Consider the following 54,649-nt stretch of genomic DNA (forward strand, 5'->3'; position numbering starts at 1 on the left):
GCGGGAGAGTCGTTGGTCATGGCCACCCCAGAAAATACGGAGAATCGGTCATCTCCGTCTTGCCCGTGAATTTACCCGGCCGAGATGCTTTAAAGTCCTTGTGAAGCTACCATCGTGGCGGTTGAGCGACAATCGACGGCGACAGCCTTCGGGCGAGACAGGCTGTCGCCGTAAAATCCGTATTTTACGCATTATCTGGAGAAACTTGGCTGCATCCATGCCGGGGCAATCCTGCTTGCACGATCTTCGCAAGAAGGACCCGAGCGATGAGGAAAACCCGCGGAACCAGGGCGATGGGCCGGCGCTTCCCGCGCGATCAGTCCGGCGCGACGGCGGTGGAGTTCGCCTTCCTGGCCCCCGTGCTGATCTTCATGCTGATGGGGATCACCGGCTATGGCGGCTATTTCTGGATGTCGCACTCGGTTCAGCAACTGGCCAACGACGCCGCGCGGGCGGCGATCGCTGGAACCACCGCCGCCGAGCGGGCCAGCCTGGCCAAGGCCGCCGTCGCCGCCAGCGCCAGCGACGCCCAGCTGATCCCGGCCAAGGTGTCGACCGAGGTGATCGATCGCGACGGGCGGCTGACCGTGGCGGTGTCCTATGACGCGGCCCAGTCCTTCGCCTTCGCCGTGCGCGGGGTGACCCCCATGCCGTCGGACCAGATCCGTCGCCGGGCCTCGGTGCAGCTGGGAGGCTATTGAGACCCGATGACCGCCTTACGACGAACGAGCTTCCGCCAGGACCGGCGGGGCGGTGTCGCGGTGATCACCGCCATGTCCCTGACCCTGGTGCTGGCCCTGGCCGCCCTGGCGGTCGATATGGGGTGGGTCTATCTGCAGAGCCGCCGGTTGCAGGGCGTCGCCGATCTGGCGGCGATCACGGCGGCCAACGACATCGGCCGGGCCCAGATCGCCGCCGAGGCGACCGTGACGGCCAATGGCGAGGGCTGGCGAACGCCGCCGCTGACGACGGTGACCCTGGGACGCTACGCCGCCGACGCCGCGGTCCCGGTGAAGGCGCGCTTCCAGCCGACCGCCCTGGATCCCGACGCGGTCAAGGTCTCGGTCGCCAGCGAAGCCGAGCTGTTCTTCGGCGCGGCGCTGCTGGGCCGCCCGTCCGTGCCGATCCGCCGCGAGGCTACGGCCGCCCGGGCCGACCTGGCCAGTTTCTCGATCGGCTCGCGCCTGGCCAGCCTGAAGGGCGGCCTGGCCAACGCCCTCCTGGGCGACCTGACCGGCAGCCAGGTCAACCTTTCGGTGATGGACTACGACGCCCTGGCCGACGCCGACGTCAGCCTGTTCAGCTATCTCGACGCGGTCTCCACCCGCCTGGACCTCAAGGGACCGACCTACGACCAGGTGCTGCAGGCCGACCTGACGACCGGCCAGGCGCTGCAGGCCCTGGCCGACGCCCTGTCGGCCGACGGCGAGAGCCAGGCCGCCTCGGCGACGCGGACGCTGGCCCTGTCGGCCGGCGACCGCACGCCCGCCCATCTGGACGCCGTGGCGTCGCTGGGTCCCTACGGCGACCAGGACCACGTGGCCGGCGGCTCCGCGGCCACCGTGGCCCTCAGCGCCATGGACCTGGCCCAGGCGGTCCTGCAGGCCGGCGCCGGCGATCGCCAGGTCCATCTGGACCTCGGCGCCAGCGTGCCGGGCCTGGCGGACACCGACGTCTGGCTGGCGATCGGCGAGCCGATGAACAACGCGCCCTACATGACCGTCACCCAGGACAAGACGGTGGTCGTACGCACCAGCCAGGCGCGGCTCTATGTCGACGCCAAGCTGGCGGGATCGGGCCTGCTGGGCGGCCTGGCCCAGGTGCGCCTGCCGGTGCTGGTCGAGCTGGCGTCCGGCGAGGCGCGGCTCAAGGAGATCGACTGCGGGCGCAAGGCCGCCTCGCTCGAGGTCAAGCCCAGCATCGGGTCGCTGAAGATCGGCGACATCGACCTGGCCGCGCTGGACGACTTCAAGCGGCCGCTGGCCGTGAACCGTGCCAGCCTGGTCAAGGCGCCCCTGTTCGGGGTGAGCGGCAAGTCCGACGTCGCGCTGGGCGGCGCGTCCTGGCAGACGGTGTCGTTCACCAGCGCCGAGGTGAAGGCCGGCGCGGTCAAGACCGTGAAGACCAACGACACCCTGGCCGCGGCGACCGCCTCGCTGCTGGCCAATCTGGACCTTGAGGTCGACTTCGCCAGCCTGATCCACGTCGGCCTGGGCGAGACGGCGATCCTGGCGGCGCTGAAACCGCTGCTGGCGGCGGCGACGCCGCCCCTGGACGGGGTGATCACCGCCCTGACCGACCTTCTCGGGCTCGGCGTCGGCGAGGCCGACGTCCGGGTCAACGGCCTGAGATGCGGCGTCGCCGCCCTGGTCGCCTGATGGACCCCGTACCGACGACTGGAGTGGAAAAAAGATGAGCGCCCTCGACTGGCCCGGTCTGGAATCGCTGGAGTTCGACGCCCCCCAGCGCGCCTTCGGCCGCAAGGGCGACGCGCCGGCCCAGCTGCCGGAAAACCCGCTTCTGCACGCGCCCGCGCCGCCGCTGGACATTCGCGCCCGGCTGCATGCGATCTGCGCCCTCTACGCCCACGCCCGCACGCCGGCCCAGCGCCTGGCCCTGCTGGAGCAACTGGAGGACATGGCGCTGGAGACCGCCCACCTGCTGGCCGTCGACCTGCTGCGCAACGGCTGGCGGCCGGACTGAGGGCTCAGCAGTCGAGGAACTTCACGTCCGAGGCGGCGTGGCGCATGTCGCTGGGCGTGAAGAGGCTGGACAGGCCCAGCAGGGCGGGGCGGCCCGGCATGCTGAACACCGGCAGGTCGGCCAGGTAGTAGCTCATCCGTCCCTTGGCCCGATAGCGACGCGCGAAGGCCTCGCGGTCCAGCAGCTCGCCGATGGCCTCGAGCAGGGGGCTGTTGAGGAACACCCCGCCGCGGGCCGCGAACAGCAGGGCCATGTCGCCGGCGAAGCCGCCCAGCAGGCCGCTGAAGATCGAGATCGCCTCGCGGGCCTGGGCGTCGCCCGCCCGCGCCAGCTCGATGATAACGTTGTCATTTTCGGGCGCGACAAGAGGATCCCCGTCCCCGACCAGGGCGCAGTGGATGTCGCTGAGGCCTTCCTTGGACAGCAGGCGCTCGGCCGAGACCTCGCCGTGGCGGGCGCGGACGGCCGAGAAGATCGGGGCTTCGCGAGCCTCGACCGGGCAGAAATCCATGTGGCCGCCCTCGCTGGGCACGGCCAGCCAGCCCTCGCCCCGCAGCGGAGCCAGGCCCGCCACCCCCAGGCCGATGTCGGGGCCGAGCACGGCGATGGCGCTGTTGCGGGCGGCCTTGCCGGGATGGATCACGCCGAGCCGCGCCTCCGCGACCTTGGGCGCGCCCATGGCGCAGGCGGTGAAGTCGTTGACCAGATAGACCCTGGGCGTGCGCAGGACATGGCGCAGCCAGGTCAGGGACACGGCCATGCCGGTGCTGGTCAGGGTCACCACGCCGTCGATCTCGGGGCCGGCGGCGCTGACCGCCGCTCCCACCAGTTCGTCCGGGCCCAGTTCGGTCAGCACCGACTTGAGGCCGGCCTCCAGCTCCAGAAGGGTGGCGGCGGGCAGGAGGTGGTGCTCGCCGGGCGCGTCGCCCGGGCGGGCCAGGGCGACGATCAGCTCGCGACCGGTCACGTCGGCCAACAGCGCTACGCCATGGGTCATAGGGCAGTCCCCTTCGTTTCCTCGATCGGCCGGTCTTCGCCGGCTGCGCGGATCCTTAGCCTCGAGCGGTTACCGGCTAAATAACCGTGTCCGTCCAAGGTTCCCGTCGTTCCGGGGGATAACCTGGGCCGAGGATGTGGTCAGCGGCAAATAAACCCTTCCGCTGCACTGACGATTAATGTCGCCGCGCGTTGTTACGGTCATGTCCAAGTTTGGTTCTGGCGGGGCCCTGGACCGGCGCGCCGGTCCCCGCATCGCGATGCAACATCCCGGGAAGGTGCTCTGCGGCGCCTTCGCGTGGGACTGCATCGTGCGTGACCAGTCCGACACGGGCCTGCGCATCCAGATGCTGTCCGGCGTGATCCCGCCGAGCAGTGTCCAGCTGGTCGATCTCGCCAGCGGTTTCGCCCATGATGTGCGGGTGATCTGGCAGAAGGACCGCGAGTTCGGCCTGAAGATCGTCAAGAGCCACGACCTGCGCGGCCTGGCTCCGGCCGCCCTGCAGACGGCCAAGCGCATCTGGCAGGCCGGCCAGGGCCGGGTCTCGGCCAGCTAGGGCTTGGTGTGGAATTTTACCTATAATTGTATTATTAAATTATCCCTCATGAGTTGACTAACCCTTCCGGGCGGGGCGATCATTCGAGACGACCGTTTCTGGTTGCGCCGCCCTCGCGTTGCGCGTCGCGGTCGGTTTCGAAGCGCGCCGGGAGGACAAGACATGTCTACGCCGCAGACCGCCCAGATCTACGTCACCAACACCACCGACGGGAACGCGTCGGTCACCCTGTGGCACGAGAACTCCGACTACGGGACCGAGAGCGCCTCGTGGACCGCCGCGCCGGGCCAGACGGTCGGCCCGCTCACCGCGCACTTCAACACCGGCTTCGGATCGTTGACCGTCCTCGACTACTGGGCCTGCGAGATCAACGTCACCAGCGGCTCGACGCCCGGCCTCTACGAGAGCAGCGGCGTCCTGGAATACAGCGACTGGAAGGAATGCCAGCTGCAGGGGCCCGACGCGGGCCAGGACCTGACCTTCACGGTCGACACCCAGACCTTCGTCATCAACCTCGACTCCGGCGGGACCTCCACGTTGATGAACCCGGTCGACCGGGTGAGCGCCCAGGCCTACGTGACCAACAACACCGACGGCAACGCGATCATCACCCTGTGGCACGAGAACAGCACCGACGGCACGCAGTGCAGCCAGCCGCTGGCCGCCGCGCCGGGCCAGACGGTGGGGCCGCTGAGCGTCTATTTCCGGCTGGGCCTCAACGTGGCGATGGTGCTCGACTACTGGGCCCTGAAGCTGGTCGTCCAGGACGGCTCCAGCCCCGGCGTCTATCAGAGCCAGGGCTCGACGCTGTATCCGCTCTGGAAGGAGTGCCAGCTGCAGTCGGCCGATTCCGGCCAGAACCTGGGGTTCACGGTCGACACCAGCACCTTCGCGATCAACCTGCCGTCCGGGGGGACCTCGACCGGGATGACCCGGACCGGCCCCTATGCGGTGGTCGACAATGTCTTCGTGCTGGTGCTGGAGAACCACTCGTTCGACAACATGTTCGCGCTGTCGGGCATTCCGGGCATCACGGCGGCCACAACCGCCGACACCAATAGCTACGACGGCGCGCCCTACGCCGTCGGTTCGCCGGCCCCGGCCGCCATGCCGACCGATCCGGGCCACGAGTTCGCCGACGTGGTCGAGCAGCTGTGCGGACAGGGCGTGACCCACACGCCGTGGCAACCCTACAACGCGCCGATCAACAACAGTGGTTTCGTCGCCAACTACGCCACGACGACCAGCGAGATCACCTCGGGCAATCCCAGCCTGCCGACGGCCTCGGAATACGGCGACGTCATGCTGTGCTTCGACACGCCGAGCCAGTTGCCGGTGATCTATCAGCTGGCCACTACCTTCGCGCTCTGCGACCAGTGGCATGCGTCCATTCCCGGCCCGACCTGGCCCAACCGGTTCTTCGTCCACGGGGCCTCGTCGGCGGGCTGGGCGGATTCGCCCGGCGCGGGCCAGATCGGCAAGTGGATCGCGCCGCTGGGCGGCGGCTTCGCCTATCCCAGCGGATTCTCGATCTTCGACAAGGTCGCGGCCAACGGCCAGCAGTGGCGCATCTATGTCGACGAAAACGGCCCGGTGGCCGGCGGCGTGCCCCAGGTCGGGGCGCTGAAGGGCATCGTCTGGAAGGACGACACCACCGCCTTCGGGTCGTTCGCCTCCGACGTCCAGGGGCCCTATCCCTACGCCTACACCTTCATCGAGCCCAACTATGGCGACGTGCTGAGCGGCAATTACGAGGGCGGGTCGTCTCAGCATCCCATGGACTCGGTGGCCGGGGGCGAGGCCCTGATCAAGGCGACCTACGAGGCGATCCGCAATTCGCCGCTGTGGGACCGCAGCCTGCTGATCATCACCTATGACGAGCACGGGGGCTTCTACGATTCCGTCGCGCCCGCCGCCGCCGTCCCGCCGGGCGACGGCAGTCCCCAGGACCCGTCGATCAACGCCGGCGGCTTCCTGTTCGACCTTTACGGCCTGCGGGTGCCCGCGGTGATCGTCTCGCCGCTGATCCCGCAGGGCGGGGTCGACCACACGACCTATGACCACGCTTCGGTCTCGGCCACCCTGCAGGCGCTGTTCGGCACGTCGTGGATGACCCAGCGCGACAAGGCCGCCGCCAACGTCCTGCCGCTGCTGTCGCTGGCCAGCCCGCGCACGAACTGTCCGACGGTGCTGAACGATCCGGCCAGCTCGGCCGCGCCTTGCGCCGCCGTCGCCGCGGTGTCGCCGGACACGCCCTTGCCGCAGACCGGCAACGCCCAGGGCTTCCTGCAGATCCTGGCCAAGACCGACATGCAACTGACGCGGGGCGACCCGGCCGAGAGCGCGGCGATCCAGACCCGGGTCGCGGCCATCAGGACCGTCGGCGAAGCCCAGGCCTATGCCAGCGAGGTGACGGCCAAGGCCAGCGTGGCCGGGGCCAGTCGCAACGCCCCGCCGCCGCGCCCGTCCGCGCAACGCGGCGCGTGACGTCAAGCCGGTCCGGTAAAAACGATCGGGCCCCGGCGACGGATCGCCGGGGCCCGAACGGACTAGCTACTGATGTCGCCGCGATCAGGCGGCGGCGTTTTCCACGCGAGCGGCTTCTTCAGCCATGGCGCGGACCAGGTCGAGAACCTGACGACGGACGCGACCGCGACCGATCTTCGGGAACACCTCGGCCAGTTCCAGGCCCTCGGGGGTGGTCAGGAACTCCTGCACGATGCGCTCGGCCTGCTGGCCGATCTCGTCGCCGTCCGAGCCGTCCATCGGGTCGGCCAGGCCGTCGAAGAAGAACGACACCGGGACTTGCAGGGTCTTGGCGATCTCGTAGAGCTTGGACGCGCTGACGCGATTGGCTCCGCGCTCGTACTTCTGCACCTGCTGAAAGGTCAGGCCCAGCGAGTCGGCCAGCTGTTCCTGGCTGACGCCCAACAGCTTGCGACGCATCCGAACACGGCCACCGACGTGGAGATCGACGGGATTTGGGCGTCGGCCCTCGGTTTCTTCGCTCAAGTTTCGCCTCCAAAGGTTGTCCAGTCACCATGCCACGTCCGAGGCGTTCGTGGAACGCTGCGACGGCGAAGCGCGGCGTTAGGTCGCTGAGGTTCAGCTTGTTAACCTCAGCTTGCACTAACGAAACGGACGTAGGCGCCCAGATCGCGGCGATTTCCGGGCCGAATTATTTCGGCAGCGCTTCAGATTCGTACGCCGAGTCGCTCCGGGAACGGAACAGAATCACCACAAACTACCGTAATGGAAGAGTTAACGATTGTCGCTCTCCATGAGGGAGGTGGTCCGGCGCGTGGCGAGAGCGACGGCCTTGCCACGGCGGCCCGCCGGGCGGAACATCGGCCCATGGCCACGCATGACTGGAACGCCGAAGACAAGGATGGACGCTACCGCACCTTCGCGGCGTTCTATCCGTTCTACCTGACCGAACACGTCAACCGCACCAGCCGGCGGCTGCACGTGATCGGCACGACCCTGGTCATTGCGGCTGTGATCCTTGGTTTCCTGGTCGATTGGCGCTTCTTCGTCGCCGCGCCTGTGGTCGGTTACGGCTTCGCCTGGGTGGGGCACTTCGTGTTCGAGAAGAACCGGCCGGCCACGTTCAAGTATCCGTTCTACAGCCTGGCGGGCGACTTTCGGCTGTGGTTCGAGGTGGTGACGGGCAAGCGGGCGTTCTGAGGTCGGCGGCTTCGTTCGCTCTTGCGATGTTGCGCCGCAACAAGGCCCGGTTCATGATCGTTGGTAATCAAGAACGACAGGACGGGAAGCGCAGGATGACCTCCAAGCCGTTCCAGCACGCGCCCGACGCGCCCTGGATCTTCCGCACCTATGCGGGGCATTCCACGGCCGAGATGTCCAACGCGCTGTACCGGGCCAACCTGGCCAAGGGCCAGACCGGCCTGTCCGTCGCCTTCGACCTGCCCACCCAGACCGGCTACGACGCCGACCACATCCTGGCGCGCGGCGAGGTCGGCAAGGTCGGCGTGCCCATCGCCCACCTGGGCGACATGCGCCAGCTGTTCGACCGGATCCCGCTGGAGCAGTCCAACACCTCCATGACCATCAACGCCCCGGCCGCCTGGCTGCTGGCGATGTACGTGGCGCTGGCCGACGAGCAGGGGGCCGACCGCAAGCTGCTGCAGGGCACCACCCAGAACGACCTGATCAAGGAGTATCTGAGCCGCGGCACCTACATCTTTCCGCCGGGACCCAGCCTGCGGCTGATCGGCGACATGATCGCCTGGTGCTATCGCGAGGTTCCCAGGTGGAACCCGATGAACGTCTGCAGCTATCACCTGCAGGAGGCCGGCGCGACGCCGGAGCAGGAGCTGGCCTTCGCCCTGGCCACGGCGATCAGCGTGCTCGACACCGTCAGGGCCGGCGGCCAGGTCCCCGACCAGGACTTCGAGATCGTCGCCTCGCGGATCAGCTTCTTCGTCAACGCCGGCGTGCGGTTCGTGACCGAGCTGTGCAAGATGCGCAGCTTCACCCGTCTGTGGGACCAGATCCTGCTGGAGCGCTACGGCGTCCAGGACCCGAAGGCCCGTCGCTTCCGCTACGGCGTGCAGGTCAACAGCCTGGGCCTGACCGAGCAGCAGCCCGAGAACAACGTCTACCGCATCCTGATCGAGGCCCTGGCGGTGACGCTCAGCAAGGACGCCCGTTGCCGGGCCCTGCAGCTGCCGGCCTGGAACGAGGCCCTGGGCCTGCCGCGCCCGTTCGACCAGCAGTGGTCGCTGCGCCTGCAGCAGGTGCTGGCCTACGAAACCGACCTCCTGGAATACGAGGACCTGTTCGACGGCAGCCACGTGGTCGAGGCCAAGGTCGCGGAGCTGTCCAGGGGTGCGCTGGAGCAGCTGGCCCTGATCGACGAGATGGGCGGGGCCCAGAACGCCATCGACTACATGAAGGCGAAGTTGGTGGCCTCCAACGCCCAGCGGGTGCGCTCGGTCGAGACCGGCGACCTGACCGTGGTCGGGGTCAACCGCTGGACCGACAGCGAGGCCTCGCCGCTGGCCGCCGGCGGCAAGGCGATCGAGACGGTCGATCCGCTGCTGGAGGCCGACGTCGTCGAGCGGCTGAAGGCCTGGCGCGCGGCCCGCGACCCGGCCGCCGCCGAAGCCGCCCTGGCCGCGCTGAAGGCCGCCGCCGCCGATGGCCGAAATATCATGGAACCCTCGATCGCCGCCGCCAAGGCCGGGATCACCACCGGCGAGTGGGCCGGGACCCTGCGCGAGGTGTTCGGCGAATATCGCGGTCCCACCGGCGTGGCGGTCGTGGTCTCCTCCGGCGAGGCCGAGGACGTCGAGGCGGTCAAGCGGGAGGTCGAACGGGTCTCCCAGGTGCTGGGCCGCACCCTGACCTATCTGGTCGGCAAGCCGGGCCTGGACGGCCATTCCAACGGCGCCGAGCAGATCGCCACCCGGGCTCGGGCCTGCGGCATGGAGGTGATCTACGACGGCATCCGCTCGACCCCCGAAGAGATCGTCCGCCGCGCCAAGGCAGGCCGCGCCCACGTGGTGGGCCTGTCGATCCTGTCGGGCTCGCACCTGGACCTGGTGCAGGAGGTCGTCCGCCTGATGCGCGCCGAGGGGTTGGACCACATCCCCGTGGTGGTCGGCGGCATCATCCCGGAGGCCGACGCCCTGGTCCTCAAGCAGATGGGCGTGGCGCGGATCTACACGCCCAAGGATTTCAGGATCACCGAGATCATGGGCGACGTGGTGCGGCTGGTGGAGGCGGCGGTGGTGGCGGAAGCTTGAGGGGGCGCAGCGTCCGTCAGCCGTGTTCCGGCGGCCATTGGCGCGAGGTGTGGATCAAGGTCAGGATCCAGACCGTGTCGTCTCCGACTTCATAGATCAGCCTGTAATTCTCGTGCGGGAAGATTTCCCGTGTTCCGGTGACTTTTCCGACGCGGCCCATCCGAGGGAAACGGGCCAGGGATTCGGCGGCCTCGGTGAAGAGGGTGTCCATCCTGACGGCGGCTCTGGGGCTGTCGGCGGCGATGTGGTCGGCGATGGCGAGGCGATCAAGCCTGGCGGACGCCGTCCAGTGGACCTTCACGTCTCGGCCTCGTCCGCCTTTCTCAGCAGGTCAGCGCGGCGGGCCGCGAACTCGGCCTCGACGTCTTCGTTGGAGAAGGTCAGGCCAGCCTCGCGCTCCGTCCGGGCGATCTCCACCTTGCGGCGGACAAATCCCTCATAGTCCCTCGCCTCGCGCTGGCGCTGAACGAAGTCGCGCATCAGATCGCGCACGATCTGCGAGGCCGGTCGATGCGCGGCCGCCGCCTCGGCGATGAACGCGTCCCGCAATTGGGGCTCGAGCTTCATGGTGAAGACGGCGTCCTTGGGCATGATCGGTTCCATTGTCGGCACAACGTATATACGTTGTCACTATCAGCAAGCCAAGTGATCGTTGGGCGAGCGGGCGTGTCGCGAATCCGCGTTACGCCGCCCCGATCAGCGTCCGGAACGCCGCCTCGGTCCGGATCCACAACGCCGGATCGCGGCGGGGTTCGAGCGCCTTCTGGCCGAGGCCCCAGGTCATCTGCTCGCGCACGTAGTCGTCGATGGCCGGGATGCGCGCGCCCATGCCAACCATCTCGCCGGCCGCCTGCTTGCGGGCCTGCAGCTCCGCAAGAGCCTCGGCGGTGGCGTCCGGCAGGCGCACGTCCTCCAGCAGGCGCGGCAGGTTCATCGGCGGCGCGCCGGTATTGCCCTCGCGCAGCCAGTGCAGGGTGACCGCCGGGCGGATGACGTAGAAGTACTTCTTCAGGCGAACCTCGGTCCGGCCCTCTATGAAACTGCCCCACTGCCGGCGCGCCAGGCCGTAATAGTGGGCCACGTCGCCGTGAAGGTTCTGCCAGTCGCGGGCCAGGGGCTCGAACAGCGATCGGAACGCCGGATCCTCGGCATAGATGATCGGGGACGACAGCCATTCGGAGACCACGGCGTTGCCGCGCGACACCAGTTTCAGGGCCTTGGAAACATCCCAGCCGCCGACGTCGAGGTCGTCGGCGTCGATCGGCCGCTCGATCACGTCGCGCGGCGGCTGCAGGGCCAGGTAGTCGCTGACCGGGCGCGCATAGAGGAAGCGGACGTCATAGTCGCTGTCGGGCGAGTGGAAGCCCCAGGCGCGACTGCCGGACTCGACGGCTAGCAGGATGCGCACGCCCTCCTCGCGGGCGATCTCGTCCAGCTTGCGGCCGATCTGGACGCGGCGCTCGGATGACACGGCGCCGGCGGCGTCGAAATCGAGGATCGGATCGGCCATGGTCTCAGTCCTGTCCCAACCGCCACGCCGCCAGCAGCCCCGCCGCAGCCAGCGGAATGAACGCCGCGAACAGCCATAGCCCGTGCGAGAGGCCGCTCTCCGGCGTCACCCCGTGCGCGAAGCCCAGGACGTTGGCCAGGGCGCCGGCCGCGGCCGCGCCGGTGGCGCCGCCGATCAGCTGGGTGGTGGGGACGGCGGCCGAGGCCAGGGGCTGTTCCTCGACCGGCGCGCCGCCGATCACCCGCTTGGCCAGGAACGCCCAGCAGATCCCGAAACCGCTGCCCAGCAGCACCATCGACAGGGTGATGCCGATCAGGCCGCCATGGACCATCTCGTAGGCGCCCCAGGCGACGCCGGCCAGGATGGTCACCGCGCCGATGCGGATCGCTCGGCCTTCGTGCCTGGGCTTGAGGCCCGCGACCACGAACGAGAACGCCGTCCAGCCGGCCGCGATGCCGCCGATCACATAGCCGCTGAGCAGGGGATCGGCGCCGTGCAGCACCTGGATAAAGGTGGGGCCATAGACCGAGAAGCCGACCGTCGCGGCCTCGCAGAAGAAGATCACAGCCAGGCCAAGCCCCGTCGCCGTGGCCAGGTCGCCGGCCGCGCGCGGCAGCAGGCGGTCGCCGGTGCGGGCGTTGACCGCCAGCATGGCGGCCATGGCCAGGATTCCGAACGCCGCGCACAGGGCCGCGGCCAGACCGCCCGGCACGACGCCGGCGGCGGCGATCAGGGTCACGCCCAGGGTCAGCAGGGCCAGCTGCCGCCCGGGGATGCGCCCGCCCTCCGGCGCCTTGGGCGCGGAGGGCACCATGACCAGCACCGCGCCCACGAAGATCACGGCCTGGGCCACGAAGAACCAGAAGGCCCCGCGCCAGAAGCCGGCCTGGGCGAACAGTCCGCCGCACAGCGGGCCCAGCAGGGTGGCCGCGCCCCAGACCCCGGCGATCGCGCCATAGACCCGCGGCCACAGGCTTTCGGGGAACATGGCGCTGATCGCCACGTAGCACAGGGAGACGATCGCCCCGGCGCCCAGTCCCTGGACCAGGCGGCCGGCCACGAAGACCAGGAAGTCCGGCGCCGCCGCCCCCATGGCGCAGCCGATCGCGTAGGCCACGCCGGCCAGGGCGGTGGCGCGCCTCAGGCCGAAGCGGATCGACAGCTTGCCGGCGCAGGCGCCCGCCAGGATCGAGCCCAGCAGGAAGGCGGCGATCGACCAGCCGAAGTACTGCCAGCCGCCGATCTCCTGGGCGACGCTGGGCATGATCGTCACCGTCACCAGGGTGTCGGCGGCGTTCAGCCAGATGCCCAGGCACAGCAGGGCGAAGCGCGGGGCCAGTTCGGCGTTCAGCAGGCCGCGCCAGCTGTTCGAGGGGGTCATGAGCGTCTCCAGCGCGGCGGTAATGGCCTTTCGCGGCCGACAAGCCAAGCTTCGCGGCTGAACTTCGTCGCCGCCGCGCCGTTGGATGGGGGTGAAACTGGTCCTGCGCGAACCTTCTCCCGAAGCCCGGTCGCTGGCCGGCCTGGCCGGCTTCCTGCTCGACCTGCTGCTGGCCGGCCTGCTGGTCTTCGCCCTGGTCGACCGCCTGGCGCCGCCGCAGGACCTGCCGTGGAAGCCGTTCTCGCTGGACCAGCCGCTCGGCCTGGCCACGGCCGGCAAGCTGGCGCGGATCAGCGCCGACCCGGCGGCCTGCCGGGCCGCCCTGCGCGAGGGCGGGGTGCGGTTCGTGGAGGGCGAGACGCGCGGGACCGGCTTCTGCTCGACGCGAAACACCGTGCGGGCGGCCGGCCGCCTGGCCCCCGCCGCGCCGGTCATGACCTGTCCGCTGGCCCTGGACTACGCGCTATGGGAGCGCCAGGTGCTGGTCCCGGCGGCGCGCGAGATCCTGCACAGCCGGCTGACTCGGGTGGACCACTACGGAACCTATGCCTGCCGCACGATCTACGGCCGGCCCGGCGAGCGGCCCAGCGCCCATGCCCGCGCCGCCGCCCTGGACGTGGCCGGCTTCCGCTTCGCCGACGGCCGCCGGGCCACGGTGGCCGCCGACTTCCGCGCCGACAGCGACGAGGGCCGTTTTGTCCGGGCGGCGCGGAACGGCGCCTGCCGGGTGTTCGGCGTCGTCCTGGGCCCGGACTACAACGCCGCGCACCGCGACCACTTCCACCTGGAAGGCGGCGGCTGGAACAAGTGCGCGTGAGGTAGGCGAGGGCGGGGACAGGCGCATGCGCCTGTCCCCGATCGCTCAGAACGTCCGGGCCACTTCGGCCAGTTGGTCGGCGACGACGCCCCAGCCTTCGTGGAAGCCCATCTGCTCGTGGGCCTGGCGGTCCTCGACCGTCCAGTGGCGCGCGGTGGCGGTGTAGCGGGTCGTGCCGTCGCCCAGGTCCTCGAACTCGACGATCGCCACCATGAACGGCTTCTCCGACGGGACCCAGGCCGAGGTGAAGGCGTCGGTGAACACCAGGCGCCTGTTCGGGACGACCTCGAGATAGACGCCGGGATTGGGCATCTCCTCGCCGTTGGGGCCGCGCATGACGATCAGGCTGGAGCCGCCGGGCCGGATGTCCATCTCGGCGTGCGAGACCGTCCAGGGCTTGGGGCAGAACCATTCGTGCAGGCGCTCGGGCGTCGTCCAGCACTTGAACAGCTTGTCGGCGGGCACGTCGATGATGCGGGTCAGCACCAGTTCGCGGTCGGCGATGGGGGAGGGGGTGGTCATGGCGTTGTCTCCGGGTTTCGGTTCGTGCCCCGAGGACGGCTCCGCGAGCGCCCATCCGACATCGCCGGAGAAATTTTGTGGCGCAAGGCCTCGCCTCGGCGAAAGCCTCGCCGCGAGGGGTCAGGCCTGGCCCGTTCCTCGCCGGTTGGAACAGGATTCCGCCGACTGCTCGCACTTGGCGCGCTGGAGGGCGGCGTCGACGTGATGGACGAGGACGCCGGGACGCAGCTCGGTGTTCGCACTGGTCGCCACGCCGACCGCCGCCCCGCCGATCCTCAGCGCCAGGTCATCGATCTCGAACGGCGCTTCCAGGGCGCGGACCAGCCGCTGGGCGGGATGCCTGGCGGCCCGGGCGCAATCGAGGCGAGGCAGCACGACGGCGAACTCGTCGCCGCCGAGGCGCGCCACCATCTCGTCCTCCCGCGCGACCGACTGCAGGCGTTCGGCGACCATGCGCAGCAGTCGATCGCCGACCGCGCGGCCATGGGCCTCGTTGATCGGCGTGAACCGCTTCAGGTCGATCAGCAGCAGGCCGGTGACCTCGTCGCCGGTCTTGCGCGTCTGCAGGGCCTGGCCCAGGAATTCGAGCATCCGGTTGCGGTTGGCCAGGCCGGTCAGCGGATCCCGCGTCTCCAACTGGGCGAGGCGCTGCTCGGCCGCCGACCGCCGATCCGACTCGGCGCGCAGTTCGAACGTCTTGAGGGCCGCGAAGCCGGAAAGGGCGACGACGGCCAGCAGCGAAGCCGCGGCGTCGATTCGCCAGCCTGCGGGGCCGTGGCTGAAGGCGCGCTCGACCACCTCGAATTCGATGAAGACCTCGAGGGCAAGAAAGCTCGCGCAGATCAGGACGCCCGCTGTCTGAAGGCGATTAAATAAACTTTCCTTTCCTAAGGTCCTTGGCATGATGATCATTTACCATTGTCGCGAGAATGTGATTGTATGACTAATAGAATGTCGTCTGTATTCAACAGTACATGACATCTCGCTATCGACTAGCGTGGTGCAGCAATAGGTCGCAGAGCGGCTCCGAACCGGTCGGTGGCCGGCGCCGGCTTGACGCACGCTCTCGGCGACACCACTGTGTCGTAAATTCAAACAAGTGTTTTAGGGAGCGCGCGATGACCCTCTTCGACCTCACCGACAAGGTGGCCATCATCACCGGCAGCTCGCGGGGGATCGGCAAGGCCATCGCCCAGCGCCTGGCCGAGCATGGGGCCAAGGTGGTGATCTCCTCGCGCAAGGCCGGGCCCTGCGACGAGGTGGCGGCCGAGATCAACGCCCGCCACGGCGAGGGGACGGCCATCGCCGTCCCCGCCAATATCGCCTCGAAGGAGGATCTGCAGCGCCTGGTCGACGAGACGAAGCGGGCGTTCGGCAAGGTCGACATCTGCGTCTGCAACGCCGCGTCCAATCCCTATTACGGCCCGCTGGCCGGCATCGCCGACGACCAGTTCCGCAAGATCCTGGACAACAACATCATCAGCAATCACTGGCTGATCGGCATGGTCGCGCCGGAGATGCGCGCGCGGCGGGACGGGGCCATCATCATCGTCAGCTCGATCGGCGGCCTGCGCGGCAACGCCGTCATCGGGGCCTACAACATCTCCAAGGCCGCCGACTTCCAGCTGGCCCGCAACCTGGCCCACGAGTTCGGCCCCGACAACGTGCGGGTCAACTGCATCGCGCCGGGCCTGATCAAGACCGACTTCGCCAAGGCGCTGTGGGAGGATCCGGAGATCCTGGAGCGCTCGACCAAGGGCGTGCCGCTGCGCCGGATCGGCGAACCGGACGAGCTGGCCGGGGCCGCGGTCTACCTGGCTTCGAAGGCGGGCAGCTTCATGACCGGACAAGCCCTGGTGGTGGATGGCGGCGCCACCATCTAGGCGACGCTGAAAGGTCGGGTAAGCGACCGAAAAGAGAGAGAATTTTCCCCGCCGCCGCCATCTCGCGGCGGAACGTCGCGCCGGGTCGATCTTAACTTGGAATACAGGCCCTTTCCCGTACCGTACCGATGTTCATCGGGAAACCACGGCTTGCGGCGCTACGTCCTGTTCCTTGCGGCGATCGCAATCCTGTTGGCCGGGGCCGGCCCGGCTTCCGCGCGGTCGTCCCAGTCGGCCAAGCTGGACGCCCTCTATCGCGAGATCCGGCGCGACGAGATCCAGCCCCCCGCGCGCGAGAACGACGACATCGAGCGCGCCGGGCGCCGGGCGCTGAAGCAGCACGGCGACAAGCGCCTCTACGGCCTGTGGTCGGTGCTCTATGCCTACAAGAGCAACCAGGTCCAGCCGCAGTTCGACGATTGGGCCCGCCGCGTGCAGCGGGTGGCCGAGGACGAACACGACACCGAGCTGGCGACGCTGGTGGATCTGCTGCGAATGGCCTACCGCCACGAGTCGGGCGGTTTCCGCACCTTTACCGAGGCCGACTGGACCCGGTTCCTGGACCGTTCGGGGCCGAACATCCGGTTGATGGCCGCGGTCGAACGCGTCCGCAGCCTGGGCCGATCGGGGCAGTGGGCCGACGCCTCGCGCCTGGCCGCCGAGGCCACGGGCCAGCTGGAGCGGCGCGGCGACATCGCTCGGCCCCTGCTGGCCGAGCTCCATCAGGTGCACTCCTACACCCTGTCCTATATCGGCGATAAGGAGGGCGCGCTGGACCACATGAGCCAGGCCGCCCGCCTGGACGAGGGCAACGCCTTCTACATGCGCAAGGTCGAGCGCATCTACGACATCGCCTACACCGCCGCCGAGGTGGGCGAACTGGACGCCGCCGAGCACTTCGCCGGCGTGCACCACAACATGACCCAGGCGGCCGGCGACCCGGACCTGAAGACCTGGGACCGCTATCTGTGCGCCCGCATCGCCAGCGACCGGCACGCCCCGCGGCGAGTGCTGCGGTGCCTGGCCGACGGCGACTTCGAGATCGCCCATCCGACCAACCGCCTGACCGGCCTCAGCCTGCGCCTGCGCGCCCAGGCCCGGGCCGAGCTGGGCGACGCCGCCGCCGCCAGGGGCGACCTGGAAGCGCTGCGCGCCGTGCCGGTCGACAGGCTGGAGCGCGATCCCCAGGCCGAGCTGCTGCTGAGCGCCTATATCGCCCTGGCCGAGCATCGCGGCGAGGAGGCCTTCCGCCTGCTCGACCAGTGGCGCCGGCAGGATCACGAACGGACCCAGGCGGCCCTGTCGCGCAACGGCGCCCAGATGGCGTCGGCGCTGGAGACCGAGCTGAAGTCCAAGCGCGACGAGAGCAAGCGCCTGACCGCCGAGGTCGAGCTGAACCGCCGCCTGGCCCACGCCTCGATCATCATCGCCATGCTGCTGGGCGTGCTGGTGCTGGGCGGGGTGGCCTGGGGCGTCTATCTGCGTCGGGCCTCTGAACGGCTGAAGGAGGCCCGCGGCCGCGCCGAGACGGCCAACGAGGCCAAGTCCGCCTTCCTGGCGGTGATGAGCCACGAGCTGCGCACGCCGCTGAACGGCATGCTGGGCATGGCCCAGGCCCTGCGCACCGAGAGCCTCGACGTCCGCCAGCGCGAACAGGTCGAGCTGATGATCGACAGCGGCGACACCCTGCTGGTGCTGCTCAACGACATCCTGGACCTGTCGAAGATCGAGGCCGGCAAGCTGGAGATCGCGCCCACGGCCGGCGACCTGGTCGGGGTCTGCGCCCGCCTGGTGGGCGGCTACCAGCCCACCGCCCGCGAGAAGGGGGTCGAACTGACCTTCACCCTGGCCGGCGAGCCGCCGCCGATGCTGCTGTTCGACGCCGTGCGCGTGCGCCAGTGCCTGGCCAACCTGCTGTCCAACGCCCTGAAGTTCACGGTGGTCGGCCGGGTCGACGTGACCCTGGCCTGGCTGCCGGACCCGCAGACCGGGCGCACGGCGGTGAGCCTGACGGTGCGCGACACCGGCATCGGCATGAGTCCGGCCACCCTGGCCAAGCTGTTCGGCGCCTTCACCCAGGCCGACGCCTCGACCACCCGCACCTTCGGCGGCACCGGCCTTGGCCTGAACATCACCCGCCGCCTGGCCGAACTGATGGACGGCGAGATCCTGGTCGAGAGCCGCGAAGGCCAGGGCTCGGTCTTCACGCTCGGCTTCCAGGTCGATGTCGCCGCCGCCTCGGCGACGGACGGGGCGACGCCCGCCTTCGGCGCCGCCAACGAGGACGAGCCGGCGCGCTCGCCCCTGCAGGGCCGCCGCGTGCTGGTCGTCGACGACCATCCGGTCAACCGCCGGGTCATCAAGCTGTTCCTGGCCCCGTTCGACTGCGACCTGGTGGAGGTCGAGAACGGCCGCGAGGCCCTGGGCGCACTGGAGGCCGAGGCCTTCGACCTGGTGCTGATGGACGTCAACATGCCGGTGATGGACGGGCTGGAGGCCACGCGCCGCCTGCGCCGCGATCCGCGCTGGGCCGGCCTGCCGGTCATCGCCCTGACCGCCGATGTCATGCGCACCCAGATCGACACCTGCCTCGAGGCCGGCATGGACGCCCACATCGCCAAGCCGATCGACCTGCGCGACCTGCTGTCGGTGCTGGTCCAGGTGCTGGACAAGCGGGGCGCGGCGGCCGGCGCCGACAGGGTCGATGTTGGGGCCTTCTGACAGATCCTCTCCCGCAAGGGGAAGGACGGATCAAGCCGGCTCCGCGATCCCGAACAGCGACCGCATCTGGTGGCGCCGGTCCAGCAGGTCTTCCAGCGTGTACTTGTCCAGAACGGCGATGAACGCCGCCGTCGCCTCGTTCAGCACGCGGGGCAGGGTGCAGGCCGGGGCGATCACGCAGCCTCCGCAGTCGACCAGCTGGAAGCCCTCCTCGGTCTGGCGCACCACCTGGCCGACGACGATCTGACCGGCGGGGCGGGCCAGGGCGACGCCGCCGCCCCGGCCGCGCACCGTGCGCACGAAGCCCGCCTTGCCCAGATCCTGCACCACCTTCATCAGATGGTTCTGCGAGATCCCGTAGAGCGCCGCGATCTCGCCGATCGACGACAGGCCGTCGTCGCCGCGCGCCGCCAGGTGCAGCAGCACCCGCATGGCGTAGTCGGTGTAGCGCGTCAGGCGCATCGGTGCTCCGGGCGTCGATCCCCAGGCCTCGAAGAGGGCGACCTAAGGGCGAATACGTAAAACAAGTATTCTGATTGCATGTTTTGGCGCGGGCTTATAGATGCATTTTATACGCATCATTCAGGCCTTTCTCATGGACTCCAGCCAAGCCGCCGAGATCGAAGCCGTCCTGCCGGCCTTGCTGGACCGCTTCTATGCTCGCGTGCGGGTCGACGAAGAACTGGGGCCGGTGTTCAACGACGCCGTCGAGGACTGGGACCGACATCTGGCCGCCCTGATCGATTTCTGGTCGTCGGTGATGCTGACCACCGGTCGCTACAAGGGCGATCCGATGCGGGCCCACATGCGGCACGGCCATCGTATCCCCTCGGAGATGTTCGGCCGCTGGCTGGCGCTCTGGAACCAGACGACCAACGAAATGGTCTCGCCCGAGGTCGCCGCGTCCATGCAGGCCAAGGCCGCCCGCATCGCCCGGAGCCTGGACCTGACCCACCATTTCCGCCTGCCCAAGGCGGAGCTTTCACGACCCGCGGCGTCCTAGCGGCGTCCGAACCAGACCATCCAGACAAGGAGAGAGACAATGGCGGCTGCGCTGAGCGCGGACACGATCGCGCGCGTCAAGGCCACGGTTCCGGCCCTGGCCGAACATGGCGAGGCGATCACCCTGGCGATGTACGCCCGGCTGTTCCAGGACGCCCATATCAAGGCGCTGTTCAACCACGCCAACCAGAGCACCGGCGCCCAGCCCAAGGCCCTGGCCGGGGCGGTGCTGGCCTACGCCCAGAACATCGACAACCTGGGCGCCGTGCTGCCGGTGGTCGAGCGCATCGCCCAGAAGCATGTCGGCTACCACATCCTGGCCGAGCACTATCCGTTCGTCGCCAAGGCCCTGCTGGGCGCGATCAAGGACGTGCTGGGCGAGGCGGCCACCGACGAGATCCTGGGAGCCTGGGGTGAGGCCTACTGGTTCCTGGCCGACATCCTGATCGATCGCGAAGCCGGGATCCGGGCCGAGATCGAGGCGGTCGACGGCGGCTGGACCGGCTGGCGCGACTTCGTCGTCGCCGAGAAGATCCGCGAGAGCGCGGTGATCACCTCGTTCGTGCTACGTCCCAAGGACGGCGGGCCGGTGATCGCTCACAAGCCGGGCCAGTACCTGACCTTCCGCCTCGACTTGCCGGGCGCTCCGGGCGAAAAGCGCAACTATTCGATCTCGGGCGGGCCAAAAGGCGAGGGCTACCGCATCTCGGTCAAGCGCGAGGATCTGGGCGCGGCTTCGCGGTTCCTGCACGATCAGGTCCAGGTCGGCGACGTGCTCTCGGCCACTCCGCCGGCCGGCGACTTCTTCCTGGCCGACCAGCCGGTTCGGCCGGTGGTGCTGCTCAGCGGCGGTGTCGGCCTGACGCCGATGGTCAGCATGGTCGAACACATCGCCCAGGCCCATCCGGCGCTGGAAGCCCACTTCGTGCACGGCGCGCTCAACAGCGACGTCCACGCGCTGGACAGCCATGTCCGGGCCCTGGCCAAGGACCATGGCGGCGTGACGGTCACCACCTTCTACAGCGAACCGCTGGCGGGGGACCGGGCGGGCGAGACGCATGATGTCGACGGCCTCATCACGATCGACTGGCTGAAGGCCAACACGCCGTTCGCCGAGGCTGACTTCTACCTCTGCGGCCCCGCGCCGTTCCTGAAGGCCTTCGTCAACGGCCTGGTGGGCGCCGGCGTGCCGGCCGACCGCATCCACTACGAGGTGTTCGGTCCGTCCGCCGAGGCGATCGCGGCGTAGGCCCTGGGACTGGGGCGTCGCCGTGCTATCCAGACGGCATGAGCGACGCCTCTTCTTCCGACGATCCGGCCAAGAACGGCTGGGCCGACTCCGCGGCGGCCTGGATCGCCGACATGGGCGAGCATGGCGACTACGGCCGTCAGTACGTGCTCGACCCGGTGGTTCGCGAACGCCTGGGCGGACGTGGCTTCCGCAAGGCGCTGGACGTGGGCTGCGGCGAAGGCCGGCTCTGTCGCATGCTGTCGGGCTTCGGCGTCGAGACGGTGGGGCTGGACCCGACCCAGGCCCTGCTGAACGAGGCCCGACGCCGGCATCCGGACGGCAGGTAAGTGGACGGCCTCGCGGGCGCGCTGCCGTTCGAGGACGGCGGCTTCGATCTGGTCGTCAGCTGCCTGAGCCTGATCGACATCCCCGATTTCGAGCCCGCGATCGCCGAGATGGCCCGCGTCCTGGCGCCGGGCGGGACCCTGTTCGTCGCCAACCTGACCAGCTTCTCGACCGCGCGCATCGACGCCCCGATCACGGAGCGCTGGATCAACGCCCCCGGCGTGCGGATCGACCGCTACCTGGAGCAGCGATCCCGCTGGGAGGCCTGGCGCGGCATCCGGATCGTCAACTGGCACCGGCCCCTGTCGGCCTATATGAGCGCCTTCCTGGGCGCGGGCCTGCATCTGACCCATTTCGACGAGCCGGCGCCGGTGGGCGGCGATCCGGCCAAGGCCGAACGCTATCGCGGCGTGCCCTGGTACGTGGTGATGGAGTGGGAGAAGCCGGCCTAGCCCCGCGCCGCCGCCAGCCGCTTCACCGCCTCGTCCAAAGTCTCGTCCGCCTTGGCGAAGCAGAGGCGCAGGACGTGGCGCACGGGATCCTCCGCGTAGAAGGCCGAGACCGGGATGCTGGCCACGCCGTGGTCACGCACGGCCCGCAGGGCGAAGGTCCGGTCATCCTCGTCGATCCCCGAGGCCGCGAGGTCGATATTGAGGAAATAGGTGCCGCCGCTGTCGAGCACCACGAAGCCCGCCGCGCGCAGGCCCGCCGCCAGCCGGTCGCGTGAGCGCTGCAGGCCGGCCGGCATGGCCTCGAACCAGTCGCCGGGCTGCTGGAGCCCGAACGCCACCGCCTCCTGCAGGTTGGGCGGGGTGGTGAAGGTCAGGAACTGGTGGGCGCCGGCCAGGGCCCGGGTCAGGGCGGGGGCGGCGCACAGGAAGCCGACCTTCCAGCCAGTCATGCCGAACATCTTGCCGGCCGAGCCGATCTTCACGGTGCGCGCGCGCATGCCCGGATAGCCGATCAGCGGCCGGTGCTCGCGACCGTCGAACACCACGGCCTCCCAGACCTCGTCGCAGACCGCCACGGCGTCGTGCCGGACGCAGAATTCGGCCAGCAGGGCCAGGTCCTCGTCGGGCGTGACGACGCCGGCTGGATTGAGCGGGGTGTTCAGCACCACCATCCGCGTCTTGTCGGTGAACGCCGCTTCCAGCATCGCCCGGTCGAATCGCCAGTGCGGCGGCGCCAGGCGCACCAGTTTCGGCACGCCGCCGGCCCGCTTCACCATTGGCAGGTAGGCGTCGTACAGCGGCTGGAACAGCACCACCTCGTCGCCGGGCGAGATCAGGCTGAGGAACGCCGCCGCCAGGGCCTCGGTCGCGCCCGAGGTGACGACGATCTCGCTCTCCCAGTCCAGGTCCAGCCCCTGGGTCCGGCCGTAGTGCGCCGCCACCGCCTGGCGCAGGGCGGGCAGGCCGCGCATGGGCGGATACTGGTTCGTGCCGTCGATCAGCGCCTCGCCGGCCTTGCGGCGCAGGGCCATCGGCCCGGCGTCGTCGGGAAAGCCCTGGCCCAGATTGATCGCGCCCGTCGCGCGGGCCAGGCCGCTCATCTCCTCGAAGATGGTGGTGGGCAGGTCGGCATAGACGGGGTGGACCATGGCGCGGGGCTCCTCAAGGCCTTGCCTAGCACGGGTTGCGCGATCGCGGGTTTGTTCAAGTCCCATCGGCGGCGTTAGCCTAGGTTCGGTGAACGGATGGAGCGAAAGCCTAGCTGGACCGTTGGAGCCAAAGCCCCCGCGCCTTCCGGCAGGCTGCGTGGTGGAAGGGCATGGATCGTGGAGGTGAACGCTCTTTGACCGACAGCGCCGTCCCAGCCTCGCCCCCTTCGCCGCCCCCATCCGCGAGTTGGACCTGGGCGCACGGGCTGGCCTACGGGGCGGTGTCGATGCTGCTGGGCCTGACCCAGGGGCTGGGCGCCAACCTGATCAACAACAACCTGCCCTGGATCCAGGGCTCGCTGGGCGCCTACACCAACGAGTCGGCCTGGCTGTCGATCGCCTACACCGCCGCCAACGCCACGATCGGCCTGCTGGCCGTGAAGTTCCGCTTCCAGTACGGGCTGCGATTGTTCGCCGACATCGGCCTGGGGCTGTTTATCGTCATCGGCCTGGCTCACCTGTTGAGCAACGACCTGCGCTCGGCGATCGCCGTGCGGGCGGCGGCGGGCATGGCGGCCTCGGCCCTGTCGACCCTGACCCTGCTCTACATGGTCGAGGCCGCGCCGCCGGAGCGGCGGATCGTCGGCCTGGCCCTGGGAATCGGCTGGGCCCAGCTGGCCGTACCGCTGTCGCGGCTGGTGTCTTCCGACCTGCTCGACACCGGCCAATGGCATGGACTGTACCTGGCCGAGATCGGGCTCAGCGTCGTCTGCCTGTCGGCGGTCAACCTGCTGCGCCTGCCGCCCGTGCCCCGCGTGCAGATGTTCGAGTGGCGCGACTTTCTCACCTTCGCCCTCTTCGCCCCCGGGATCGCCTTGCTGTGCGTCGTGCTGGGGCAGGGGCGCTATGTCTGGTGGTTCGACACCGCCTGGATCGGCTGGTGCCTCGTGGCGGCCATCGTGCTGCTGGTCGCTTCCGCCCTGGTCGAGCTGCATCGCAAAAAGCCGCTGATCCACCTGCGCTGGCTGACCAGCGCCGACCTGCTGCGCCTGCTGGTGATCATCCTGCTGTTCCGCATCGTGCTGTCCGAGCAGGGCGTGGGCGCGTTCGGCCTGCTGCAGGTCCTGGGCATGAACAACGACCAGATGGCCGGGCTGTCGTGGGTGATGTTCTTCGCCACCCTGGCCGGCATGGTCATCGTCGCCTTTACGATCAATCCCGAGCACGTCAGCACCCCGGCCCTGGTCGCCCTGCTGATGGTCGCCGCGGCGGCGTGGATGGACAGCCGGTCGACCAGCCTGACCCGGCCCGAGCAGATGTATCTGAGCCAGGGCATGATGGCCTTCGCCGGGGCGTTGTTCCTGCCCGCCGCCCTGCTGGCCGGTTTCCCGCGCGCCATCCGGATGGGCCAGGAGTACATCGTCAGCTTCATCGTGCTGTTCTCGACCGGCCAGGTGATCGGCGCCCTGGGCGGCTCGGCCTTCCTGGGCACGCTGATGACCATCCGCGAGCGGGTGCATTCCGACGCCATCGTCAGCCGGCTGAGCCTGACCGACCCGCAGGTGGCCCTGCGCGTCAGGCAGCTGTCGGGGTCCTACGCCGGGGTGCTGACCGATCCCAGCCTGCGGAGCGGCGAAGGCGCGGCCCTGCTGGCCCAGCAGGCGACGCGCGAGGCCACGGTGCTGGCCTATGACGACGTGTTCGCCACCGTGGCGGTGATGGCGCTGATGGTCTTCGCCTATCTGTTGTTCCTGCGCGTCCGGACCGACCTGCGCCAGCGGCGCGCGGCCCGGCTGACGCCCGTGGAGGTCGCCTGATGTCCGATCCGCAAGCCCCGCCGGTTCCGCCTCAAGCCCCCTTGGCGCCGCCGAAGCGCCTGTGGTCGCGCGCCGCCATTCCGGTGATCGTCGCCGGGGTCGGCGGGGTGCTGCTGGTGCTGTACGCCTGGAGGCTGCCGCCGTTCACCGGCACGGTCCAGAGCACCGAAAACGCCTATGTCCGCGGCTATGTCACCCTGCTGGCGCCCAAGGTCGACGGCTATGTGACGGCGGTGGCCGTCAGGGACTTCCAGGCCGTGAAGGCGGGCCAGGTCCTGGTCCAGATCGACGACCGCATCTATCGCCAGAAGCTGGCCCAGGCGGAGGCCGGCGTGCAGTCCGCCCAGGCGGCGCTGGACGCCAACCTGCAGGCCCAGACCGCCAACGCCGCCCAGATCCGCCTCGCCGAGGCCCAGACCAGCAGCAGCCAGGCCGCCTTGGCCAAGGCCGAGGTCGACATGCGCCGGGCCGAGCCGCTGCTGGCTCAGGGCTGGCTGGCCCCCAGCCAGCGCGACGTGCTGCGGGTCGCCCAGCGCCAGGCCACGGCCGGCGTCGCCCAGGCCCACGCCAACACCGACATCGCCCGTCAGGCCCTGGCCACCACCCGGGTCAATCGCGAGGGGCTGGAGGCGACCCTGGCCAACGCCCGCGCCGCCGTCGAACTGGCCCGCATCGACCTGGCCAACACCACCATCCGCGCGCCCGAGGACGGGGCGGTGGGCGAGGTCGGGGTCAAGCTGGGCCAGTACGTCGCCGTCGGGACCCAGCTGATGGGCATCGTGCCGCGCCAGACCTGGGTGACCGCCAACTTCAAGGAAACCCAGACCGCCCGCATTCGCGTGGGCCAGCCGGCGGTGGTCCAGATCGACGCCCTGGGCGGGCTGAAGCTGCGCGGCCATGTCGAGCGGCTGGGGCCGGCCACCGGCTCGGAGTTCGCGGTGATCAAGCCCGACAACGCCACGGGCAACTTCACCAAGGTGGTCCAGCGCCTGCCGACCCGCATCGTGCTGGACCCGAACCAGGACGGGGTCGCCCGCCTGCGGCCGGGCATGAGCGTGGTGGCCCGGGTCGACACCGCGCGTTAGGGTCCGTCCCCAATTGCGCGTCGGTGATACCCAAGCGAAATCAGGGCTCTAATTTGTTGTCATCCCGGAAAGCGCGTAGCGCTTGTCCGGGACCCAGGAGCCGGCGCAGTGCGGTGGCCCCTGGGTCCCGGCCCTACGGTCCGCCAGGCGGACCTTCGGCCGGGATGACAACTGAAAATCAACGATCCAATGGAGTCCGGACCCTGGGGCGGTAGCAACCAAGCGCGTTCTCGGGCATTTTCCCCGACAACCTTGGCTGTCAGGAATCAACGACATGAACGGTGTGGGCTTCATCGGCGCGATCATCATCGGCATCTTCGCCGGCTGGATCGCCGAGCAGATCATGGGCCGCAGTCACGGCCTGATCACCAACCTGATCGTCGGCCTGGTCGGCGCGCTGATCGGCGCGTTCCTGGCCAGCATGCTGGGCATTCACTTCATGGGCTGGATCGGCAGCCTGATCATCTCGACGATCGGCGCGATCGTGCTGCTGTTCCTCCTGGGCCTGTTCAAGGGCCGCAACCGGGTCTGAGGCCGGGTCTGAGGAAGGCCGTCTCCAATAGTCTGTCATCCCGGGCGTAGCGAAGCGAAGACCCGGGACCGCCGGAAGCTCGGAGTTCCCGCGTCGGTCCCGGATCGGCGCGCTGCGCGCTTGTCCGGGATGACAGCCGCTTAGGGGGCTTGGCGTCAGCTCGCCGTCGCGGAACTTTGCGTCACGTCGCCCGCCGGTCCGCGCCGCAACCGCTGCGCGGTGTTGTCCAGCAGGTAGCCGGGGATGTCGGCGATCGGCATGGGCCGGCCGAACAGATAGCCCTGGAAGTGGTCGCAGCGCATGTCCTCGAGGATCGAGGCCTGCTCGGCGGTCTCCACCCCCTCGGCCGTGACCTCCAGGTTCAGGGTGCGGCCCAGGAGGGTGATGGTGCGCAGGATGTCGGCGATGGCGGGGTTGCCCGACATCTCGGCCACGAAGGTGCGGTCGATCTTGATCTTGTCGAACGGGAACCGCCACAGATAGGCCAGGCTGGAATAGCCGGTGCCGAAGTCGTCCATGGCGATGCGCACGCCCAGGTCCTTCAGGGCCTGGAGCTGCTCCAGCGTGCCGGCCGTGTCGCGCAGCAGCAGGCCCTCGGTGATCTCCAGCTCCAGCCGGGAAGGGGCCAGGCCCGACTCGCGCAGGGCGGCGCGCACCTGGTCGACCAGGTCGCCGGTGGCGAACTGGTTGGGCGACAGGTTCACCGCCACCTTTAGCGGCGCGGGCCAGGCGGCGGCCTGGCGGCAGGCCTCGTTCAGCACCCACTCGCCGATCTTGCAGATCAGGCCCCACTGCTCGGCGCATTCGATGAAGTCGTCGGGCCCGACCACGCCGCGGCGCGGATGCTGCCAGCGCAGCAGGGCCTCGAAGCCGGTGGTCTCGTGGCCCTTGGCGCCGATCAGCGGCTGGAAGAACAGCTTCAGCTCGTCGTTCGGCAGGGCCGAGCGCAGGTCGATCTCCAGGGCCCGGCGCTCCTGGGCCCAGACGTCCATGGTCGCCTCGAAGAACCGGTAGGCCCCGCGCCCGTCGCCCTTGGCGCGGTAGAGGGCCAGGTCGGCGTTCTTCAGCAGGGTGTCGGCGTCGGCGGCGTCGGCGGGGGCGACGGCGATGCCGACGCTGGCGCCGATCGACACGTGGTGGTCGTTCAGGGCGTAGGGCAGGGAAAGGGCGTCGACGATGGCCTGGGCCAGGGCGCCCAGGCTCGACGCGTCCAGGGCGGACGCTTCGAGGTCGCCCCGGACGACCACGGCGAACTCGTCGCCGCCCAGGCGGGTGATGATCCCGGCCTCGCCGACGCAGGCGCGCAGGCGGCGGGCCGCCTCGACCAGCAGGGCGTCGCCGATCGGGTGGCCCAGGCTGTCATTGACGCCCTTGAAGTGGTCCAGATCCAGGCACAGGACCGCGCATCCCGACGTCCCGCCCTTGGCGTCCCAGGCGCCGCTCAGGGCCTGCAGGAACGACAGGCGGTTGGGCAGGCCGGTCAGCACGTCGTAGTGCGCCAGGCGGGTGATGCGCTCCTGGTCCCGGCGCGCCTGGGTGACGTCGGCGCCGACGCCGCGGAAGCCGGCGAACACGCCATCCAGGTCGTGGATCGGCTTGGCGGTCAGCGTCCACCAGTGGGGCTCGCCCCCGACCGTCACGGACACCACCACATCGCGGAAGGCCTTCTGGTCGGCCAGCAGGCCCGAGAGGGTGGCGGCCAGGCCTTCGGGAGCCTCGGCCATCCTGGCGTCCAGCCCGCCGACCACCCGGCCGATCAACTCTTCGCGCGGAATGCCCGCCGCCTCGGCCATGCGTTCGGAAACATAGGTCAGGGCGCCGGTGGCGTCGACTTCCCACAGCCAGTCGCTGGAGCCCTCCTCGAAGTCGCTGAGCAGCAGGCTGACGACCTGCTTCTGGCGCTCCAGCTCGTCGCCGGCCACCAGGCGGTCGACGAACACCTTGGCGTGCGACAGGCACGACAGGCCCACGACCAGGTAGCAGAAGATCAGAAGCCCGGCCAAGGCCAGCAGGATCGGCTGCTGGCTGGTCAGCAGGACGTAGAGCGAGCCGATCACCAGCGGCGTGGTGTAGGCCAGGGCCGCCATCGGCAGGGTCAGCAGGGCGAAGCTGCCGGTGCCGATCATGCCCGCGATCAGCGCGACCACCAGCATGTTCATGTAGACGCTGTGGTCATCGAGAACGAAGATCGGCAACACGCCCCACAGGCAGCCCAGCAGGCCCGCCTGCAGCGCCACGCGCCGCGCGCCGCGGGCCGAGACGGTGTTCTTGGCGCTCTTGCGGTGGCGGGCCGACAGCCAGCCGCGCAGGCCCAGCAGGGCGTAGCAGACGACCACGCCGGCCCAGACCAGCAGGGCGAGCCGATGAGGGCCGCCCAGGCCGGCCAGGAAGACCAGCAGGGCGTTGACGATGTTGGCGACCATCATCACCGGCGTCAGGCGCTGGATGCTGACCAGCTGCTCGAAGCGGACCCGGCCGGCCATGGCCTCGGGCACGGCGGGCAGGTGGCGCGCCAGCAACGCGGCGGCTCGCGACGAGGTCCCCGAAGGAGCGGAAGTCTGGCGCACGGCGCGATCCTGCAATCCCAGGACGCCCCGCATCCCGCGCCGGCAACATATCAGCGGTTCCTGAAACGCCGGTTAACCGTAGGATCGCGAACCTGAAAAAGCCCGCCATCCCAAGGAGATGGCGGGCTCTTGATCGTCTGTCCCCGGATGCTCCGGGAACCGACTATTCTTCCTTGACGCGACGCTTGCGGAACGACGGGTTCAGGGTCTGCTTGCGCAGGCGGATGTTCTTGGGCGTCACCTCGACCAGCTCGTCTTCCTCGATATAGGCGATGGCCTGTTCGAGGGTCATGCGGCGCGGCGGGGTCAGGCGGATCGACTCGTCCTTGCCCGAGGCGCGGACGTTGGTCAGCTGCTTGGCCTTCATCGGGTTGACGTCGAGGTCGTCCTGGCGGGCGTTCTCGCCGATGATCATGCCCTGGTAGGTCTTCTCGCCGGCGCCGACGAACATGGTGCCGCGCTCTTCCAGGTTCCACAGCGCGTAGGCCGCCGTCTCACCGTCCGAGTTGCTGATCAGCACGCCCTTGCGCTGCTGGTCGATGGCGCCCTTGTAGGGCTCGTAGTGGCTGAACACGCGGTTCAGCACGCCCGAACCGCGGGTGTCGGTCAGGAACTCGCCCTGGTAGCCGATCAGCGAACGCGACGGGGCGACCAGCTGGATGCGGGTCTTGCCCGCGCCCGACGGGCCCATGTCCTTCAGCTCGGCCTTGCGGGCCGACAGCTTCTCGATGACGATGCCCGAGAACTCGTCGTCGACGTCGATCATGACGTCTTCCATCGGCTCCAGGCGCTTGCCGGTTTCCGGGTCGGTCTGGAACACCACGCGCGGACGGCTGATCGACACCTCGAAGCCTTCGCGGCGCATGTTCTCGATCAGGACGCCCAGCTGCAGTTCGCCGCGGCCGGCCACTTCGTAGGCGTCACGCTCGCTGGTCTCGGTGACCTTGATGGCGACGTTCGATTCGGCTTCCTTCAGCAGGCGATCGCGGATCACGCGGCTCTGGACCTTGTCGCCTTCCTTGCCGGCCAGCGGCGAGTCGTTGACCGACACGGTCATCGAGATGGTCGGCGGGTCGATCGGCTGGGCCGGCAGGGCCTCGGTCACGTCAAGGGCGCACAGGGTGTCGGCCACGGTCGCCTTGGACATGCCGGCGATGGCGACGATGTCGCCCGCTTCCGCGCCCTCTTCGACGGGCTGGCGGCGCAGGCCGCGGAAGGCCAGCACCTTGGTGATGCGGCCGCGCTCGATTTCCTTGCCGTCGCGGTCCAGCGCCTTGATGGCCATGCCGGGGACGGCCTTGCCGCTCTCGATGCGGCCGGTCAGCAGGCGACCCAGGAACGGGTCGGATTCGATCAGCACGTTCAGGATCTGGAACGGCTTGTCCACCTTCGCGATCTGCTTGGGTTCCGGGACGTGGCGGACGATCAGGTCGAACAGCGGGGCCAGGTTGTCGTTGGGGACGTTCATGTCCAGCGTCGCCCAGCCGGCGCGGCCCGAGGCGTAGATGTGCGGGAAGTCCAGCTGCTCGTCCGTGGCGCCGATGGCGGCGAACAGGTCGAAGGCGGCGTTGTGGACCTTGTCCGGATCGGCGTGGGCGCGGTCGACCTTGTTGATGCAGAGGATCGGGCGCAGGCCCATCTTCAGCGCCTTGGTCAGCACGAACTTGGTCTGCGGCATGACGCCTTCCTCGGCGTCGACCAGCAGGACGCAGCCGTCCACCATGCCCAGGATCCGCTCGACTTCGCCGCCGAAGTCGGCGTGGCCGGGGGTGTCGATGATGTTGATGCGGGTCTCGCCCGCCTCACCGTTCCACAGCACGCTGGTGCACTTGGCCAGGATCGTGATGCCGCGCTCGCGCTCCTGGTCGTTGGAGTCCATGGCGCGCTCGGTCGTCGCCTCGTTGGCGCGGAACACGCCCGACTGGGCCAGCAGCTGATCGACGAGGGTGGTCTTGCCATGATCGACGTGCGCGATGATGGCGATGTTTCGCATGGACATGGAGAAGGCGAACTTTCGGGAGGAACAGATGGGTTTTGACGCTGCGCGCGTCAGGCGCGCGGCTTTTACGCGACTGCGCGGCGTTTATCCACCCCACCCCTGCGCGGGAGATTGACCGGGAAACCGGTGTCAGCACCAAACCCCTTAAATTCATAGGGTTTGCGAAAGTTGCGGGCGGATGTCGTTTCTTCGGCAACTAATTGTGCAGTGCAGCATCGCTTTCAAAAACGGCCAAGCTTGAAGAGCGTTGTTCTCTGAGCCTTGTCTTACAAAGGGTTTCGGTCGGCGGGCGCGATAAAAAAGACAGGAGTGTCTGTCGATTTTGCTTGATGCATTTCGCAGCGCACCCTATAAGCAACCTGTGAGGTGGCGCTGCCGCCTCTGCCCTTCCTGGGCGTTTCCTCCCTAATGAACTGCCCGGCTTTCGAGCCGGGCTTTTTTTTGGCCCGAGCCAGGGCGCGGCTTTCGGCCGCCGTTCTAAACGTCCGCCATCCTCGAACTTGTTCCGAGGGCCCCGGTTTCAGGGGCGAAGAAGGCCGATCCGCGGCGCGACGAGATTCCAGCTTGTCCCTTGTCGGCAGCTCGGCGCCGCGGGGGGCTCCGCAAGCAAGTCCAGGATGACGGAGCAGGGGCTAGAGCAGCTCGACCCAGTCGGTCTGGACCAGGCGCGCGGTCGCCGCCTCGATGTCCGCCTTCAGCCGCGACAGGCCCTCGGTCGGCTCGCGGGTCGTCTCGTTCATATAGAGCGCGCGGTTGATCTCGACCTGGATGGCGTGGGTGCGCCGCGTCGGGCGGCCGTAGTGCTCGGTGGTGTAGCCGCCGGCGTAGGGCGCGTTGCGGGCCACGCGATAGCCCAGTCCCTCCAGGGTCTTTTCCATCAGGGCGGTCAGCCCGGGCCCGCAGGCCGCGCCGAAGCGGTCGCCCAGCACGATGTCGCAGGGGCCGCCGCCGCGGGCCCGGTGGCCGCGCGCCGCCGCCGCCGGCATCGAGTGCCAGTCGACCAGGATCGCCAGGCCGTGGGTGTTGCGGGCTTGGGCCAGCAGGCGGTCCAGCGCATCGTGATAGGGCCGGTGGGCGGTCTCGATGCGAGCCTTGGCCTCGGCGAAGGTCAGCTTGCGGGCGTAGATCGGACGGCCCTCGCCGGCCACCCGGGCGATGGCCCCCAGCCCCGCCGCCACCCGCGCCGTGCGGGCTTGGGCGAAGTCGGGCAGGGCGTCCTCGAACATCGCCGGATCCAGCTCCCAGGCGTCGCGGTTGAGGTCGATATAGGCCCGGGCCAGCCGAGCGCGGATCACGCAGACCCCCTGGCCGGGCGCGTCGGCGATCAGGTCGTCGACGAAGGCGTCTTCCGAGCCGCGCAGGTCCTGGGCGGTCAGCCGGGCGGCAGCCATCATGTCGGGCGGATAGAGGCGTCCGGAATGGGGCGAGGCGAACACCAGCGGCGTGGGGGGCGGCGCGCCTTCCGCCTGGGCGCGCGCGACCTCGAAAGCCGGCGAGAAGCCGTGCTCCGCCGTCGCCGGCGTTCTCGAAGCGATCGGCTCCCAGGCGGTCATGGGCTTATTGTCGCGGTCCGGCGGTTCCGGGTCAAACGCTGACGGTCCACGTTATAAGGAGGTGTCCGGGTCTCCGGGCTTTAGCTGTGGACAGCGCGGGCCCGGTTCATTCGTGATTTACCGTCCTTGGCTAGATTCTCCCTTTCCAATTTCGCCTGTCGCCTGGAAACTGACCGCATGGCCCGCATCCTCCTCGCCGAAGACGACGACTCCCTTCGAGGGTTCCTCGCCCGCGCTCTCGAGCGCGCCGGCTTCGAGGTCACGGCCTGCGCCGACGGCGAGGAGGCGGTCCAGCACCTGGATACGCCCTGGGACCTGCTGCTGACCGACATCGTCATGCCCGGCATGGACGGCATCGAGGTGGCGCGCCAGGCCGCCGCCCGCGACCCGTCCCTGCGCATCATGTTCATCACCGGCTTCGCCGCCGTGGCCCTGTCGGCCCAGGACCGCGCCCCGGCCGGCGCCAAGGTCCTGTCCAAGCCCGTGCACCTGCGCGACCTCGTCTCCGAGGTCGAGAAGATGATGGCCGCCTAATTTTTTCGAAGGCCCCCGAAAGGCGGGTTGCGCGACGGCCAAGCCGCCGCTATACCCCCACACCTTCCCGCCCGGGACGCTTTTCAAAAGCGCTTCCAGGCCGCCTTGGCGGACGCGTAGCTCAGCGGGAGAGCACTACGTTGACATCGTAGGGGTCACAGGTTCAATCCCTGTCGCGTCCACCATTCCCTTTCTTCCAGACACCTGCCTCGTCCCGGCGTCGTCGCGCCCGCCGCCTTGCGCGACGCCAAGTCCTCAAGCATCGCCCCGACCGCGTCAGCGACCAGTATCTTGAAGGTTGTGGCGGCCGCCTTGCGCGGGTCGCCGGGCCGGATTCGTGGTGTCCCGGCGCCTCAGGCCGTGCGCCTTCGTCGACACGACGCGACAGAGGCCGCGATCGCGACGGATGATTCGTCCACGGATCGACTTTCCCCAGCGTCGTAACGGTTTTCGGACGACGCCGAGCCGCCGGCTGGCCGATGACGTGGGAAAACGGTGTCGTTCTTCGCGGAGCCGTTCCCAGGGTTCCCGGGCGCTGCGTTGTCTTTCCGACGAAATGGTCGGAATGTGGCGCCTTAGCCACACCTGATTTTGCTACTGGCGCGTTTGTCGTCCTGAGGCAGCTCCCCAAGTCGGCCTCAAGACATTCACGTAGAGGGTTACATCATGAAAATCCGGTTGCTGGCTGGTGTCGCGACGCTTGCGCTATGCGCCGCGTCAGGCGCCTCCGCCCAAAGCGCATTGAGCGGATGGTACGTCGCCGGCGACGTCGGGTACCATACGACCGACGGCGTCAAGGCTTCGTCGTCTACCGGCGCGTCCGATTGGACGTTCTCGGCCAAGGACGACTGGGCCGCATTTGGCCGTATCGGCTACAAGCTGACCCCGAACTGGCGCGTCGAGGGTGAATACGGCTATCGCTCGGGCGACATCGAGAGCGTTCGCGGTTCCGCCGCGGATCCTCAGCCGATCGGCCTTTGCACCGCCGGTGTCGAGCGCACCGCGGCGGCCCCGACCTGCGGCAAGCCGAATGGCGACCTGAAGGCCACGACCCTGATGGCCAACGTCATCTATGACTTCATGCCCGATTCCAGCTGGCGTCCGTTCATCGGCGCCGGTGTCGGTACGGCCTGGGTCCACAACAAGGTCTACGGCCAGCTGTCCGGCGTCCCGGCCGGCGCCGCGCGGTTCCAGAACACCAGCTTCGACGACGTCGACCAGGCCCTGGCCTATCAGGGCATCCTGGGCATCGCCTGGGACTTCGCGCCGAACTGGTCGCTGGACCTGACCGGCCGTTACCTCCAGACGGACGATCTGCAATGGGGTTCGGTGACGACGAATGTCGGCGGCCCGGGCCAATTCGGCGCGGTGACCGACGTCGGCACCTATGAAGGCAAGTACAAGGACACCTCGCTGACCTTGGGCGTCCGCTACACCTTCGGCTCGCCGCCTCCGCCCCCGCCGCCCCCGCCGCCCCCGCCGCCTCCGCCCCCGCCGCCGGAACCCCCGCCCCCGCCGCCTCCGCCGCCGGCGGCCCCGGCCTACGAGGCGCGTGAGTTCGTGGTCTACTTCCCGTTCGATCAGTACGTGCTGACGCCGGAAGCCCAGGCCGTGGTCTCGCAAGCGGCCGACTACGCCAAGGGCGGTAATGCGACGAAGATCACCGTGGTCGGCCACACCGACACCTCGGGTTCTCCGAAGTATAACGCCAAGCTCTCCGAGCGCCGCGCCAAGGCCGTGGCTGACGCCCTGGTCGGCGCCGGCGTCGCCGCCACCACCCTGGCGGTGGACTGGAAGGGCGAAAGCGAACCGGCCGTCGCCACCGGCGACGGTGTGAAGGAACCGCTGAACCGCCGTTCCACGATCTCGATCAACTTCTAAGGATCGCGATCACGACGAAGATGGAGGGCCCGGCGGCGACGCCGGGCCCTTTTTCTTTCGCATCGGGGCTCTTTCGCATCCGACGCGGCCGGCGGGAGAGGTGCGCCGTCGTCCAAAAGAAAGACGCCCCCGACGGTGTCGAGAGCGCCATCATCCGGAGGCCCGAGAGGGCGTCGGGCCCCGGTCAGGCCGACATTCTGCGGCGTCGGCTCCAGTGGCGAAACGTTCGCGGCGAGCCCTGGGTCTGCGGCGGGGGCCTCGCGCGCCAGCCGCGTTCCCGTCCGGCCGATTATACCGCCCCGGGGGCGTTGGGGCGCGACGAAAATCGCGAGGGCGCGATCAGGTCCGACAAGGGTCTGGGCAAGGGCGAAGGGATGTCGAGGATCCGCGCCGCCAGGTGCTCGGCCAGCAGGGGCGCCAGGCAGAAGCCGCGCCCGCCCAGGCCGCCCAGGACGAACAGGCCGTCGGGCGAGCCGGGGACCGCGCCGGCCAGCGGCAGGTGGTCGGCCGTCGTGGCGCGCACGGCGGCGCGGCCCCGCAGCGGGGCGTCGGCCAGCCGGGCGGCCAGGCCGGGCAGTCCCTTGGCCAGGGCCAGCAGGTTGCGGCGGTCGTCGGCCTCGCGGGCGTCCGTCTCGATGACGCCGCGATCGTGGGTGGCGCCGAACAGCACGCCGTCGCGGGTGGGGATCGCATAGGCGCCGAAGGCGGCGGGGGCGGGGGCGGGGCGTTCGGTCCAGGTCGCCTGGCCGCGCACGGGCCGGATCGGCGCGGCGGGCCACAGCCTGGCCTGGCCGGCCCCGCCGGCCAGCACCACGACGTCGGCCTCGGCCAGCGGGCGGTCGTCGGGGGCGTACAACCGCCAGATGCCGTCCTCGCGGGCCAGCCGGGCGACCCGCGCCAGGGTGGCCGGACCGCGCCAGGTCTCGAGCACGCGGGCGGGCTCCACCACCAGGGCGTCGACCATGTCCAGAACGCCGGCCGCGACCGGTTCGCGCAGGCGTGCGGCGGCGTCGTCCGCGTGCGGCAGGACCATCGCGCCGGGCTCGAACAGGTCTTGGGCCGCGACGGCGGCGTGGCGCTCGCCGTCGCGCGGGGCGACCGGCAGCTTCAGCACCCCGCGCGCGATCACCGCCTCGGGCGACTGGGCGTAGAGAGCGACCGCGCGGGCGAAGGCCTGGGCGGGCAGGGCGGCGCGCGGGCCGCCGCCGGCGTCGAGGGCGGGGGTGACCAGGGCGGCGGGGTTGCCCGAGGCCGGCGTCTCGCCGTCGTCGAAGACCGTCACGTCCAGGCCCTCGGCCCGAGCGGCCCGGGCCATGGCGGCGCCGGCGATCCCGCCGCCGATCACCGCCAGGCGGCGCGGGCGCGAGGGCGCGGGCGGGATCCCGGGCGCCGCGGCCTCCAGCCGCTCCTTCTTGCGACCAAAGCCGGGGCGCTTGTCGACCTGGAAGCCGGCGGCGGCCAGGCCGCGCCGCACCGCGCCGGCGACGGTGAAGGTGGCGGCGCGGGCGCCCGGGGCGCTGCGGGCGGCCACGGCGGCCAGGATCTCCTCGCGCCACATGGCCGGGTTCAGGGCCGGCGAGAAGCCGTCCAGGAACCAGGCGTCGGCCGCGCCGTCCCAGGCGGCCAGGGCGTCCTCGACGTCCATCACCGCCAGGTCGAACGTCGCGTCGAAGCCTGGCAGGTCGACGCGGTGAAAGCCGCGCGCCCGGCCGGGCCAATGGTCGAGCAGCACGCTCGCCGCCTCGCCCAGCTCCGGCCAGACGGCCAGGGCCCGGGCCGCCTCGTCGCGGGTGATCGGGTGGGCCTCGATCGAGAAGACGTGCAGGCGCTGGCCCGGAACCTTTTCCCGTCGCCACAGGTCCAGCAGGGCGGCGATGTTCAGGCCCGTGCCGAAGCCCAGCTCGCCGACGACGAAGCGGTCGCGGCCCCGCCAGGCGGCCGGCAGGCCGCAGCCGGCCAGGAACACGGCGCGGGTCTCGGCCAGGCCGTCGGCGCTGGAGAAATAGACGTCGCCGTAAAGCGCCGATTGCGGCAGGCCGTCGTCGCGCCAGACGAGGGGCGAGACGGGGGGCGAGACGGGGGGCGAGGCGAGCGGGGAGTCGGAAGGGGAGGCGGCGGGGTCGCTCATGCGTCGCTTATAGGGCGGCGACCCCTCATGAAAGAAGGGCCGCCCTCGCGGACGGCCCTTCCGATCGCTTCGAAGCGAGCAGCCTTAGTGGGCGGCCGGCTCGGTCTTCTTTTCGGTCGTGGTGGTCGTGGTGGTGGCCGTGCCGGGCGCTTCGGCGGCGGTCGTCGCGTCCTGGGCGGCCGGGGCCGCGGCGGCGTCGGCGGCGGCCTTGTTGGCGTCGGCGGCGGCGGTGGCGGCGTTCGAAGCCGCGTCCGTGGCCGTGCTGGCCGAGGCGGCGGCGTCCTGGGCGGCCTTCGAGGAGGCGTCGGCCGACTCTTCGGCCTTCTTGCCGCAGGCGGCCAGCGACAGGGCGGAGACGGCCATGCCGGCGATCAGGATCGAGCGGAGAATCTTGGTGGTCATAGGGACTTCCCTTGCGACTGCTTGTCTGGCGATCGCGACCGAGGGGGTCGCGTCACAGCGTCACAGAACATCAGTTCTGTAGCAGGGGCAAGACAATTGTTCACGGATCCGTGATCGGTCCGTGATCAGCGGGATCAGGGCTCGGCGGGGATGGCCTGCAGGGCCTCTTCCAGCTCCAGGAAGCTGGGCTGGGCCTCGCTCGGCACGTTGCCGCGGCCGATCTCGACGCTGATCTGGGCGGCGTTGCCGTGCAGGTGGGCGACCAGGACCGACTGGATGATCTTGTAGAACGCGCCTTCCTCGTCGACCACGGCGGTCAGGCGGGTGGCGAAGGGGGCGACCAGGCCATAGGCCAGGAATACGCCGAGGAAGGTGCCGACCAGGGCGCCGCCGATCATCCCGCCCAGCACGGCCGGCGGCTCGGTGATCGAGCCCATGGTCTTGATGACGCCCAGCACGGCGGCCACGATGCCCAGGGCGGGCAGGGCGTCGGCCAGGCTCTGCAGGGCGTGGGCCGGGGCCAGGCCCTCGTGGTGGTGCTTTTCGAGCTGCTTTTCCATCGCGTCCTCGACCTGGTGGGGATCCTCCAGGTTCATGGTCATCATCCGCAGGGTGTCGCAGATGAAGTCGACGGCGAAGTGGTCCTTGGTGATCTTCGGATAGCGCTGGAAGATCGAGCTGTCGTTGGGCTTTTCGATATGGCTTTCCAGCGCGATCACGCCCTTGGACTTCATCGTCTTGGTCAGCAGGAACAGCAGGCTGAGCAGGTCGCGATAGTCGGTGGTCTTCCACTTGGGGCCGGCGAAAATCTTGCCGAAGCCGCCGCCGGTGGCCTTGATCACGGTCATCGAGTTCGAGATCAGGAACGAGGCGATGCCCGCGCCCAGGATGCACATCAGCTCGTGCGGCGCGGCGTGGATGATCACGTCCATCTTGCCACCGGAGATGATGAAGCTGCCGAACACGAGTCCGAACAGCAGGACGATGCCGATGATCTGGAACATGACGTGGAGGGCCCCGGGGTAACTTGCGTCGCGATCATCGCGGTTAATGCTTAATCCAAGGTGAGCGGGGGTTTGCGGCCCTGTTGCGCCTTTCGCCGCACCCGCCTAACAGGTGTTTGACGCCACAAGCCGGGCCAACCGGCGACGCGTCGGAGGGGAAGCATGAGCGCCGCCAGCCCGGATGTCCGCCTGGACGACAAGGCCAAGGGCCGGGCCTTCGCCATCCTGTTCGCCGTCCTGCTGTCCAGCGCCGCCGGCAACACCGCCCTGCAGACGGTGTTGCCGGCCATCGGCCGTCAGGTCGGCATCCCCGACGTGCTGATCAGCTCGATCTTCTCGCTGTCGGCTCTGCTGTGGGGCGTGATGTCCCCCGTCTGGGCGCGGATGTCCGACAAGCGCGGCCGCAAGCCGATGGTGGTGCTGGGCATGGCGGGTTTCGCGGTGTCGATGCTGGGCTTCGGCTTCTTCATCCTGATGGGGCTGAAGGGCCTGATGGTTCCGATGGCCGTCTTCGCCGGGGCGGCCCTGTCGCGGGCCATCTTCGGCCTGGTCGGCAGCGCCTCGAACCCGGCCGCCCAGGCCTATGTCGCCGACCGCACGGCGCCGGCCGACCGCACCAACGCCCTGGCCACCATGGCCTCGGCCAGCGGCCTGGGCACGATCCTGGGTCCGGCCGTCGCCCCGTTCCTGGTTTTCCCGCTGCTGACCCTGTCGGGGCCGATGTTCGCGTTCGCGCTGATCGCCGGCGTCGTGCTGGTCCTGGTGACGCGGGGCCTGCCCGAGCGTCCCGACGAGATCCCCGACCGCGAGGCCGGCGCCTCGACCACGCCCCGGGCCCGCGTGCGCTGGAACGACCGGCGGATCATGCCCTTCGTCCTCTACGGCTTCCTGCTGGCCAGCGCCCAGACCGTGAACCAGCAGACCCTGGGCTTCATGGTCATCGACCAGCTGAACATCTCGCCGGCCAAGGCGGCGGCCTTCGCCGGGGTGGCGATGATGGCCGGGGCCGTGGCCAGCCTGCTGGCGCAATGGGGGCTGATCCGCATGCTGCGGCTGGCGCCGCGCCAGCTGCTGTGGCTGGGCGCGGGATGCGCCGCCCTGGGCAACCTGATCGTGGCCTTCTCGCCCGACTATCACACCCTGGTGGTGGGCTTCGCCCTGTGCAGCCTTGGCTACGGCTTCGCCCGGCCCGGCTTCACGGCCGGCGCTTCGCTGTCGGTGGGCCACGAGGAGCAGGGGGCGGTGGCCGGGGCGATCAGCGCCATCAACGGCGCTTCGGTGATCATCGCCCCGGTGCTGGGCGTGGCGCTCTACAAGTGGGCCCACCCGTCGCCCTACCTGATGAACGTCGCGGTGCTGGCCGGCCTGGTGGCCTACGCCCTGATCGATCCGGTCATGCGCCGGGTCGGCGACGCCTCGGCTCCCCGCGAGGCCCGCGACGAGGCCCAGGTGGTGGACGCCAGCTCGATCGACGCGACGGGGCCGCACTGAAGGCGCGCGAAGCGCCGCCGGCCTGCAATAATCGCGAAAAGAACCGGGCGCAGCCTTCCGAAGGTGTCGCTTCAGGGAGATCGACCGTGGGTTCCAAGCTGTTCATCCTGGCCTGCGCGGCGGGCCTGGCCGTCGCCGCTGGCGCATCCGCCCAGCCGCATCTGGCGGCTTCGGGCTATCAGAGGCTGCATGTGGCCAAGGCCGTGGTCGGCAGCACGCCGATCCGGGTCTGGGCCAACACGGCCATCGATCCCGACTGCTCGGCCCAGACGCCGGGCGCCACCCTGACCATCCTCGAGCCGCCGGCCCATGGCGCGGCGGTGGTCAAGGACGACCCCTATTTCGCGGCCTTCCCGCCGGGCAATCCGCGGTCGGCCTGCAACAGCCGCAAGGTGCCCGGTCACCAGGCCTTCTATACGGCCGCCGCGGGCTATACCGGCCACGACCGGATGGTGCTGCAGGGCTCCAGCCCGGACGGCGCGGTCCGGCGGATCGCGGTGGACATCACCGTCCGCTAGCTGATCCCGGCCTGGGCCTTCAGCCGCGCCACCATGTCGGACGACAGGTAGCCGTCGGCGGGCAGCCTGCGGTCGGCCTGCCAGGCGCGCAGGGCCTTGCGGGTGCCCGCGCCGACCACGCCGTCCGCCGGGCCGGGATCGAAGCCCAGCCGGCCCAGGGCGATCTGGGCGGCCATGCGGTCGGCCAGGCTGAGCGGGGTCTCGACCGGCCAGGCGGCGACGAGGGGGCCGCCGCCGGCGAAGCGGTCGGCCAGCAGGCCGATCCCCAGGGCGTAGGACGTGGAGTTGTTGTAGGTGCGGATCGCGAAGTGGTTGGGCAGGACCAGGAAGGCCGGGCCCGACCAGCCGGCGGGCAGGATCAGGCCGGCCGGCGAAGCGGCGTCGGCCGCCGTCCAGGGCAGGCCGTCGGCCCGCTTGACGCCCTTGGCCTCCCACCAGGACGGAACCTCGCGCGGCCCTTCGGCCAGACCGTAGTCGAAGCCGGCCGGCAGGATCACTTCCTTGGCCCAGCCGACGCCCGGCTTCCAGCCGCCCTTCTTCAGCAGGTTGGCGGCCGAGGCCAGGCTGTCGCTGTCGCTGCCCCAGATGTCGCGGCGGCCGTCGCCGTCTAAGTCGACGGCGGTCGACAGATAGTTGGAGGGCAGGAACTGGGTCTGGCCCATGGCCCCGGCCCACGAGCCCTTGAGCTGGGCGCGGGTGTCCTCGCCCGAGGCGATGATCTTCAGGGCGGCGATCAGTTCGCCCTCGGCCCAGTTCCGTCGGCGGCCGTCGGCGGCCAGGCTGGCCATCGAGCGCACGACGTCGAAATTGCCCTGGATCTTGCCGAACGCCGATTCCATGGCCCAGACGGCCAGCAGGATGTCGCGCGGCACGCCGTAGCGCTGCTCGATGGCCGGCAGGAAGGTCAGGCTGTCGCGCTTGCCGCGGCCCACGGCCACGCGGTCGTCGCTGATCACGCCCTTGATATAGTCGCCGACCGGCTTGGAGAATTCCGGCTGGCGGCCGTCCAGCGAGATCACCCTGGGGTCGGGCGTCACGCCGTCCAGCTCGCGGTCCAGCAACTGCTGGGTGAGGCCGGCGGCCAGGGCCTTCTGCTTGAAGGCGGCCAGCCAGGCGTCGAAGCCGACGGCCTGGCCCGAGGCGGCCGGATCGGCGCTGGGCGCGGCGGGGGCGGGCGGCGGCACGCGCGGCGGGGCCGGCGGGGCGATCGACGGCGCCAGGGGCGCGTTGGTCGAGGTGTCGGCGCAGCCGGCCAGCAGCAGAACGAGGAAAACGCGTCTATCCATGGGGGCAGGCTACCGGGGTTCGTGACAGGGCTGCAATCACAAGGGCGGCAGAGCGGTTAAGTTCCCGCCGGTCGAACTCAGCCTGTGGAGCGTTCGCCGCCGCATCCCGTCTCCAGATGCGCTTCGAGGCCAAGCCGCGCATTGACTCCGGCGGTTGTCCTGCTTATACGCACGCCCTCCGAAACATCCCGGATGTTCCTTTCGCCCTCATGGCGGCCGCGAACCTCTCCGCTGAGTATAGAGACGGTCATGAAGGTTCGTAGCTCGCTGAAGTCGCTGAAGTCGCGTCACCGCGACTGCAAGATGGTTCGCCGCAAGGGCGTCATCTACATCATCAACAAGACCGACCCGCGCTTCAAAGCCAAGCAAGGCTAATGACGTCCGCACGGCCTCCCAGGGCGCTGCTCTGGGACGTCGGCAACGTCATCGTGCGCTGGAATCCGCGCACGCTCTACGCGAAGATCTTCAAGGAACCGGCCGATCTCGACCGGTTCCTTTCGCATGTCGGGACCCTGGATTGGCACGCGGCGACCGATCGCGGCGTGACCTTCGCCGACAATATCGCCGCCCGCAGCGCCGAATATCCTCACCACGCCGAGCATCTGGCCGCCTGGTGGGACCGCTGGGACGAGATGTTCTCCGGGACGATTCGCGAGACCGAGTCGGTCATCGAGGACCTGGCCGCGCGCGGCGTTCCGCAGTTCGGCCTGACCAACATGTCCCACGAGACCTGGGACGGCGTGCGGGCCATGAGCCCGGCCTTCCGCCACTTCCGTGGCACGGTCGTCTCGGGCCATGAGCGGGTGATCAAGCCCGAGGCGCGGATCTACCAGATCGTCCTGGAGCGCGCCGGCCTGGAGCCCGCCGACCTGCTGTTCGTCGACGACAGCCTGGCCAATGTCGAGGCCGCCGAGGCCCTCGGCTTTCACACTCACCACTTCACGGATCCGACGGCCCTGCGGCCGACGGTGGAGAAGCACGGCCTGCTCTGAATCCCTTCTCCCCTCGTGGGAGAAGGTGGCGCGCAGCGCCGGATGAGGGGTTGAAGAACAGGGCCACCGCGACCAGTTGAGCGGTCAAGCCGGGCGCTGGACGCCTCGCGACCCCTCATCCGTCGGCTGCGCCGACACCTTCTCCCGCAAGGGGAGAAGGAAACAGGAGCACCTTCCCATGCACATCGGTTTCATCGGCCTGGGGGCCATGGGCAAGGCCATGGTCGAGAACCTGCTGGAGAAGGGTCACGCCGTGACGGTGTGGAACCGCTCGCCGGGTCCGGTGGCGGAACTGGTCGCCCTGGGTGCGACGGCCGCCGACGGGGTGGAGGACGTTCTGCAGGCCGATATCGTCCTGTCGATCCTGGCCCACGACCAGGCCATCCGCGACGTTCTGCTGGAGGCCCTGCCGCGCGCCCGGCCCGGCCTGGTCCACGCCAACCTCGCCACCATCTCGACGGCCTTCGCGCGCGAACTGGCCGACCGGCACGCCGCGCTGGGCCTGGGCTACGTGGCCGCGCCGGTGTTCGGCCGTCCGCCGGTGGCGCGGGCCGGCGGGCTGAACGTGCTGGCGGCCGGCGCGCCCGAGGCCGTCGCGACGGCCCTGCCGGTGCTGGAGGCCCTGGCCGCCAAGGTCTGGCCGATGGGCGAGGACCCCGTCCGCGCCAACGCCGTCAAGATCGCCGGCAACCTGATGATCGTCTCGGCCGTCGAGGCCATGGGCGAGGCCACGGCCCTGGGCGCGGCCCATGGCGTGCCGGCCGCCGATCTCCTGGATGTGCTGACCAGCACCATCTTCGCCGCCCCGATCTACAAGATCTATGGCGGCATGATCGCCGAGGGCCGCTACCATCCGCCAGGCTTCGCCGCCGACCTGGCGCTGAAGGATGTCCGCCTGGCCCAGGCGGCCGGCGACGAGAAAGGCCTGGCCTTGCCGCTGGCCGACCTAGTCGAGAGCGGCCTGGAGGCGCTGCTGGCGGGCGAGGGCGAGACCCCCGACCTGGCCGCCCTGGCCGAAGTCTCGCGCGGACGGGTGGAAGGGCGCTGAAGAAAAAAGAGCGGGGAATCGGCCTTCCACTGGCGGCCCGTTGCCACTAGGTTCCGCGCCTCCCGTTTCCCGCCTTTTCGCGAGACCCCTGCCATGGCCGACGACGCCGCCCCGCACGCCGACGTGCTGAACTCCACCGCCCAAGGCCAGCTCAAGAGCATCATCGACCGGGTCGAGCGCCTGGAGGTCGAGAAGACCGAGATCGCCGAACAGATCAAGGAGGTCTACGCCGAGGCCAAGGGCAACGGCTTCGACGTCAAGATCCTTCGCAAGGTGGTGCGCCTGCGCAAGACCGACCGCGCCAAGCGCCAGGAAGAGGACGCCATCCTGGACCTGTACCTGTCGGCCATCGGCGAAATCTAGGACGACCCGGATCGGGGGCGCCCGCCTGCCGGCGCCCCCGGCCGTATCGCGGCTGCAATCGCGCTTTTTCCGCGTGCGTCCCGCCGCCGACGCCCGCTAGTCTGTCGCCATGCGCGCCAAAAAGCCGCCTGATCCGAGAGCTCAAGCCCGCAAGGCCGCCCTGAACGCCCTCAAGCGCGCCCGGCGCACGGCCGACAAGGCCGGGGTCCAGTTGTCGGACTGGGAGGGCGAGTTCCTGGGCTCGGTCGCCCAGCGCATCGAGACCTACGGCCGGGCGTTCGGCGATCCCGAAAAGGGCGGCGCCGGCCAGGCCATGTCGGTCAACCAGACGATCAAGCTCAAGGAAATCGCCGCCAAGGCGAAAGGCGAGCGCAAGCCGATGTCGCGCGGCAAGGGCTTCGGGCGCAAGGCCAGGGCGCCGGAGGCGGCCGCCGAGGAAGACGACTAGACCGTTGTCGTCCCGGACGGGGCCCACCGGGCCGCTTCGCGCTCGTCCGGGATGACGGATCGCGGGACGGAGCCCTACGACGCTTCCTTGAGATCCACGTCGATGCCCTGCTCTCGGACCTTGCGGTACAGGGTCGAGCGGCCGATGCCCAGGCGGCGGGCCACTTCCGACATGTGGCCGGCATAGACCTCGATGGCGTGCTGGATCAGGTCGCGCTCGATCTCCTCCAGGGTCCGCAGATGGCCGCGGTCGTCGAGGATGCGCACGGGCGCGTCCTGGGCCTGGGGGCGGGCCATGGCCGCGTGGGCGGCCTGCAGCACGGCCGGCAGGTCGGGCTGAGCGGCGGCGACCGGCGCGACGACTTCCGGCGGCGGCGCCACGATCCCCGAGATGGCCGGGAAGTCGTAGGGCTGCAGATAGGGCGCGTCGGCCAGGATGATGGCGCGATAGACCGCGTTCTCCAGCTGGCGGACATTGCCGGGCCAGTCGAAGGCGTTGAGGCACTTCAGGGTCTCCGGCGCGGCGCCCACCACCCGCTTGCCTTCCTCGACGTTGAAGCGGCGGATGAAGGCCTCGACCAGGGCCGGGATGTCCTCGCGGCGCTCGCGCAGGGACGGGGCCTCGATCGGGAAGACGTTCAGGCGGTAGTAGAGGTCCTCGCGGAACCGGCCCTGCGACACGGCGTGGGCGACGTCGCGGTTGGTGGCCGAGACGATGCGCACGTCCACCTTCTGCGAGCGCTTGGAGCCGATCGGGTCGATCTCGCCTTCCTGCAGGGCGCGCAGCAGCTTGACCTGCATGTCCAGCGGCAGTTCGCCGACCTCGTCGAGGAACAGGGTGCCGCCGTCGGCCTCCTTGAACTTGCCCAGGTGCTTGTCGGTGGCGCCGGTGAAGGATCCCTTCTCGTGGCCGAACAGGATCGACTCGACCAGGTTCTCCGGAATGGCCCCGCAGTTGACGGCCACGAACGGCTTGCCGGCCCGCTCGGACCCGCCGTGCACGGCGCGGGCGATCAGCTCCTTGCCGACCCCGCTCTCGCCGGTGATCAGGATGGGGATGGAACTCTTGGCCGCGCGCTCGCCCATCCGCTTGACCAGGGTCATGGCCGGCGAGGTTCCGATCAGGTCGGCGAAGGTGGTGCGGTTGCTGGCGCGCTTGGTCAGGCGCTCGACCTCGCCCTTCAGGTCGCCCATCGACAGGGCGTTGCGGATCGAGACGGTGATCCGCTCGGGGCTGGCCGGCTTGATGAAGAAGTCGGTGGCGCCGGCCTGCATGGCCTTGACCACGGTGTCGACGCCGCCCGAGGCGGTGAGCACGATCACCGGCTGCGAATAGCCGCGCGCGCGCATCTCCTTCAGCGTGTCCTGGCCCGACAGGCCCGGCATTACCAGGTCCAGCAGCACGACGTCCACGGGCGCGCCGCTGGCCAGGTGGGCCATGGCCGCGTCACCGTTCTCGGCGTGCGACACCGAAAAGCCCTCGCGCTCGAGGACGGCCTGGATCAGCCGCCGTTGAGTCGGGTCGTCGTCGACGACGAGAACCGTCTTGGTCATTTGCAGACACCCGTTAGAACCGGCCGCGTCCGGCATGGGACAGGGCTCTTGTTGGTTCAGAGTGATACAGGCGCGGGGTAAAGACCGGGTTTCGGAGACATGAGTCAGGGGTTAACGGTCGCCCTTAACGAGGTATGACGATCGGTGCGGCGCACCGTGACCGCGATGGGACGAAGGAGGCCGGCCGATGAGCCCGGAAGCGCGCGACCTGGCCGAATGGTGTCGGAACCAAAGGGCCGAGGCCCTTCGTCAGATTGATCTGTTCGGAGCCGGCGGCGTGAAGGCGCTGCTCCAGATGCCCGACGGTTCCACGCAGGACATCACGTCGGGCGTTGTCACGCATCAGGCGGAAAACGCGGCGATGTTCGAGCGGATCGTCTCGGCCCTGACGGCGGCGTAGAGGTCTTCAGCCCGAGATCTTGCCCGGCGGCACGCGGCGGACCACGCCGCCGCCGCTCTGGCTGACCAGGCGCGCGTCGATCCGGGTCTCGCCCTCGCGGCCGACGTGGCAGACGCCCACGAAGCGGCTCTTGCGCTGGGTCTTCTTCTCGACCGTGACGGCCTCGAACTTGACGTCCATGGCCCCCGCCGGATCGCCGCTGGAATCCATGTGGGTGACGTCGATCCCGTCCAGCGGCCCGATATTGAACTTCTCCTTGAGGCGCTCGGTGCAGCTGTGGAACACCACCGCGCTGCGGAGGGTCTGGGCCAACCAGCCCATCGGCTGGGGCTTGTCGGCGGCCATCGCGGATGGCGCGGCAAGGAAGGCCGCGACCAGGGCGACGGAAGCGGCGATCCTGATCATCGATTGGCCCCTCGTCCCGTCCCCTGTCGACACGCCCTCGTCGACCGGCGATATCCTAAGGCGCGACTCGCCGCCGCGCCCTTTAATTCGCGGTAATGCGGCGGGGCGCCTCGCAACGGAAAGCCAAGGCCACGATTGCGCGCGTCTTTCGGCGGGGCCATATCGGTTGATCATGAACGCGCCCTTCAAGACCGAAACCCTGCCCGAGTGGAATCTCGCCGACCTCTATGCCGGTCGCGACGATCCGAAGATCGAGGCCGACCTGGCCGCCGCCAAGGCCGCCAACGACGAACTGGCCTCGCTGGAGGGCCTGTTCCTCCAGGCGCGGGGCGAGCCCGAGCGCCTGGGCGTGCTGCTGGATCGCGGGATCAGGCTGTACGAGCAGGCGACCAACGGCCTGTGGGGCGTGGGCGCCTATGCGGGCCTGGCCGCCTCGACCGCCCGCGACGACCCGGCCTGGGCCAAGTTCGAGGCCGACCTGCGGGCCCGCTCGTCCGCCATCGCCGCCGAGAGCCTGTTCTTCTCGCTGGAACTGAACCAGCTGGAGGACGGCGAGCTGGAGGCGGCGCTGAAGGCCTATCCGGCCGCCGCCCGCTGGGTTCCCTGGCTGCGCCGCCTGCGCCTGTCGCGCCCGCACGAGCTGACGCCCGACCTGGAGCGCTACATCGTCGATCGCGGCCCGGCCGTCAGCAACTGGGTGCGCCTCTATGACGAGACCCTGGCCAAGCTGCAGGCCAAGGTCGGCGATGAGACCCTGACCCTGCCCGAGGCCCTCAACCGCCTGTCCGACCCGGACGGCAAGCGCCGCAAGGCCGCCGCCGACGGCCTGGCCAAGGCGCTGGAGGAACGCGCCTCGACCCAGGGCCTGGTGATGAACACCCTGGCCTTCGAAAAGCAGGTCGAGGACCGCTGGCGGCGGTTCGACAGCCCCGCCCAGTCGCGCCACCTGGCCAACGAGGTCGACGCCGACGCGGTCGACGCCCTGGAGCAGGCGGTGGTCGAGGCCTATCCGCGCCTGTCGCACCGCTACTATGCGCTGAAGGCCAAGGTCATGGGCCGCGAGACCCTCGACTATTGGGACCGCAACGCGCCCCTGACCGCCGCCGCGCCGCGCACCTATGGCTGGGCCGAGGCCCAGGGGGTGGTGTTGGAGAGCTTCCAGGCCCTGGCCCCGAAGTTCGCCGACACCGCCAGGACGTTCTTCGACCGGCCGTGGATCGACGCCCGCCCCCGGGCCGGCAAGCAGTCGGGCGCCTATTCGCATCCGGTCACCGCCGAGCGGCATCCCTATGTGTTCATGAACTACATGGGCGAGCGGCGCGACGTGCTGACCCTGGCCCACGAACTGGGCCACGCGGTGCACCAGACCCTGTGCGCGCCTTTGGGCACCCTGCTGGCCGACACGCCCCTGACCCTGGCCGAGACCGCCTCGATCTTCGGCGAGGGCCTGGTCTTCGACCGCCTGCTGGCCGAGGCGACGCCCAAGGACCGCCTGGGCCTGCTGGCCGGCAAGATCGAGGACGGCCTCAACACCGTCGTGCGCCAGATCGCCTTCCATCGCTTCGAGCGGCGCTTCCACGAGGCCCGCAAGGACGGCGAGCTGTCGCCCGACCAGATCGGCCGGCTGTGGCTGGAGGTGATGGCCGAGAGCCTGGGCCCGGCCGTGACCCTGAACGAAGGCTACGAGCACTACTGGGCCTATGTCAGCCACTTCGTGCACGCGCCGTTCTATGTCTACGCCTATGCGTTCGGCGACCTGCTGGTGCGCGGCCTGATGGAGAAGCGCCGCGAGGATCCGGAAACCTTCGCGCCGCTCTACGAGGACCTGCTGGCCGCCGGCGGAACCCGCACCTATGTCGAGGCGCTCAAGCCGTTCGGCCTGAACCCGCGCGAAAAGGCGTTCTGGGCCGCGGGCTGCGCCCAGCTGGAGCGGCTGGTCGACGAGTTCGAGGCGCTGGTGTGAGAACCCCCTCAGTCGGCTTCGCCGACAGCTCCCCCAGAGGGGGAGCAGCTACGCCATGCGGTCGCCAAGATCCTCCCCCTCTGGGGGAGGTGGCCCGGAGGGCCGGAGGGGGTTTGCGGCGTGTCCGATAATCCAAGAGACCCCGAACGCAACCGCTTGGCCGGCCGGGTCTCGCGCTTCGCCAAGGTCGGAGCGGGCCTGTCCGGCGCGGCGGTCAGTTACGGCGCCAACAGCCTGTTCGGCGGCGACAGCGCCGACGCCCGCAACGCCAAGGCGCTGAGGGCGGCCCTGGGCGGGCTGAAGGGGCCGCTGATGAAGGCCGCCCAGATGTTCGCCACGGTGCCGGACCTGCTGCCGCCGGAATTCGCCGCCGAACTGGCCGAACTGCAGACCAACGCCCCGGCCATGGGCTGGCCGTTCGTCCGCCGCCGGATGGCCGCCGAGCTGGGGCCGGACTGGGCCGGCCGGTTCCAGAGCTTCGAGCACGAGGCCGCCGCCGCCGCCTCGCTGGGCCAGGTGCATCGCGCCGTCGGCCCCGACGGTCGCGCCCTGGCGGTCAAGCTGCAGTATCCCGACATGCAGAGCGCGGTCGAAAGTGACCTGGGCCAACTGCGCGCCCTGATCGGCCTGTTCAAGCGGATGGACGGCTCGATCGACCCGTCGGAGATGATCGTCGAGGTCGGCGACCGGCTGCGCGAGGAGCTGGACTACGAGCGCGAGGCCAGGCTGATGGCCGTCTATGGCGGCTTCTTCACCGGGCGCGACGACATCCGGGTTCCGGAGCCCGCGCCCGCCCTGTCGACCAGGCGCCTGCTCAGCATGACCTGGCTGGACGGCCGGGGGTTGCTGGCCTTCAAGGACGCGCCGCAGGAGACCCGCGACCGCATCGCCGCCCTGCTGTTCGAGGCCTGGTGGAGCCCGATGACCCACCTGGGGATCATCCACGGCGACCCGCACCTGGGCAACTACACGTTCGGCGGTCCCGAGGGGAGCGACGGCGCGGCGCACCTGAACCTGCTGGACTTCGGCTGCATCCGCATCTTCCCGCCGAAGTTCGTGGGCGGCGTGGTGCGGCTGTACCGCGCCCTGTCGAACGACGACCGCGCCGAGCAGGTCGAAGCCTATCGCAGCTGGGGCTTCGCCAATCTCAACGACGACCTGGTCGACGTGCTGAACGTCTGGGCGCGGTTCATCTATGGCCCGCTGCTCGACGACCGGGTGCGCAGCGTCGCCGACGACGTGCCGCCCGGCGAGTATGGCCGGCGCGAGGCCTTCAAGGTGCGCCAGGCGTTGAAGGCGAAGGGGCCGGTGCTGATCCCCCGCGAGTTCGTGTTCATGGACCGCGCCGCCATCGGCCTGGGCGCGGCCTTCCTGCACCTGGGCGCGCGGCATAACTGGAAGGCCCTGTTCGAGCGCTCGCTGGAGGGCTTCTCGGAAGAGGGACTGGCCCAGCGGCAGGCGGCGGTGTTGTCGGCCGCCGGCGTTTCTTAGCGGAACAAAAATGACGGCCAGAACCCTCAAGCGCCTCCACCCCGCCCAGCGCGACGACATCGCCGACCTGGTGACCCGGCGGCCGCTGCCCGGCCCGGCGATCCCGCAGCTGGATCCATTCCTGTTCCTCAACCACCACGGCCCGCAGGTCTATCCGTCGAACAATCGCGGCCTGCCGTTCGGGCCGCATCCGCATCGCGGCTTCGAGACCGTGACCTTCATCCTCGACGGCGAGCTTTCGCACCTGGACAGCGGCGGCCATGAGAGCGTCATCGGTCCGGGCGGGGTGCAGTGGATGACCGCCGGTCGCGGCCTGGTCCACGCCGAGCTGTCGCCGGCCAGCTTCAAGCGGACGGGCGGGGCGCTGGAGATCCTGCAGCTGTGGGTCAACCTGCCCGGCCGGCTGAAGATGACGGCGCCGAACTATCTGGGCCTGCAGGGCGAGGCGATCCCCAAGGTCGAGACCGGCGGCGCGACGATCGAGGTGATCTCCGGAACGGTCGGCGGCGTGACCGGCCCGTTCCCGTCGCTGATCGGCGTGGAGATGAGCGTCGCGCGCCTGGCGCCGGGCGGGGCGGTGACCCTGCCGGTCGCCAGGGGACGGACGGTGTTCCTGTACGTGGTCTCCGGCGAGATCGTCGTCGGCGGCCAGGCCACGCCGCAAAAAGCCCCGAAGTGGAACCTGGTCGAGCTGCACGACGACGGCGACACGGTGGCCTTCGACAGCCCGTCGGGCGCGGTGGTCCTGCTGGGCCACGCCGAACCGATCGGCGAACCGGTCTTCGCCCATGGTCCGTTCGTGATGAACACCCGCGAGGAGATCATCCAGGCGATCGACGACTACAACGCGGGCAAGTTCGGGGCCGTGCCGGGGTAGGGAGCGACGCCCAGGAGCGCTTCCCCTCATCGGTTGTCATCCCGGAAGCCTCGTAGAGGCTGTCCGGGATCCAGGGGACTGGGCTCGCGCCTTGCGGTTCACCTGGGTCCCGGACAAGCGCTGCGCGCTTTCCGGGATGACAACGAAGGTTGGATGAACCTCCGACCGCCTACGTCTCGTATTCGGCCAGTAACCCCTCCAGCCGCCGCTGTTCCGGTTTCAGCACCTTGAAGAACCGCAGCGCGTTCCAGCCGACGCTGGCGCCCAGGGCGACGCCGAACACCAGGAGCATCTGGACCATGTTCCGGTCGGTGGTCTTGCCCACGTTGTTCAACTGGACCACGGCCGCCAGCATCGGAACCAGGAACACCGGCAGGCTCATCCAGAAGATCCGGTAGTTGACCCGCGCGCGGCGGTTGGCGGCCAGCATGGCCTCCAGGGCCTGGCGCACCGGCGAGCCGTCGCGCGGCGCGCGCCTGGCCCGGAGGCCGGTGATCAGCACCGCCGCCAGCACCGTCCAGCAGACGCCCAGCATGGCCAGGGCGCCCCATTCGCGGCCGACATGGGTCTGGCCGACCAGGATCGACCGCACGGCGATCGCCGTGAACAGGGTCACGGTCGCGACGGGGATCGCGAACAGCAGGATCTCGCCGCGGCGGCGGGCTTTCAGCGCGTGCATCAACTGCTCCATCAGATAGGCCTGGGCCTGTTGGTCGGGGGTGTTGGCCTGGGAGCGCCAGGCCTGTTCGAGACGCTCAAACTCCATCGGCGCGCTCCTCCACGAGGTCCGAGAGACGGCGGCGGACGCGGCTGAGCCGGGCGCCGACGTTGGTTTCGCTGAGACCATGCACGCGCGCGATCTCGGCATAGGGCTGGCCGTCCAGCGAGAGCAGGACCAGCGAGCGGTCCAGTGGCGGCAGGGTGCGGATGGCGTCGTAGAGCCGATCCAGCAGGCCGGCCTCCGGCGTGTCGTCCGCCTGCAGCCGTAGCGCCATCTCGGCCTCGATCGCCTCGCTTCGCCGGCGGCGACGGGTCTCGCCGCGCTTCCAGGTCAGGGCGGTGTTGTGCGCGACGCGGTAGACGAAGGTCGTGTCGGCGCTGTCGCCGCGAAAGCGCGGGCGGGCCCGCCAGACCGCCAGCATCAGCTCCTGCATCAGGTCGTGCTGGTCGGCCGGTTCCGCGAAGGCGCGGGCCGTCCGGCGCAGGGCGCCCAGGTGCGGCGCCAGCCACGCCGCGAAAGCCTCGTCCTCCTGCCGCCCAGCGCCCATGATCCGCCCCGTTTTCGAAAGGTTAGACGCCGGCGGCCGCGCCGTCCTTACACGGACCGCGAAAGCCTGGGTCCAGGCTTCCCCAGCGTCGCGCTTGCCAGGCTTCAAACGCTCGTTAGACTTTGCCCATGTCCGACGATCTCACCGACGCCCAGGCCGCCGCCATTCCCGAGGGCTACAGCCATCTGAACTGGTCGCGCGGCTTCGGCCGGCAGATCGGGCCGCTGTACGAGCGGCGGGCCAGGCCGGGCGAGGCGACCCTTGGCTTCCGGGTCGAGGAGCACCACACCAACGGCCTGGGCAATTGCCACGGCGGCATGCTGATGAGCTTCGCCGACATGGCCTGGGGCCGGATCATCTCGCTGCGGAAGTCGTATTCGTGGGTCACGGTGCGCCTGAACTGCGATTTCCTGTCCGGGGCCCAGCTGGGGGATTTCGTCGAAGGCGACGGCGAACTGGTCGCCGAGCAGGACCTGGTGTTCACCATGCGCGGCCGCATCTGGGCCGGCGAGCGGACGCTGATGACCGGAACCGGGGTCTTCAAGGCCCTGGCCCCGCGCGCGCCGCGACCGGGCGAGATCGCCTACGCGGCGTCCGGCGCCGTGGGGGGCTGAGCATGGCCGACGACCATCCCTCGCCCGCCTCGCTGCTCGGCCCGTTCCACGGCGAGACGCCGCCGGCCCCGGCCTGGTTCGAGGCCGCCATCGCCGTCGCGCCCGAACGCGCGCGCATCCCGGTCGAGGGCGCGGAGATCGAACTCCTGACCTGGGGCGAGGTCGGCAAGCCGGGCCTGCTGTTCCTGCACGGCAACGGCGCCCACGCCGACTGGTGGAGCTTCATCGCGCCGTTCTTCGCGAGCGACTGGCGATGCGCGGCGATCTCGTGGTCGGGCATGGGCGGCTCGGACTGGCGGCCGGCCTATTCGGCCCAGCTGTTCGCGGCCGAGATCTTCGCCGCCGTCGAGGCCGCGCGGCTGGAGGCCGGCGGGGTGAAGCCGATCCTGGTCGGCCATTCGTTCGGCGGCTTTCCCGCGCTCTATTGCGGCGTCGAGCACGCCGACCGGCTGCGCGGGATCGTCATGGTCGACAGCAGCATCCAGCCGCCAGAGAAGCGCTGGCGCGGCCCGCCCGCGCGCCCCGGCGCCGCCAACCGTGTCTATCCGACCTTGGCGGCGGCCCTGGCCCGCTTCCGCCTGGCCCCGCCGCAGGGCTGCGAGAACCTCTACATCGCCGACCACATCGCCCGGGGCTCGCTGAAGCCGGTCGAGGGCGGCTGGATCTGGAAGTTCGACCCGGCCATCTGGCAGCGGTTCTCGATGCCGGACCTGGGCCTGCTGCTGCCGCGCATCGCCTGCCCGGCGGCGATGATGTGGGGCGAGCGCTCGGCCCTGATGCATGCCGAGACCCTGGACTACATGATCGGCGAGATGCCCGACACGGTCCGGCGCGTCGCCATCCCCGACGCCGACCACCACGTGATGGTGGACCAGCCGCTGGCGTTCGTGACGGGACTGAGGGGGCTGCTGGCGGGGTGGGGGTAGGGGCCGCTGCGGTTCCAACATAACGCCGTCATTCCGGGCCTTGTGCCCGGAACCCCTCCGTCCGCCGCACGTGCAGCAGTGTGGCGCGCCGGCGCGCCAAGGCGTCTCACCGTCGGCTGAACCAGGGGTTCCGGGCACAAGGCCCGGAATGACGGCTGAAAGGCTCGGCGGGATGACAACCTCTCAGCCGCCCGCTAAGTCCCTCGCATGAGCGCCCAGAAGTCCGGCCCCGTCCTCGTCTACGCGCCCGACCGAGGGATCGGCGACCTGATGTGGCACCTGCCGACCTTCCGGGCGATCGCCGCGACCGCGCCGGAGGGGCGAGTCGTGTTGGCCGCGCGGCCGTCGAGTCATGCGCGCCAGGTGCTGGCCGTCGAGCCGTCAATCAGCAAGGTCGTCTATGCCCGCCATTTCACCGGCACGCTGAAGGGCGTTCACGAGGTCGTCGACTTCTGGCGCATCTGC

General features: G+C 69.7%; 53 protein-coding genes, 1 tRNA gene and 2 pseudogenes (2 of these 56 cut by a window edge). 33 read left to right on the forward strand and 23 right to left on the reverse strand.

Annotation, left to right across the window (positions count from 1 at the left end; translation table 11 throughout):
* Positions 1-20 carry the beginning of a type II toxin-antitoxin system prevent-host-death family antitoxin gene (locus AC07NX_RS10130; protein ID WP_494641456.1) on the reverse strand. 883 nt of this gene lie to the left of the window's left edge, so 20 of the gene's 903 nt are visible here — the first part of the coding sequence; its start codon is at positions 18-20; its stop codon lies off the left edge, out of view.
* 246 nt (positions 21-266) lie between these two features.
* Here AC07NX_RS10130 and AC07NX_RS10135 point away from each other — a divergent pair, with 246 nt between their 5' ends.
* Genes AC07NX_RS10135 through AC07NX_RS10145 form a run of 3 tightly spaced genes read left to right on the forward strand, consistent with a single transcriptional unit; the run spans position 267 to position 2,703 of the window.
* Positions 267-701 (forward strand): TadE/TadG family type IV pilus assembly protein, encoded by a 435-nt coding sequence (locus AC07NX_RS10135; RefSeq protein ID WP_494641458.1) that lies wholly within the window; start codon positions 267-269, stop codon positions 699-701.
* 6 nt (positions 702-707) lie between these two features.
* A complete protein-coding gene (locus AC07NX_RS10140) occupies positions 708-2,378 on the forward strand; it encodes a pilus assembly protein TadG-related protein (RefSeq protein WP_494641460.1) in 1,671 nt (556 codons plus the stop codon).
* A gap of 34 nt (positions 2,379-2,412) precedes the next feature.
* Positions 2,413-2,703, forward strand: a complete 291-nt coding sequence (locus AC07NX_RS10145) for a hypothetical protein (protein ID WP_035072162.1) — start codon at positions 2,413-2,415, stop codon at positions 2,701-2,703.
* A 4-nt stretch (positions 2,704-2,707) separates the two neighbouring features.
* Here AC07NX_RS10145 and AC07NX_RS10150 read toward each other — a convergent pair whose 3' ends face one another.
* Positions 2,708-3,700: a glucokinase gene (locus AC07NX_RS10150; RefSeq protein WP_494641463.1), complete on the reverse strand. Its 993-nt coding sequence runs from the start codon at positions 3,698-3,700 to the stop codon at positions 2,708-2,710.
* 202 nt (positions 3,701-3,902) lie between these two features.
* Here AC07NX_RS10150 and AC07NX_RS10155 point away from each other — a divergent pair, with 202 nt between their 5' ends.
* Entirely contained in the window at positions 3,903-4,256 is a 354-nt protein-coding gene (locus AC07NX_RS10155) for a PilZ domain-containing protein (RefSeq protein WP_494641465.1), read from the forward strand.
* A 162-nt stretch (positions 4,257-4,418) separates the two neighbouring features.
* A complete protein-coding gene (locus AC07NX_RS10160; RefSeq protein WP_494641467.1) occupies positions 4,419-6,743 on the forward strand; it encodes an alkaline phosphatase family protein in 2,325 nt (774 codons plus the stop codon).
* An 84-nt stretch (positions 6,744-6,827) separates the two neighbouring features.
* Here AC07NX_RS10160 and AC07NX_RS10165 read toward each other — a convergent pair whose 3' ends face one another.
* Positions 6,828-7,268 (reverse strand): helix-turn-helix domain-containing protein, encoded by a 441-nt coding sequence (locus tag AC07NX_RS10165; protein ID WP_051963768.1) that lies wholly within the window; start codon positions 7,266-7,268, stop codon positions 6,828-6,830.
* A gap of 342 nt (positions 7,269-7,610) precedes the next feature.
* Between AC07NX_RS10165 and AC07NX_RS10170 the strand changes: the two genes are divergently transcribed.
* Positions 7,611-7,943 (forward strand): Mpo1-like protein, encoded by a 333-nt coding sequence (locus tag AC07NX_RS10170; RefSeq protein WP_494641470.1) that lies wholly within the window; start codon positions 7,611-7,613, stop codon positions 7,941-7,943.
* Positions 7,944-8,038: 95 nt separating this feature from the next.
* Entirely contained in the window at positions 8,039-10,027 is a 1,989-nt protein-coding gene (locus AC07NX_RS10175; RefSeq protein WP_494641472.1) for a methylmalonyl-CoA mutase family protein, read from the forward strand.
* Between the two features lie 16 nt (positions 10,028-10,043).
* Here AC07NX_RS10175 and AC07NX_RS10180 read toward each other — a convergent pair whose 3' ends face one another.
* The 4 genes from AC07NX_RS10180 to AC07NX_RS10195 all read right to left on the reverse strand — a co-directional run bounded on the left by AC07NX_RS10180 (position 10,044) and on the right by AC07NX_RS10195 (position 12,918).
* The gene (locus tag AC07NX_RS10180) at positions 10,044-10,328 is read right to left on the reverse strand and encodes a type II toxin-antitoxin system RelE/ParE family toxin (RefSeq protein WP_494641474.1); all 285 of its coding nucleotides are present in this window, start codon (positions 10,326-10,328) and stop codon (positions 10,044-10,046) included.
* Positions 10,325-10,618 (reverse strand): antitoxin of toxin-antitoxin stability system, encoded by a 294-nt coding sequence (locus AC07NX_RS10185; RefSeq protein ID WP_494641476.1) that lies wholly within the window; start codon positions 10,616-10,618, stop codon positions 10,325-10,327. The genes AC07NX_RS10180 and AC07NX_RS10185 overlap by 4 nt, the downstream gene beginning before the upstream one ends.
* A 91-nt stretch (positions 10,619-10,709) precedes the next feature.
* Positions 10,710-11,537 (reverse strand): nucleotidyltransferase domain-containing protein, encoded by an 828-nt coding sequence (locus AC07NX_RS10190; RefSeq protein WP_494641478.1) that lies wholly within the window; start codon positions 11,535-11,537, stop codon positions 10,710-10,712.
* A 4-nt stretch (positions 11,538-11,541) separates the two neighbouring features.
* On the reverse strand, positions 11,542-12,918 hold the full coding sequence (locus tag AC07NX_RS10195) for an MFS transporter (RefSeq protein WP_494641480.1): 1,377 nt from the start codon (positions 12,916-12,918) through the stop codon (positions 11,542-11,544).
* A gap of 91 nt (positions 12,919-13,009) precedes the next feature.
* On the opposite strand from AC07NX_RS10195, the gene AC07NX_RS10200 reads away from it, so the two are divergent.
* Positions 13,010-13,735 (forward strand): extensin-like domain-containing protein, encoded by a 726-nt coding sequence (locus AC07NX_RS10200; RefSeq protein ID WP_494641483.1) that lies wholly within the window; start codon positions 13,010-13,012, stop codon positions 13,733-13,735.
* Between the two features lie 45 nt (positions 13,736-13,780).
* Here AC07NX_RS10200 and AC07NX_RS10205 read toward each other — a convergent pair whose 3' ends face one another.
* Together AC07NX_RS10205 and AC07NX_RS10210 are read right to left on the reverse strand one after the other, a co-directional pair.
* Entirely contained in the window at positions 13,781-14,257 is a 477-nt protein-coding gene (locus AC07NX_RS10205; protein WP_494641485.1) for an SRPBCC family protein, read from the reverse strand.
* Positions 14,258-14,377: 120 nt separating this feature from the next.
* Positions 14,378-15,055, reverse strand: a complete 678-nt coding sequence (locus tag AC07NX_RS10210; protein ID WP_494641487.1) for a diguanylate cyclase domain-containing protein — start codon at positions 15,053-15,055, stop codon at positions 14,378-14,380.
* Between the two features lie 320 nt (positions 15,056-15,375).
* On the opposite strand from AC07NX_RS10210, the gene AC07NX_RS10215 reads away from it, so the two are divergent.
* Complete coding sequence (locus tag AC07NX_RS10215) at positions 15,376-16,140, forward strand: SDR family oxidoreductase (RefSeq protein ID WP_494641489.1); 765 nt, start codon at positions 15,376-15,378, stop codon at positions 16,138-16,140.
* A gap of 150 nt (positions 16,141-16,290) precedes the next feature.
* Positions 16,291-18,861, forward strand: coding sequence for a response regulator (locus AC07NX_RS10220; RefSeq protein ID WP_494641491.1), 2,571 nt, complete (start codon positions 16,291-16,293; stop codon positions 18,859-18,861).
* Positions 18,862-18,891: 30 nt separating this feature from the next.
* On the opposite strand, the gene AC07NX_RS10225 is transcribed toward AC07NX_RS10220, so the two are convergent.
* On the reverse strand, positions 18,892-19,323 hold the full coding sequence (locus AC07NX_RS10225; RefSeq protein WP_494641493.1) for an RrF2 family transcriptional regulator: 432 nt from the start codon (positions 19,321-19,323) through the stop codon (positions 18,892-18,894).
* A 133-nt stretch (positions 19,324-19,456) separates the two neighbouring features.
* Between AC07NX_RS10225 and AC07NX_RS10230 the strand changes: the two genes are divergently transcribed.
* The 3 genes and pseudogenes from AC07NX_RS10230 (at position 19,457) to AC07NX_RS10240 (ending at position 21,891) form a co-directional block, all read left to right on the forward strand.
* Entirely contained in the window at positions 19,457-19,864 is a 408-nt protein-coding gene (locus AC07NX_RS10230) for a group III truncated hemoglobin (protein WP_494641495.1), read from the forward strand.
* A gap of 39 nt (positions 19,865-19,903) precedes the next feature.
* Positions 19,904-21,112, forward strand: coding sequence for an NO-inducible flavohemoprotein (gene hmpA / locus AC07NX_RS10235; RefSeq protein ID WP_494641497.1), 1,209 nt, complete (start codon positions 19,904-19,906; stop codon positions 21,110-21,112).
* A 113-nt stretch (positions 21,113-21,225) separates the two neighbouring features.
* Positions 21,226-21,891 (forward strand): annotated as a pseudogene (locus tag AC07NX_RS10240) (class I SAM-dependent methyltransferase).
* Here the strand turns inward: AC07NX_RS10240 and AC07NX_RS10245 are convergent.
* Positions 21,888-23,039, reverse strand: a complete 1,152-nt coding sequence (locus AC07NX_RS10245; protein WP_494641499.1) for an aminotransferase — start codon at positions 23,037-23,039, stop codon at positions 21,888-21,890. The pseudogene AC07NX_RS10240 and the gene AC07NX_RS10245 overlap by 4 nt on opposite strands.
* 194 nt (positions 23,040-23,233) lie before the next feature.
* Between AC07NX_RS10245 and AC07NX_RS10250 the strand changes: the two genes are divergently transcribed.
* Complete coding sequence (locus tag AC07NX_RS10250) at positions 23,234-24,856, forward strand: efflux MFS transporter permease (RefSeq protein ID WP_494641501.1); 1,623 nt, start codon at positions 23,234-23,236, stop codon at positions 24,854-24,856.
* Entirely contained in the window at positions 24,856-25,941 is a 1,086-nt protein-coding gene (locus AC07NX_RS10255; protein ID WP_494641503.1) for an HlyD family secretion protein, read from the forward strand. Before AC07NX_RS10250 ends, AC07NX_RS10255 begins: the two co-directional genes overlap by 1 nt.
* Before the next feature lie 40 nt (positions 25,942-25,981).
* Here the strand turns inward: AC07NX_RS10255 and AC07NX_RS10260 are convergent.
* Positions 25,982-26,132 (reverse strand): annotated as a pseudogene (locus AC07NX_RS10260) (hypothetical protein).
* An 83-nt stretch (positions 26,133-26,215) separates the two neighbouring features.
* Here AC07NX_RS10260 and AC07NX_RS10265 point away from each other — a divergent pair.
* Entirely contained in the window at positions 26,216-26,473 is a 258-nt protein-coding gene (locus AC07NX_RS10265) for a GlsB/YeaQ/YmgE family stress response membrane protein (RefSeq protein ID WP_494641505.1), read from the forward strand.
* Between the two features lie 155 nt (positions 26,474-26,628).
* On the opposite strand, the gene AC07NX_RS10270 is transcribed toward AC07NX_RS10265, so the two are convergent.
* The 3 genes from AC07NX_RS10270 to AC07NX_RS10280 form a co-directional block, all read right to left on the reverse strand.
* On the reverse strand, positions 26,629-29,040 hold the full coding sequence (locus AC07NX_RS10270) for a putative bifunctional diguanylate cyclase/phosphodiesterase (protein ID WP_494641507.1): 2,412 nt from the start codon (positions 29,038-29,040) through the stop codon (positions 26,629-26,631).
* A 163-nt stretch (positions 29,041-29,203) separates the two neighbouring features.
* Positions 29,204-31,039 (reverse strand): translational GTPase TypA, encoded by a 1,836-nt coding sequence (gene typA / locus AC07NX_RS10275; RefSeq protein ID WP_494641509.1) that lies wholly within the window; start codon positions 31,037-31,039, stop codon positions 29,204-29,206.
* Positions 31,040-31,671: 632 nt separating this feature from the next.
* The gene (locus tag AC07NX_RS10280) at positions 31,672-32,592 is read right to left on the reverse strand and encodes an N-formylglutamate amidohydrolase (protein WP_494641511.1); all 921 of its coding nucleotides are present in this window, start codon (positions 32,590-32,592) and stop codon (positions 31,672-31,674) included.
* 177 nt (positions 32,593-32,769) lie between these two features.
* On the opposite strand from AC07NX_RS10280, the gene cpdR reads away from it, so the two are divergent.
* The 3 genes from cpdR (at position 32,770) to AC07NX_RS10295 (ending at position 35,007) form a co-directional block, all read left to right on the forward strand.
* Entirely contained in the window at positions 32,770-33,126 is a 357-nt protein-coding gene (gene cpdR, locus AC07NX_RS10285; protein WP_012284930.1) for a cell cycle two-component system response regulator CpdR, read from the forward strand.
* Between the two features lie 110 nt (positions 33,127-33,236).
* A tRNA-Val gene (locus tag AC07NX_RS10290) sits at positions 33,237-33,311 on the forward strand.
* Positions 33,312-33,792: 481 nt separating this feature from the next.
* Entirely contained in the window at positions 33,793-35,007 is a 1,215-nt protein-coding gene (locus AC07NX_RS10295; protein WP_494641514.1) for an OmpA family protein, read from the forward strand.
* Between the two features lie 289 nt (positions 35,008-35,296).
* Here AC07NX_RS10295 and mnmC2 read toward each other — a convergent pair whose 3' ends face one another.
* From mnmC2 to motA, 3 genes are all read right to left on the reverse strand, one after another.
* Complete coding sequence (gene mnmC2 / locus AC07NX_RS10300; protein ID WP_494641516.1) at positions 35,297-37,135, reverse strand: tRNA (5-methylaminomethyl-2-thiouridine)(34)-methyltransferase MnmC2; 1,839 nt, start codon at positions 37,133-37,135, stop codon at positions 35,297-35,299.
* 84 nt (positions 37,136-37,219) lie between these two features.
* Positions 37,220-37,537, reverse strand: coding sequence for a hypothetical protein (locus AC07NX_RS10305; RefSeq protein WP_494641518.1), 318 nt, complete (start codon positions 37,535-37,537; stop codon positions 37,220-37,222).
* 134 nt (positions 37,538-37,671) lie between these two features.
* On the reverse strand, positions 37,672-38,541 hold the full coding sequence (motA, locus tag AC07NX_RS10310) for a flagellar motor stator protein MotA (RefSeq protein ID WP_494641520.1): 870 nt from the start codon (positions 38,539-38,541) through the stop codon (positions 37,672-37,674).
* 162 nt (positions 38,542-38,703) lie between these two features.
* On the opposite strand from motA, the gene AC07NX_RS10315 reads away from it, so the two are divergent.
* Positions 38,704-40,032, forward strand: coding sequence for an MFS transporter (locus AC07NX_RS10315; RefSeq protein ID WP_494641522.1), 1,329 nt, complete (start codon positions 38,704-38,706; stop codon positions 40,030-40,032).
* A gap of 86 nt (positions 40,033-40,118) precedes the next feature.
* On the forward strand, positions 40,119-40,550 hold the full coding sequence (locus AC07NX_RS10320) for a hypothetical protein (RefSeq protein WP_494641524.1): 432 nt from the start codon (positions 40,119-40,121) through the stop codon (positions 40,548-40,550).
* On the opposite strand, the gene AC07NX_RS10325 is transcribed toward AC07NX_RS10320, so the two are convergent.
* Positions 40,547-41,836, reverse strand: coding sequence for a lytic murein transglycosylase (locus tag AC07NX_RS10325; protein ID WP_494641526.1), 1,290 nt, complete (start codon positions 41,834-41,836; stop codon positions 40,547-40,549). The two genes, AC07NX_RS10320 and AC07NX_RS10325, sit on opposite strands and share 4 nt — an antisense overlap.
* Positions 41,837-42,085: 249 nt before the next feature.
* Here AC07NX_RS10325 and ykgO point away from each other — a divergent pair, with 249 nt between their 5' ends.
* The 5 genes from ykgO (at position 42,086) to AC07NX_RS10350 (ending at position 44,687) form a co-directional block, all read left to right on the forward strand.
* Positions 42,086-42,211, forward strand: a complete 126-nt coding sequence (gene ykgO, locus AC07NX_RS10330) for a type B 50S ribosomal protein L36 (RefSeq protein WP_018061125.1) — start codon at positions 42,086-42,088, stop codon at positions 42,209-42,211.
* Positions 42,211-42,828 (forward strand): HAD family hydrolase, encoded by a 618-nt coding sequence (locus tag AC07NX_RS10335; RefSeq protein WP_494641529.1) that lies wholly within the window; start codon positions 42,211-42,213, stop codon positions 42,826-42,828. Before ykgO ends, AC07NX_RS10335 begins: the two co-directional genes overlap by 1 nt.
* Before the next feature lie 178 nt (positions 42,829-43,006).
* Positions 43,007-43,876 (forward strand): NAD(P)-dependent oxidoreductase, encoded by an 870-nt coding sequence (locus AC07NX_RS10340; RefSeq protein WP_494641531.1) that lies wholly within the window; start codon positions 43,007-43,009, stop codon positions 43,874-43,876.
* Between the two features lie 93 nt (positions 43,877-43,969).
* On the forward strand, positions 43,970-44,239 hold the full coding sequence (gapR, locus tag AC07NX_RS10345; protein ID WP_018112952.1) for a nucleoid-associated protein GapR: 270 nt from the start codon (positions 43,970-43,972) through the stop codon (positions 44,237-44,239).
* A gap of 109 nt (positions 44,240-44,348) precedes the next feature.
* Entirely contained in the window at positions 44,349-44,687 is a 339-nt protein-coding gene (locus tag AC07NX_RS10350; RefSeq protein WP_494641534.1) for a hypothetical protein, read from the forward strand.
* A gap of 74 nt (positions 44,688-44,761) precedes the next feature.
* Here AC07NX_RS10350 and AC07NX_RS10355 read toward each other — a convergent pair whose 3' ends face one another.
* Positions 44,762-46,240: a sigma-54-dependent transcriptional regulator gene (locus AC07NX_RS10355; protein WP_494641536.1), complete on the reverse strand. Its 1,479-nt coding sequence runs from the start codon at positions 46,238-46,240 to the stop codon at positions 44,762-44,764.
* A gap of 187 nt (positions 46,241-46,427) precedes the next feature.
* Between AC07NX_RS10355 and AC07NX_RS10360 the strand changes: the two genes are divergently transcribed.
* A complete protein-coding gene (locus AC07NX_RS10360; RefSeq protein ID WP_494641538.1) occupies positions 46,428-46,640 on the forward strand; it encodes a hypothetical protein in 213 nt (70 codons plus the stop codon).
* A 6-nt stretch (positions 46,641-46,646) separates the two neighbouring features.
* On the opposite strand, the gene AC07NX_RS10365 is transcribed toward AC07NX_RS10360, so the two are convergent.
* Positions 46,647-47,045, reverse strand: a complete 399-nt coding sequence (locus AC07NX_RS10365) for a hypothetical protein (RefSeq protein ID WP_494641540.1) — start codon at positions 47,043-47,045, stop codon at positions 46,647-46,649.
* A 172-nt stretch (positions 47,046-47,217) separates the two neighbouring features.
* Between AC07NX_RS10365 and AC07NX_RS10370 the strand changes: the two genes are divergently transcribed.
* The 3 genes from AC07NX_RS10370 (at position 47,218) to AC07NX_RS10380 (ending at position 51,376) form a co-directional block, all read left to right on the forward strand.
* Complete coding sequence (locus AC07NX_RS10370; RefSeq protein ID WP_494641542.1) at positions 47,218-49,008, forward strand: M3 family oligoendopeptidase; 1,791 nt, start codon at positions 47,218-47,220, stop codon at positions 49,006-49,008.
* 120 nt (positions 49,009-49,128) lie between these two features.
* Positions 49,129-50,499, forward strand: coding sequence for an ABC1 kinase family protein (locus AC07NX_RS10375; RefSeq protein ID WP_494641544.1), 1,371 nt, complete (start codon positions 49,129-49,131; stop codon positions 50,497-50,499).
* A 10-nt stretch (positions 50,500-50,509) separates the two neighbouring features.
* The gene (locus tag AC07NX_RS10380; RefSeq protein WP_494641546.1) at positions 50,510-51,376 is read left to right on the forward strand and encodes a pirin family protein; all 867 of its coding nucleotides are present in this window, start codon (positions 50,510-50,512) and stop codon (positions 51,374-51,376) included.
* Positions 51,377-51,545: 169 nt separating this feature from the next.
* On the opposite strand, the gene AC07NX_RS10385 is transcribed toward AC07NX_RS10380, so the two are convergent.
* Positions 51,546-52,142, reverse strand: a complete 597-nt coding sequence (locus AC07NX_RS10385; protein ID WP_494641548.1) for a hypothetical protein — start codon at positions 52,140-52,142, stop codon at positions 51,546-51,548.
* On the reverse strand, positions 52,132-52,644 hold the full coding sequence (locus AC07NX_RS10390; protein WP_494641550.1) for an RNA polymerase sigma factor: 513 nt from the start codon (positions 52,642-52,644) through the stop codon (positions 52,132-52,134). Before AC07NX_RS10390 ends, AC07NX_RS10385 begins: the two co-directional genes overlap by 11 nt.
* 128 nt (positions 52,645-52,772) lie before the next feature.
* Here AC07NX_RS10390 and AC07NX_RS10395 point away from each other — a divergent pair, with 128 nt between their 5' ends.
* The 3 genes from AC07NX_RS10395 to AC07NX_RS10405 form a co-directional block, all read left to right on the forward strand.
* On the forward strand, positions 52,773-53,258 hold the full coding sequence (locus AC07NX_RS10395; protein WP_494641552.1) for a PaaI family thioesterase: 486 nt from the start codon (positions 52,773-52,775) through the stop codon (positions 53,256-53,258).
* Between the two features lie 2 nt (positions 53,259-53,260).
* On the forward strand, positions 53,261-54,184 hold the full coding sequence (locus tag AC07NX_RS10400; protein ID WP_494641554.1) for an alpha/beta fold hydrolase: 924 nt from the start codon (positions 53,261-53,263) through the stop codon (positions 54,182-54,184).
* 207 nt (positions 54,185-54,391) lie between these two features.
* Positions 54,392-54,649, forward strand: the 5' portion of a protein-coding gene (locus AC07NX_RS10405) for a glycosyltransferase family 9 protein (RefSeq protein ID WP_494641556.1). 756 nt of this gene lie beyond the right edge of the window; only the first 258 of its 1,014 coding nucleotides appear in the window; the start codon lies at positions 54,392-54,394; its stop codon lies off the right edge, out of view.

The organism is Caulobacter sp. GW821-FHT09A05, assembly GCF_059418465.1.

Excerpts from the sequence above, each read along its gene's own strand:
- AC07NX_RS10135 (WP_494641458.1), top strand. The coding sequence starts at position 267 with ATGAGGAAAACCCGCGGAACCAGGGCGATGGGCCGGCGCTTCCCGCGC.
- AC07NX_RS10140 (WP_494641460.1), top strand. The coding sequence starts at position 708 with ATGACCGCCTTACGACGAACGAGCTTCCGCCAGGACCGGCGGGGCGGT.
- AC07NX_RS10145 (WP_035072162.1), top strand. The coding sequence starts at position 2,413 with ATGAGCGCCCTCGACTGGCCCGGTCTGGAATCGCTGGAGTTCGACGCC.
- AC07NX_RS10150 (WP_494641463.1), bottom strand. The coding sequence starts at position 3,700 with ATGACCCATGGCGTAGCGCTGTTGGCCGACGTGACCGGTCGCGAGCTG.
- AC07NX_RS10155 (WP_494641465.1), top strand. The coding sequence starts at position 3,903 with ATGTCCAAGTTTGGTTCTGGCGGGGCCCTGGACCGGCGCGCCGGTCCC.
- AC07NX_RS10160 (WP_494641467.1), top strand. The coding sequence starts at position 4,419 with ATGTCTACGCCGCAGACCGCCCAGATCTACGTCACCAACACCACCGAC.
- AC07NX_RS10170 (WP_494641470.1), top strand. The coding sequence starts at position 7,611 with ATGGCCACGCATGACTGGAACGCCGAAGACAAGGATGGACGCTACCGC.
- AC07NX_RS10175 (WP_494641472.1), top strand. The coding sequence starts at position 8,039 with ATGACCTCCAAGCCGTTCCAGCACGCGCCCGACGCGCCCTGGATCTTC.
- AC07NX_RS10185 (WP_494641476.1), bottom strand. The coding sequence starts at position 10,618 with ATGCCCAAGGACGCCGTCTTCACCATGAAGCTCGAGCCCCAATTGCGG.
- AC07NX_RS10190 (WP_494641478.1), bottom strand. The coding sequence starts at position 11,537 with ATGGCCGATCCGATCCTCGATTTCGACGCCGCCGGCGCCGTGTCATCC.
- AC07NX_RS10195 (WP_494641480.1), bottom strand. The coding sequence starts at position 12,918 with ATGACCCCCTCGAACAGCTGGCGCGGCCTGCTGAACGCCGAACTGGCC.
- AC07NX_RS10205 (WP_494641485.1), bottom strand. The coding sequence starts at position 14,257 with ATGACCACCCCCTCCCCCATCGCCGACCGCGAACTGGTGCTGACCCGC.
- AC07NX_RS10215 (WP_494641489.1), top strand. The coding sequence starts at position 15,376 with ATGACCCTCTTCGACCTCACCGACAAGGTGGCCATCATCACCGGCAGC.
- AC07NX_RS10225 (WP_494641493.1), bottom strand. The coding sequence starts at position 19,323 with ATGCGCCTGACGCGCTACACCGACTACGCCATGCGGGTGCTGCTGCAC.
- AC07NX_RS10230 (WP_494641495.1), top strand. The coding sequence starts at position 19,457 with ATGGACTCCAGCCAAGCCGCCGAGATCGAAGCCGTCCTGCCGGCCTTG.
- hmpA (WP_494641497.1), top strand. The coding sequence starts at position 19,904 with ATGGCGGCTGCGCTGAGCGCGGACACGATCGCGCGCGTCAAGGCCACG.
- AC07NX_RS10245 (WP_494641499.1), bottom strand. The coding sequence starts at position 23,039 with ATGGTCCACCCCGTCTATGCCGACCTGCCCACCACCATCTTCGAGGAG.
- AC07NX_RS10255 (WP_494641503.1), top strand. The coding sequence starts at position 24,856 with ATGTCCGATCCGCAAGCCCCGCCGGTTCCGCCTCAAGCCCCCTTGGCG.
- AC07NX_RS10265 (WP_494641505.1), top strand. The coding sequence starts at position 26,216 with ATGAACGGTGTGGGCTTCATCGGCGCGATCATCATCGGCATCTTCGCC.
- typA (WP_494641509.1), bottom strand. The coding sequence starts at position 31,039 with ATGTCCATGCGAAACATCGCCATCATCGCGCACGTCGATCATGGCAAG.
- AC07NX_RS10280 (WP_494641511.1), bottom strand. The coding sequence starts at position 32,592 with ATGACCGCCTGGGAGCCGATCGCTTCGAGAACGCCGGCGACGGCGGAG.
- cpdR (WP_012284930.1), top strand. The coding sequence starts at position 32,770 with ATGGCCCGCATCCTCCTCGCCGAAGACGACGACTCCCTTCGAGGGTTC.
- AC07NX_RS10295 (WP_494641514.1), top strand. The coding sequence starts at position 33,793 with ATGAAAATCCGGTTGCTGGCTGGTGTCGCGACGCTTGCGCTATGCGCC.
- mnmC2 (WP_494641516.1), bottom strand. The coding sequence starts at position 37,135 with ATGAGCGACCCCGCCGCCTCCCCTTCCGACTCCCCGCTCGCCTCGCCC.
- AC07NX_RS10305 (WP_494641518.1), bottom strand. The coding sequence starts at position 37,537 with ATGACCACCAAGATTCTCCGCTCGATCCTGATCGCCGGCATGGCCGTC.
- motA (WP_494641520.1), bottom strand. The coding sequence starts at position 38,541 with ATGTTCCAGATCATCGGCATCGTCCTGCTGTTCGGACTCGTGTTCGGC.
- AC07NX_RS10315 (WP_494641522.1), top strand. The coding sequence starts at position 38,704 with ATGAGCGCCGCCAGCCCGGATGTCCGCCTGGACGACAAGGCCAAGGGC.
- AC07NX_RS10325 (WP_494641526.1), bottom strand. The coding sequence starts at position 41,836 with ATGGATAGACGCGTTTTCCTCGTTCTGCTGCTGGCCGGCTGCGCCGAC.
- ykgO (WP_018061125.1), top strand. The coding sequence starts at position 42,086 with ATGAAGGTTCGTAGCTCGCTGAAGTCGCTGAAGTCGCGTCACCGCGAC.
- AC07NX_RS10335 (WP_494641529.1), top strand. The coding sequence starts at position 42,211 with ATGACGTCCGCACGGCCTCCCAGGGCGCTGCTCTGGGACGTCGGCAAC.
- AC07NX_RS10340 (WP_494641531.1), top strand. The coding sequence starts at position 43,007 with ATGCACATCGGTTTCATCGGCCTGGGGGCCATGGGCAAGGCCATGGTC.
- gapR (WP_018112952.1), top strand. The coding sequence starts at position 43,970 with ATGGCCGACGACGCCGCCCCGCACGCCGACGTGCTGAACTCCACCGCC.
- AC07NX_RS10350 (WP_494641534.1), top strand. The coding sequence starts at position 44,349 with ATGCGCGCCAAAAAGCCGCCTGATCCGAGAGCTCAAGCCCGCAAGGCC.
- AC07NX_RS10355 (WP_494641536.1), bottom strand. The coding sequence starts at position 46,240 with ATGACCAAGACGGTTCTCGTCGTCGACGACGACCCGACTCAACGGCGG.
- AC07NX_RS10360 (WP_494641538.1), top strand. The coding sequence starts at position 46,428 with ATGAGCCCGGAAGCGCGCGACCTGGCCGAATGGTGTCGGAACCAAAGG.
- AC07NX_RS10365 (WP_494641540.1), bottom strand. The coding sequence starts at position 47,045 with ATGATCAGGATCGCCGCTTCCGTCGCCCTGGTCGCGGCCTTCCTTGCC.
- AC07NX_RS10370 (WP_494641542.1), top strand. The coding sequence starts at position 47,218 with ATGAACGCGCCCTTCAAGACCGAAACCCTGCCCGAGTGGAATCTCGCC.
- AC07NX_RS10380 (WP_494641546.1), top strand. The coding sequence starts at position 50,510 with ATGACGGCCAGAACCCTCAAGCGCCTCCACCCCGCCCAGCGCGACGAC.
- AC07NX_RS10385 (WP_494641548.1), bottom strand. The coding sequence starts at position 52,142 with ATGGAGTTTGAGCGTCTCGAACAGGCCTGGCGCTCCCAGGCCAACACC.
- AC07NX_RS10390 (WP_494641550.1), bottom strand. The coding sequence starts at position 52,644 with ATGGGCGCTGGGCGGCAGGAGGACGAGGCTTTCGCGGCGTGGCTGGCG.
- AC07NX_RS10395 (WP_494641552.1), top strand. The coding sequence starts at position 52,773 with ATGTCCGACGATCTCACCGACGCCCAGGCCGCCGCCATTCCCGAGGGC.
- AC07NX_RS10400 (WP_494641554.1), top strand. The coding sequence starts at position 53,261 with ATGGCCGACGACCATCCCTCGCCCGCCTCGCTGCTCGGCCCGTTCCAC.